Source organism: Granulibacter bethesdensis CGDNIH1 (assembly GCF_000014285.2).
Taxonomy (GTDB): Bacteria; Pseudomonadota; Alphaproteobacteria; order Acetobacterales; family Acetobacteraceae; genus Granulibacter; species Granulibacter bethesdensis.
The window spans coordinates 2660172-2708434 of the sequence record NC_008343.2 but is presented as its reverse complement, the minus strand read 5'-3'; the positions used below and the strand labels follow the sequence as shown (position 1 = coordinate 2708434).

Sequence of the window (48263 nt, the reverse complement as noted above, 5' to 3'; positions counted from 1 at the left end):
GGGTTTGCCGTGTTTCGTCAGTCTGTTTCAGCTCGTCACTGCCTTTCGGTGCTGTCCGCTGCGCTCTGTGCGGTTGCTGTCCCGTTTCTGGCGGGATGTGGACCCAGCTATTCCCCCGATACCTATGCCGACCGCGCGATGCAGCAGGCCAACAAGGTCGAACAGGGGGTCATTGTTGGTGTCAGGCCGATCGGGGTCAGTATTGATTCATCGATGGGCACTGCGACCGGGGCTGCGGCTGGCGGTATCGCCGGGGCACAAACGCCGGGTGGAGTCGGATCGGCTTTCGGGGCGCTGGGTGGCGCGCTGGTCGGTGGGATTGTCGGAACCACCGCAACCCATGTGGTGGGTGATACGAAAGCATGGGAATACATCGTCCGGAAAACCAGCGGTGATATGGTCTCCGTTACCCAGAAGGATGAAAAACCTCTGGCGATCGGGCGTAAGGTGCTGGTGATCGGCGGCAATCAGGCCCGAATTGTGCCTGATTACACGGTTCCCCTGCCGGACGGCAAAACAGATGGTAAACCTGCTGTTGCGACCCCATCCGCGGAAAAACCCGCGACTGATTCGACACAGCCCGCGGAAACCCGGCCAGATGTGACATCTACCCCGCTTCCATCTCCGCTCAGCGCTTTACCTGCTGCCCTGCCCGGCGATTCGCCCTTGGTAAAATTGGCCACGATGGCTGCCAGACTGGTGCTGCCGGATGCCAAGCCCTGACGAATCCGGGCAACAGCCACTTTCTCAAGAGACTTGCTTTCAGGCCCTTCTCCGGCGCATGAAGCCCGCATCGTTCGCTGCGCGCGATAAGTCAGACCTGTCGAGCCGACCTGCCTGCAGGCAAGGTCCTGCAAGGGTTGGCGTTTCCTGAACGATCCATAGATGACCTGTCCCGTTCCAGCATCGCGCGTGGATCGTGACCGATCCGGCATGCATATGCCGGCTGGAGACGACTGTGACAGACGTGACATTTGATAGTTTTGGACTGGCCGAGCCTATTCTTCAGGCGCTTCAGGCGGCCAGTTTCCACAAGCCGACCCCGATTCAGGCCGGTGCCATTCCTCCTTTGCTGGAAGGACGTGACCTGCTGGGGATCGCCCAGACTGGAACCGGCAAGACGGCGGCTTTTTCCCTGCCTTTATTGCAGCACCTGATGCAGAAACGGGAGCGTCCGCGGGCCTTTTCAACCCGCGCTCTGATTCTGGCCCCGACCCGTGAACTGGCCGTGCAGATTGACGATAATCTGCGCATGCTGGGTGGTGAGCTGCCGATTCGCCGTGTTCTGATTCTGGGTGGCGTTGGCCGCAAGCCGCAGGTGCAGCGCATGCAGCGCGGTGCCGATATCGTGATCGGCACGCCGGGCCGTATCTGTGATCTGATGAGCACCAATGAACTGCTGCTGGATCAGGTGTCGCATTTCGTTCTGGATGAAGCGGACCGGATGCTTGATCTCGGCTTTATGCGCGACATCCGCAAGGTTCTGGCCTCCCTGCCGGAAAAGCGGCAATCCCTGTTGTTCTCAGCCACCATGCCCGGTGAAATCGGACGTCTGGCAGAAGGGCTGCTGCGTAATCCCGCGCGCGTGCGGATCGCGGTGGAGGAGCCGACTCCCGACCGGATTGCCCAGCATGTTCATTTTATCGAAAGCACCGGCAAGCGCGTGCTGTTGACCCGTCTGCTGGCGGATCGGGCGTTGGAAAAGGTCATCGTGTTTACCCGTACCAAGCATGGTGCCAATCGCGTCGCTGAACATCTGGAAGAATCCGGTATTCCGGCCGATGCCATTCATGGCAACAAAAGCCAAAATGCTCGTCAGCGCGCTCTGGAGCGTTTTCGTAGCGGAGAGGCCCGGGTTCTGGTGGCCACCGATATCGCCGCGCGTGGGATCGACGTTGCCGGTGTGTCGCATGTCGTCAATTTCGAACTGCCGAACGAGCCGGAAAGCTATGTCCATCGTATCGGCCGCACGGCGCGGGCTGGACAGAGAGGGATCGCGATTTCCTTCTGTGACGGCAGCGAGCGTCCGTTCCTGAAAGCTATCGAGAAGCTCACCCGCGTGAAAATGTCGGTTGCCGGTGGTGTCGAAAGTGATCTTCCGGCTGAAGAACCGCGCAAGCAGCCGCAGGCGCGCCGTCATCGTCCGCGCTGGCGCAATGCGGCCTGATTTTCACTCCGCTCAACTTGCCTGATTGACTTACCGGTCGGGTACGGGACAACACTTGCGAAGCCATGCCAATGATCAGCAATGTTTCCTGTACCCCGCCCTCCCCGCATGATGACTCTCTTCCGCCTGTTGGATCGGGCAAGCGGCGCAAGCTTGCGGTGGTGCTGTTCAACCTTGGCGGCCCGGACAGCCCGGCCGCCATCCGGCCCTTTCTGCTGAATTTATTCAAAGATCCCGCCATTCTGAGGGTCCCGTTTTTCGTCCGCCCCATTCTGGCGAGAATTATCGCGAAAGCGCGTGTCAAACCGGCCAGCGAGAATTATGCGCTGCTAGGCGGCAAATCTCCGCTGCTGGAGCTGACACAGGAACAGGCACGCACGCTGGAACAGGCTTTACCGGAATTCGAGGCCCGCTGTTTCATTGCCATGCGATACTGGCACCCGTTTGCCCATGAAACAGTGCGGGAAGTGAAAGACTGGGACCCGGACGAAATTATCCTGCTGCCGCTCTATCCGCAATATTCCACAACGACGACGGGCAGTTCGCTGACAGACTGGCGGGAAGCCGCCGCTGCAGCAGGGTTGGCAAAGCAGACCTTTTCCCTGTGCTGCTATCACAGTGATCGTGATTTTGCTTCCGCAACAGCGGCTTTGGTGCGGAAAGCGTATGATGAAGCCCGCAACACCCTGCCGGATGACGTGCCTTTACGGCTGTTATTCTCGGCGCATGGTCTGCCGGAGGTCATCGTCAAAAAAGGCGATCCTTATCAGTTTCAGGTGGAGCGGAGCACGGCAGCCGTTCTGCGGGCTATGAATATACCCGGTCTTGATCATCAGATCTGCTATCAGTCCCGCGCCACGCCGCAGGTCTGGCTGGGCCCCTCGACGGAAGAAGCGATTGATCGGGCGGTAGAGGATGGGGTTGCGGTGCTGGTAGTGCCGATTGCCTTCGTCAGCGAACATTCGGAAACGCTGGTTGAACTCGATGTCGAGTATGCGGAATTGGCACACGGAAAAAACATCAAGGGTTATTTCCGGGTGCCTACGCAGAATTCCGATCCGGAATTTATCGACTCTCTGGCCGGGCTGGTAAGGCGGGTGAGAGAGCATGGACCTGGTTTGTGCAGTTTTGCAGGGGGCCGTGTCTGCCCGCGTATTCATCGTGATTGCCCCCATGGTGAACAGGAAGATGCTGCATGAGAACAGTACCTCTGCGCATGGTGATCTTCGATTGTGATGGCGTGCTGATCGACAGCGAAACCATTGCTTCCCGTGTTGTGGCAGCCAGCCTGACCGAAGAAGGGTTGCCGATGACGCCTGATGAGGCACACCGTATTTTTCTGGGCATGTCGTTGATTGATATGGTGCCCCTGATCGAAAAAATGCTGGGCCGTCCGGTGTCGCCCGGCTGGCGCCCGGCCTTGGCAAGCGCGTTGCTGAAAGCACTGGAAACGGAATCCGTCCCTGTGCCGGGGGCAAAAGAGGTTCTGGAGGGGATGGCGGCGCTGGGTCTGGAATGGCGGGTTGCCTCCAACAGTTCCCAGGCAGAAATGGCCGTCAAATTTGCTCGGACCGGTCTTAGCTATCTGACAGAAGGCCGGACTTTCAGCGGCGGGCCGGGAGGTTCCCTCAAACCGAAACCTGCCCCGGATGTATTTCTGGCTGCGGCGGCCGATGCGGGCATTCCAGCTGAGGCATGTGTTGTGGTGGAAGACAGTATCCCTGGCTCACGCGGTGCGCATGCTGCCGGTATGGAGGTTCTGGGTTTCGCACCGTATGGCGATGGTGCAGCCCTGAAAGCGGAAGGCGCTACAGTGTTCAGGGCCTTGTCCGAACTGCCGGTGTTATTCCGGCAACGGATGCAGGTGGATAGCACGGTGACAGCATGACCGTTTCATTTCTGACCCCTTTTTATCTGTGGATCAAAACGGCCCATATCGCCAGCATGATCGCCTGGATGGCTGGTTTGTTTTATCTGCCCCGACTGTATGTCTATCATTGCGGATTAAAGCGCGGGAGCGAGGAAAGCGAACGTTTCAAGATCATGGAGCGTCGTTTGCTGAAGCAGATCATCAATCCGGCGATGATGGCGACATGGTTATTTGGAATTCTTCTTGTGCTGACGCCCGGTGTTATCGACTGGAGCCGCGGCTGGTGGCATGTCAAACTGCTTTGTGTGCTGCTGATGAGCGGTTTTCATGGCGCGATGTCGAAATGGCGGCGTGATTTTCTGGAAGACCGCAACACACGGACGCACAGATTTTACAGAATTGCCAATGAAGTTCCGACTCTTCTGATGCTGATCATCGTAACGATGGTGATCGTAAGACCTTTCTGATCGGGTGGAAGGTCATTTTTGTCTTCAAAAGACAGAATAACGGACCTGAAAAAAGCCTGTCTTTTCCAGAGTCAAAAATCTCCGGTGCTTTTTGATCCATCGCAATGTGTCACTAAACAATCTTACAATATCTTCGATGGATATGCTTTTCCGTTGCAGCATATCGATGTGAAAGCGAAAGCATGATGTCCGGGTGGAACCCAACCCAGAATGGTACAGACATGGTTATGCCGACAACAAGCAAAGCCGGGCAGCTGACCGGGATTATCGTCAGCCTGCTGCTGGTTATTGGTGTCGTATATGCCGCTTTTCATCTGTCGAATGATCTTGAGGGTGTCAGTTATCCCACTGCTCTGCCCTTTGTTCTGCTCGGGATTGCTCTGGCGATTGCGCTTGGCTTTGAATTCGTCAACGGTTTTCACGATACCGCCAATGCTGTGGCGACAGTGATCTATACCAATTCCCTGCCCGCCCATTTCGCTGTGGTCTGGTCGGGCATATGGAACTTCCTGGGTGTTCTGGCTTCCTCGGGTGGTGTCGCCTTCACAGTCGTCTCTTTGCTGCCGGTTGAACTCATCCTTCAGGTTGGCAGCGATGCCGGATTTGCGATGGTATTTGCGCTGCTGGTGGCAGCGATTTTGTGGAATCTGGCTACCTGGTATGTCGGTATTCCCAATTCTTCCTCTCATACTCTGATTGGCTCCATTATCGGGGTCGGTCTGATGAATCAGCTGATGGCCGGTCCGAATGGCACCAGCGGCGTGGACTGGGCACAGGCTCTGAATGTCCTGCGTTCCCTGCTGTTCAGTCCTGTTGCCGGATTTTTGCTGGCTGGTCTGGGGATGCTGCTGCTGCGCGGGCTGGTGAAAATCCCGACCTTGTACAAGGCACCGGAAGGAAAACAGCCGCCACCCTGGCCGATCCGTGCTCTGCTGGTTCTGACCTGCACCGGCGTCAGCTTCAGCCATGGCTCCAATGATGGTCAGAAAGGTATGGGCCTGATCATGCTGATCCTGATCGGCACGGTTCCCACGGCTTATGCGCTGAACCATACCGTTGATGGTCAGAAACTGATCGCGCTGCACCATTCGTCCCTGCAGACGGTCCAGATACTTGATGACCTGTCTGCTGCCAGACATGCTCCTGCCGTGTCACTGGATGCGGCCCGCAACAGGGTGACGGCTGCGATACAGAAAAAGAAAGCCCTGTCTGATACGGCATCCGCGCTGGCCGCCTTGATCAAAGATGTGAATGCAAAGCTGGAAAGCCGGGTTGCACTGCGCGATGTGCCGCATGATCAGGCAGGCAATATCCGTAATGATTTCTACCTGATCAGCCATGCCCTGCCGTTCGTGGAAAAAACCGCCACTCTGACGCCGCAGCAGAAATCGGTTTTCGAGAGTTTCACGGCTCAGGCGAACAACGCTACCCAGTTCATTCCCCTCTGGGTCAAGGTCTGTGTGGCTCTTGCGCTCGGGCTTGGCACCATGGTCGGCTGGCGTCGCATCGTGGTGACGGTCGGGGAGCGCATCGGCAAGGAGCATCTGACTTATGCGCAGGGTGCGGTTGCTGAAAGCGTGGCAATGGGCCTGATTCAGGCAGCCGATATGTATCACCTGCCGGTCAGCACCACCCATGTGCTGACATCCGGTGTGGCGGGTACGATGGCAGCAAACGGATCCGGCCTGCAGGCGAAAACAGTGCGCAGTCTGCTCATGGCTTGGGTGCTGACCCTGCCTGCCTCGATCCTTCTGGCGGGCGGTCTGTTCTGGGCTTTCCGCAGTATGTTTACCGGTTAATCTGCAGTAACAAGCTGGGGATTATCGAAAACCGGGTTCTGAACCCTGTACAACGCGTCCTGGAGAGTTTCCGCCAGGGCGCGTTTTTCGTCCTCCCCCAGTGAACGTGCCAGTTCGAATTCACCATCACGGGATGACAGGATCAGTTGCGGCACGCGCCCCGGACATTCCTCCAGCCGCAAACGCAGCCATCCCGGCCTTATTTTCATATGGCGGCTGCGTCCCCTTGCATCGATATGGGCAATGCCGGGACCAGTTCCGCTCAGGGTGACGATCTCGGTTTGGCGGACAGCTCTGGCATTCCATAGCAAAGCAGCGATGGCCAGCGGGGCTTCCAGCCCGGCAAATCCGGCCACGGGCCAGGCATGAATCATCAGGGAAAAGAGGACACCCAGCCCGGATAACAGGCACAGCCCCCCACACACCAGCGCCAGCCCGCGGCGGGACAGGCTGCGATGCGGGATAATGATGGCTTCCGTGACCGGAAACCCGTCGGAGTTTTTTTCCGTCAATCGCCACATAAGGCGCGTATCATTCCTGCTTTCGTCCTGAAACGCCACTACATTTGCCTGCCTCTTGCCATGATCGGGTCACGCGTGGTGTTTCCTTTCCATGTCCACCTCTTCTTCTCTTTCTGCTGCCGATCCTGTTTCTGCCAGCCCGCGTATGACCAGGGCGCAGGTAATCGGTTTTCTGGATGCGCTTGCCAAAGCCAATCCAGATCCGAAAAGTGAGCTGATCTACACCTCCAATTTCACGTTGCTGGTTGCGGTCGTGTTGTCGGCCCAGACCACGGATGTGGCGGTGAACAAGGCCACACGGAGCCTGTTTGAACAGGCCCCCGATCCTGCTTCGATGGTGGCGCTGGGGGAGGAAGGGATTGCCCGTCATATCCGTTCCATCGGGCTATGGCAGGCAAAAGCGCGGAATGTCGCGGCCTTGTCGCAGCAATTGCTGGATCGTTTCGGCGGGGAGGTTCCTGCCGATCGGGAGGCTCTGGAATCTCTGCCGGGTGTTGGCCGCAAGACCGCGAATGTTGTGCTGAGCGTGGCGTTCGATCAGCCGACCATGGCGGTGGATACGCATGTGTTTCGGCTGGGTAACCGTACTGGCATTGCGCCCGGCAAGACCACGCGCATGGTCGAGGATGCACTGGTGGCGCGTATCCCGGCGGACAGGCTGGGCATGGCGCATCACTGGCTGATCTTGCATGGACGCTATGTCTGCAAGGCGCGCCGTCCGGAATGCTGGCGATGTGTGGGGGCAGAATGGTGCCGTTACCCGGCCAAGGTGCTGGTGCCGCCTGTCAGGTAAAGCACAGCGCTTTATTCGTCTCTGACCGGACGGGACAGCAATGCGCTCATGGCTTCCTGAAAATCGGCTTGGCCGGAGACCATCGCGGCAACAGCGGAAATGACTGGCAAATCGGCATCCGGCCCGGCCCGCTGCAGCAAGGCGGGGGCAGTCATGACGCCTTCCACCACCCCTTCACTGGTGGCCAGCGCCTGATCCAGCGCCATCCCTTGTCCAAGCGCGAAGCCGAGGCGGAAATTGCGGCTGGCTTTTCCGGTACAGGTCAGCAGCAGATCGCCCAGCCCCGATAAACCGGCCACTGTTGCGGCCTGCCCCCCCAGCATGACAGCCAGACGCGACAATTCGGCAATGCCGCGGGTCACCAGCGCGGCACGGGCATTTTCCCCCAAGCCTGCACCGATCGTGGCCCCTGCGGCGATGGCGATGACGTTTTTGGCTGCGCCGCCCACCTGCGCACCGACAGGATCGGCATTGCCGTATAGTCGGAATCCGGCACTGCCGAGAGCATGGATAAGATCGCTTCTCAATCCGGCATCCGTGCTGGCGATGACGGAAGCCGCCGGCAGCCCGGCAGCGACTTCATGCGCGAAATTCGGGCCACTGAGCACGGCATGGGGCAGAGCGGGAAACAGGGTTGCCAGAATTTCCAGCGGAAACAGTCCGGTCTTACTCTCCACCCCCTTGCAGCAGGTGATCAGTCGCATGGGCGGCAGGTTTTGTGCGACCGCCCGCATATGCTGCATCGGCACAGCCAGCAGGGCGAAGGCGGCTTGATCCAGCTGGTGAGTGACTGTTACCGTGTCGTGTATCACGATACCGGGCAGCCGGGGATTGTGGCGGGTTTTCTGCAAACGGATGGCTGTCTCCTCGCTGCGTGCCCACAGCCGCACGCGCCGCCCCGCCCTTGCTGCCTGAATGGCCAGGGCGGTGCCCCACGCACCGGCACCGACAACCAGAACATCGTTCAAACCGGCATCCGTCATTGTGTTTTATGTTCCATGGCCCCCGGGGCAGAAGGCGCACAATCAGTTCCGAATTCATCCACGCGGATCTCACACGCCTTCAATCCGGTTTTCAGAGCCTGCATGATCGCGCGGGCGTCATCGCCAAATTGCCAGGGTGGGTTGAGGATGGCCATGCCACTTCCGTTAAGACGTGTCGTATCCGTGGGCGGGTGAAGGAATAATTCGGCGATCAGCACCCGTTTCAGCCCGGCATCCTGCAACTGATGCCGCAGCAACCGGGCCGGAGCACCGCCCTTGATCGGATACCACCCGGCGACCATGCCGGTAGGAAAGCGTTGTTGCGCCCTCAGCATGGCATCGGCCAGGCGGCGGTGTTCATCCGGTTGCTCGAAAGGCGGATCGATCAGGGTCAGGCCGCGTCTGGGCAGGACACCGCCGGAGGAAGCGGTTTTCGGAGGCAACATGGTTTCCAGCGCTTTCCACCCGTCACGGCGATGGATGGCGCAATAGGGGTCTCCTCTGAACCGCTCGGCGAGGCTGGCGCAATCTTCGGGATGGAGTTCACACACCGCCATACGGTCCTGAGGACGCAGCATGGCGCGGGCAATCAGGGGAGAACCGGGATAGAGGCTCCGCTCCATGCCCAATGATGTGACCAGTGCCAGATAAGACGCCAGCACCGGAGCCGGATCATCCAGCAGCAGACCGATTCCCTCCCTCCATTCGCCGGTCCGGGCGGCTGGTCCGTCCGTCAGCAGGGTCTCGCCGGTGCCCGCATGGGTATCGAGCACGAAGAACGGAGCCTCTTTTTGTCGCAGAGCAGTCAGCAATGCGACCATCAGGGCATGCTTATGGCAATCGGCGAAGTTTCCAGCGTGGAAAGCATGGCGATAATTCATGGCGTGGTCGATTCCGGCAGCGCCATATCCGGCGCATCCAGCGGCCAGCGTGGCAGGGGGGCATGATCCAGACCGGAGACCGCGCCATATTTCAGACGATGCAGCCCGGCCCAGGCCACCATAACGGCATTATCGGTGCACAGCCGGGGTGGTGGGGCGAGCATGGCAATGCCACGATGCTCGGCGGCGGTGGAAAGCGCCGCCCGGATCGCTGCATTGGCCGCGACCCCGCCGGAGACGACGAGCATTTTCGCGGGCGCGATCTCATCCGCCATAGCAAGGGCGGCGGTGGCGCGGTCGGCCATGACATCGGCAACGGCGGCCTGAAAACTGGCGGCTATGTCGGCAGCATCGGATAAAGGCAGCGGCCCGTCCGGAAACCGGGCAACATACTGGGCCACCGCCGTCTTCAGTCCCGAAAAACTGAAATCGCACCCCACCCTGCCCTTCATGGGGCGGGGAAAAGCAAGGGCGTGTGGATTGCCCTGCAAGGCCAGCCGCTCCAGCGCCGGACCGCCGGGCCAGCCCAGCCCCAGCAGCTTGCCGACCTTGTCGAAGGCCTCCCCGACCGCATCGTCGATCGTGCCGCCGAGCCGCCGGTAACGTCCGACCCCCTCGACCAGAATGCACTGGCAATGACCGCCGGACAGCAGCATCAGCAGGAAAGGGAAATGCTCACCGGAGGTTATTTCCGCCACCCCACCCAATGCCGGCAGCAGCGCGGCCAGAGCATGAGCTTCCAGATGATTGATGGCGATAAAGGGTCGTTTTGCCGCCAGAGCCAGACCTTTGCCCAACCCCGCCCCCACCAGCAATCCACCGATCAGCCCCGGACCGGAGGTTGCGGCAATCGCGGCCAGATCCTGAAAACGGAGTCCGGCTTTGTCCATTACCTCTGTCACCATGCCGGGCAGATAGGCCAGATGGGCACGGGCGGCGATTTCCGGCACCACCCCGCCGAAGCGGGCATGATCGTCGTACTGGCTCAACACGATTTCCGCCAGAATACGGCCAGATCCGTCCAGGACGGCAGCGGCGGTTTCATCGCAGGAGGTCTCGATACCCAGGACCGGACCCGGAAAAAGGTTTTCGGAAGCCGGAAAATCCACTGCTTCATGCGTTTCCGGCAGATTGGGGGTCATCTGTACTCTTTCCTTTCCTCTGTACGGGTTTTAGGACACATGCATGCAACCCGCCCACCCCCCCTCTGGTCATCCCTCTGGCCCCACAACGCCCTCTTCTACGCCGCCATCCTCCCATGTGGGGATGCATGGCCTGCCTTTACGGGTCGGCACACGCGCTTCTCCTCTTGCCCTGGTGCAAACCCGTGCCTTTCTCGCCCGGCTGCGCAGCTTCTGCCCGATCCTGCGGGATATGGAGGTGTTCGAGGAACATCAGATCAACACCACCGGCGATCGTGTGCAGGACCGGCGTCTGGCGGAGATTGGCGGCAAAGGTCTGTTTGCCAAGGAAATTCACGAAGCGCTGGCTGACCGGCGGATCGACTTCGCGGTTCACAGCCTGAAGGATCTGGAAACCCAGCTTCCCCCCGGCATCGTACTGGCCTGCACCCTCAAGCGCGAAGACGCGCGGGATGCGATTATCCTTCCCCCCGGCTTCACCCCGCCCCCGCCGGGAGATCCGTTCAGCGTGCTGCAACAGGGCGCGCTGGTCGGCACCTCATCGGTACGGAGACAGGCCCAGCTGGCCCATGCCCGCCCTGATCTTCGTTTTGCAACGATCCGTGGCAATGTCCAGACCCGCCTTGCCAAGCTGGCGCGGGGGGAATGCGATGCCAGCCTTCTCGCTCTGGCCGGGCTGCGGCGGCTGGATATGGAGCAGGCGGCAAGCGTGGTGCTGGATACCGAAATCATGGTGCCTGCCGCCTGTCAGGGCATTGTCGGCGTCACGGTGCGGGAAGACGATTACGCTCTGCGCGACCTGCTGGCCGGGATCGAGGATCGGGAAGCCAAGGCGGTCTCCACCGCGGAACGCGCGTTGCTCAATCTGCTGGATGGGTCCTGCCGTACGCCGATCGGCGGACATGCGCGGATATTGTCGGGGGGTGTGCTGCATCTGACCGGTCTGGTCGCCGCTGAGGATGGCAGCTTTCTGCTGCGCCGGACGTTGCAGGGTGCGGTTTCGGAAGCGGAGGCGCTGGGCGCCGAACTCGGGCGCAGCCTGCGTGCCGACAGCCCGCCCGATATTTTCCTCGATTAACAGGGGGCAAAGCGGGGTATGAGCCTTCCGATCTCGTCCCGCATTGAACGGCCCGCCATCCTGGTTACCCGGCCCGAGCCGGGTGCTTCGGCGACGGCGCGACGGCTGGACGCACTCGGTTTTACGCCGGTGCTGGCCCCTGCGCTGGAGGTTGAAATCCGCGCCGATGCGCTGGTGGAGGAGGCACTGCCTGATTTGCAGGCGGTGCTGGTGACCAGCGCCAATGCGATTCCCGCGCTTGATCCGCTGCGTTCTTTGCCTCTGTTCGCAGTAGGGGATGCCACAGCAAGGGCGGCGCAGGCGGCAGGTCATCAGGATGTGACCAGTGCCGGAAAAGATGCAGACCGTCTGCTGATGCTTGTTCGTGCCCGGCTTGACCCGGCTGGAAAGCCGCTGCTGCTTGCCTCGGGAGAGGAACAGGGCGCGTTTTTGTATCAAGGATTGAGCCAGAGCGGGTTCACCGTTCTGCATCGTTTCGTATACTGCGCCCGCCCGGTGCAGGCTCTGCCCGAACAGGCGGAGCAGGCTCTGCGCATTCTGATGGAAGGGGCTGCCCCCTCTGCGGGGGTGGCCGGATTGAAGGCGGTCCTGTTCTTTTCACCGGAAACGGCACGGAGTTTCGTGCGTCTTCTGGACAGGGCCGGATTGGCCGATGCGGCGTCGGGGCTGGTGGCCTGTGTCATCTCCCCCGCGGTCGTGGAGGCCATCACTGCTTTAACCTGGAGGGATATACGTGTCGCAGCGCAGCCTACTCAGGACGATCTTCTGGCCCTCCTGCGATGAATGAGTCAGACAAGACCGGGCCGCAGATTGATGGCCATGCGGACGAGATGAGCGGGGCAATTCCCTCTTCTTCCCCTCAGCCTTCATCCACGCAGAAACCGGACAGCACGAACCGGCAGGAAACTCTTCCCCGTGCTGCGCTGGTCCTGGCGGTGGGTGCGCTCGTTCTTGGGGGAGTATCGTTGTATCTGGGCGTACAATCGCAGCCGACCGATCCCGTGCTGCTGGCACGATTGGAGGCGCTGGAGGAAAACGTCACCAGCCGCCATGACACCGAACGGCCTGCCATCAAGAAGATGGAGGAACAGATCGAGGATCTTGGCACCACGCTTCACCGGCAGATGCAATCACTTGCGGGCTTTGTACGTGCTCATACAGCGCGTCTCGACACGCTTGAACACCGCCCTGCCGCCCGCGATGAAGCGACCGTGACTGCGGTTGATGCGTTGACGAAGCGCGTGGATGACATCACGGCAGAGCAAAAGCGATTCAGGGATCTTTCCGATTCTGAACGCGATCGGATGCAGGCCGCGCTTCACGTACTGGAATCTCGCCTCACGAAACTGGATGCAGAGCAGCAAGGGGCGGTGCAGGCGCTGCAACAGGCGCGTGAACGCCTGAACGAAATCGCCGGGGAGGCCGGAAAAGTAACGGCGCTGGCCGATCGGGCGGGCAGGCTGGCCCGTCTTCAGGCTGCCTCCTCTGCTCTTGGCCGGGGCGAGAAGCTGGGTGATATTCCAAATGCGCCGCCTGCCTTGACCCGCTTTGCGCAGGAGGCCCCTCCGACCTTGGCGGCGCTGACCTTGTCTTTCGAGACTGTGGCACAGCGTGCTCTGGAAGCATCCCGCCCGGATGTGAGTCATGCTTCCTTCTGGGAAACTGTAAAACAAAAAGCCGAAACGCTGGTCACCGTCCGGCGGGGGGATCAGGTTCTGGTGGGTGATCCTGCGGCTGGTGTCATTGCCCGGGCCAGAAAAGCATTGGATGCGGGTGATCTTGCCGGGGCCGTCAGGACACTGGATGCGCTGACGGGGCCGGCGGTGCAGGCTGTCAGTGGCTGGAAAGCGCAGGCACAGGCTCTGCTGGATGCGCAGGCTGCGCTGTCCGATATGGCGGCACACGCCTGATGCGCCGTATCATCAAAATTGTTCTCCCCGCAGCGGTGGTCGTTGCCGCCGCGTGGTATGTCGCCGGACTGCCCGGCCATGTCGGCATGACGGTCGGGGATGATCTGACCATCGACATGTCGGTGCCAGCGGCCATCGTTGCGGTCGTCATTCTGGTTCTGGCCGTGCATCTGTTGCTGCGGGCTGTCGGCGCCATTCTGGGCCTCCCCCGCACAATCCGCCGCTGGCGGCAGGCGCGGACGCGGCAGGCCGGGGATTATGCCGTTTCCCGTGCGCTGGTCTCGCTGGCGGCGGGGGATGCGGGCGGAGCATGGCGCGAGGCAGGCAAGGCTCGTGCCTGTCTCGGCGATACCGCTCAAACTCTGCTGTTGATGGCCGAGGCGGCGCGTCTCTCCGGCCGGGAGAGTGAGGCCACGCAGGCCTTCCATGCGCTGACCCGGACTGAAGATGCCTCTTTCCTCGGCTATCGCGGCCTGCTGAGGGAGGCTATCACGCGCGAGGACTGGACAAGTGCCGCGGAACTGGCGCGCAAGGCGGAACTGGCCCACCCCGGTGCAGCCTGGCTGCGGACCGAGCGTGTCAATCTGGCGATCCGTGGTGGTCGCTGGATGGATGCGCTGTCTTTGGCGGAAAACGATCAACAACGGGCGGCCTTTGCTACGGCAGCAGCGCAGGCGGAGCTGGATCAGGCCGAAAAGCTGCGCACGGCCCGGCAGGCGTTTCGTCTGGATCCCAGCCTGACCTCAGCGGCCATTGCCTATGCGACTACGCTGCGGGCAGCCGGTCGGCAGAGACGTTCCGATGCCGTGCTGGTCAAGGCATGGGCCGCCCATCCGCAACCCGATCTGGCGGTGGTGGCCCTGTCCGGTGTGACGGATCCACTGACACGGGTGCGCACGGTCAAGCGTCTGGTGGCTGGCAATCCCGGTCATCCCGAGTCGCATCTGTTACTGGCACGGGAAAATCTGGCTGCCGGGCTGACCGGCGAAGCCCGCAGCCATGCCGAACAGGCCAGTCGCCTGATCGACCAGAAGCGGGTCTGGCTGCTGTTGGCTGATATCGAGGAAAAGGAGCATGGCCCCGGTGCCGCCATGCAGGCCGCGCTGCGTCGCGCCTCGGAGGCCAGCCCCGATCCGGGGTGGCGCTGCCTGCACTGCGGTCATGCCACGACGCATTGGGCGGCTGCCTGTCCGGCCTGTCATACGCCCGGTCAGATACGCTGGACTACGCCGGGCGACGCTGGTGTGGCGTTACCGCCTGTACTGTCCTCGACAGTCAAGGAGCCGTTTCTGGCCCTCCGCTGATATCTATCTTCTTCCATTCAGGCTGCCGTTCCAGACCATGGGACGGCAGTTTTGTTATGGACCCCGGGCAGCCGGCTCGTCCCTGCTCTGAAGAGAAATTAATACGATTTAAAATCGTTTTATTTATTAATCTTGACAATTTTACATTTATTATTGATATAACGTTAAGGAATCGTTATTTAAGCAGGGCCGGACAATGGCGAAGCAGATCCGTCTGAACGCGTTCGACATGAATTGTGTCGGCCATCAATCCTCCGGCCTCTGGCGTCATCCGCGTGATCGGTCGGGCATGTATAACACGCTTGGGTACTGGACCGATCTGGCCCAAACGCTGGAGCGGGGATTGTTCGATGGCCTGTTTCTGGCCGATGTGCTGGGTGTGTATGATGTTTATGGCGGGAACGCGCATGCTGCGCTGATCGATGCGGCACAGATTCCCGTCAATGATCCGGCGATGCTTATTCCTGCTATGGCCGCGGTCACCCGGCATCTGGGGTTTGGTCTGACCTGCACCCTTTCCTATGAACCGCCTTTTCCGTTTGCGCGGCGCATGTCAACGCTCGATCACCTGACGGAGGGAAGGATCGGCTGGAACATCGTCACCGGCTATCTGAACAGTGCGGCGAAAGGCTCCGGGCTGGCGAAGCAGCCGGAGCACGATACGCGATACGATATTGCCGAGGAATACATGCAACTGACCTACAAGCTGTGGGAAGGAAGTTGGGATGATGATGCCGTTCTGCGCGATCCTGTCAGCGGGGTATTCACCCAGCCGGACAAGGTGAGGAAAGTGCATCATGACGGCGCCTATTTCCGTGTGGATGCCATGCATCTGTGTGAACCATCGAAGCAGCGTACACCCGTGCTTTATCAGGCGGGCGCCTCTCGCAAAGGCCGGGCCTTTGCGGCACGACATGCGGAATGCGTTTTCATTGCGGGCCCCTCGAAACAGGTGATTGCACCCAGTGTTGCCGATATTCGCAAGCAGGCTGGCGAGCAGGGCCGCGATCCATCGGATATTCTGATTTTTACCCTCATGACTGTGATCGTTGGTCGCACTGATGAGGAAGCACAGGCGAAATTTGACGAATATCGGCGTTATGTCAGTCACCGGGGAGCCTTGACATTGATGTCGGGCTGGACCGGGATCGACTTTTCCCAATACGGGCTGGATGATGAGTTGAAGCAGATCCGGAATGACGCGATTCACTCGGCGGTGGATGCTTTCACGGTCGCCGATCCCGGTAAAGTCTGGACGATCAGGGAAATTGCCGAATTCGCGGCCATTGGTGGGACAGGCCCGATCGTCATCGGCTCGCCAGAGCGTGTAGCGGACGAATTGCAGGCATGGATCGAGGAGACCGGCATTGACGGCTTCAACCTCGCCTACGCCGTCACACCCGAAACGTTCGAGGATTTTGTCGATCTGGTGATCCCTGAACTCCAGCGGCGCGGTGTCTATAAGACCGCCTATGCCGAAGGCAGTCTGCGCAACAAGCTGTTCGGTCAGGGCGACCGGCTGGGTGAAACCCATCCCGCCCATACATTCCGTGCCACATCCCGCACGCTGGCTGCCTGAATATCATTCGGCCTCTTTTATCCGGGCGTTGCCGTGCCGACATTGCAGCAAGGCAAATCGGCAGGAGAGTGTGGATGGAAACGGCGGTCATAGGGGGCGGCTGCTTCTGGTGTGTGGAAGCGGTGCTGAGGGAATTGAACGGGGTTGCCTCGATCCGTCCCGGCTATGCGGGCGGACATACGGCCAATCCCACTTACAAGGAGGTATGCACCGGTACGACGTTCCATGCCGAAGTGGTCGAGGTTACATTTGATCCGGCTATTCTCTCCTATGTCGATCTGCTGAGGATTTTTCTGACGATTCACGATCCGACCACACCAAACCGGCAGGGTGCGGATGTAGGAACACAGTATCGCTCCGTCATCATGCCAGCCTCGACAGAGCAGGAGAATGCAGCGCGTGGGGTGCTGGCAGAGGTCGAGGCTGCGCAAATCTGGCAGGCCCCATTGTCGACGACGATCGAGCCTTTACAGATTTTCTATCCAGCCGAACCGGAGCACGTGGATTATTTCGCACGCCATCCCGAGGCGGCGTATTGTCAGGCGGTGATTGCACCCAAAGTACGTGCTTTCCGAAAACATGCGGCCGATCATGTCAGGGCCAACATATCTCCGAACCATGCTTGACGGCTCCCAATGAGGAAGCCTCCATAGGGATGCTTCAATCGTTACAGGAGACGGCTACAATGAGATTATCTGCCCGTAATCAGATTCAGGGCCGCATTGTCGAGGTCAGGCCGGGGGCCACGACCACGCATGTGAAGATTGAAATCGCTGACGGCGTAGTCCTGACGGCCTCGATCACCAACGAAGCATCCGAGGAGCTGGGCCTGAAAATCGGCGATACAGCGACAGCCGTTATCAAGGCATCGGATGTGATGGTTGGAGTTTGATCGAGACTCTGAAGCAGGCTTCTCCGTATCTGATTGGTCAATTAGTCGATACGGGGGCCTCGCTTCAGATCGCCGTCCGGTGTCAGCCTGATACCGATTTTTGCCAGAGTGGTCAGGAAATAATACGCCCCCTTGAATGCGCGGACCGGATTGCGTGGCAATGTCCCATGAACATTCCCGGCCAGCAGCGACACCAGACCATCCCGCATGCGAAAACGGTTGTTGGGGGACATGAACATGTCACGCAGCACCGGTTTATTGATGCGATAAACCAGCCAGGACAGCGTGCCGATCGCGTGACGGATTTTGGCTTCGACTTTTTTCAGCTTTTTCCGGGCGGCAGCAGGATTGTCCAGCCAGAGATCGGCGACCTCCGCCCCCATTTCGCCACTGGTCATGGCCAGCAGGACACCGGAGGAAAAAACCGGGTCCAGAAATGCGAAGGCATCGCCAATCATCATCCAGCCCGGCCCCGACAGCCGCTCGCAGGAATAGGAGTAATTGCCGGTGGCGGTGACTTTGGAGATCCGTTCAGCCTGCATCATGCGGCTGCTGACACTCGGGCTGGCGGCGATGCGGGTGTCGAGGAAATCTTCCAGTGAGCCTTTGCGTTGTTTGAAAGCCTCCTGCGTGCCGACAAAGCCGACGCTGGTGATGTCGTCAGGAAGAGGGATCATCCAGAACCATCCGCCTTCCACCAGACAAATGGTAATGTAACCGGTACGGTCGCAGGGGCGTGGCGTTACATGACGGAAATGGGCGTAGAGAGCGGCCGTGTTGTTATGAGGATTCCGTTTTTTGCCACCAACCTTGCTGCCCAGAAACGTATCTCGTCCCGAAGCGTCGATCACATAGCGGGGAGCAAAATGATGCGCGTTTCCGGCTTCGTCCACGGCTTCCACGATGGCGCGGGCCGATCCTTCCGGCACGCCTTCGGGAAAACGGATGGTGGTGACACGCATGCCATCGATGACATCCGCCCCCTTGTCACGTGCGCTACGGAACAGGGCGGCATCGAAATCGGCGCGTTTCACTTGCCAGGAATGGGTAAAAGTCTTGTCCAGAGCATCCGCGAAACAGAATTTTGTATCCTTCCCGCCATGATCATCCGAGATGAATTCCGCACCGGGTTTGAACACGCCGAATGTGGCGATATCTTCGGTCAGGCCAAGCCGCTCTATTAATTGAAGGTTGCGTGGCAGCAAGCTCTCCCCGATATGAAAGCGCGGATGGCGTTCTTTCTCCAGCAGAACGACATCACGCCCTTTTTCTGCCAGCAGGTAGGCTGCGGTGCATCCGGCTGGACCGGCGCCGACGATCAGCACATCACAAAGCCGTGTGTCACTGGTTGATTCGCCCATTTTCATGGAGATCGATGCGCTGTCCAGCATGAAGAGTTTACCATCTGTCCTTGACCGGACTAGTATAGATTATTCAGGATCTTTTGTAACCGGAATGCTGCTATTCCTTGCGCCTTTGTAATCAAAAACACGTTCTGTGACCCATCCAACCTCTGTTTCGTTTTCAACTGGTCCTGGCAGGAAGATGCCCGGGGATGAAAGCGTATCGCGCATCGTCATCGTCATTCCCGCCTATCAGGAAGAAAAATCGGTTGGCGATATTGTGATGCGCTGCCGTGCGTCTGTGCGGGATGCACGGATTCTGGTGGTCGATGATGGCTCCCGTGATGCAACGGCACAGCATGCGGAAGCAGCCGGGGCAGAGGTGCTGCGCTTCCCCACCAATGCGGGCAAGGGGGCGAGCCTTGCGGCCGGTCTGGCGGCGGCCTGCGCCATGGAGGTTCCCCTGATCGTGACGCTCGATGCAGATGGCCAGCACAGGCCGGAGGATCTGCCGCGTCTGATCCAGGTTTCCGAACGCTATCCGGACATGATCGTCATCGGCTCCCGCCGTCGTGATCATGCACCCGGACCTTGGATTCGCCGTGCTGCCAACCGTGTGGCGGATGCTGTCGTTTCATGGGCATCCGGCTGGCCGATTGAGGATACACAGAGCGGGATGCGGGTTTACCCTGCCCCAGTTTTGCCGCCCTTGCTGGATCGGATCAGGTCGGGCGGTTTTGCCTATGAAAGCGAGTTGCTGATTGAGGCAGGGCGGCAGGGGATTCGGACCGTCTCGGTCGATATTCCCCGTATCCATGGCCCTGCCTTGCATCGGCCAAGCCATTTCAGGCCGCTGAAGGATGTCGGATGTATCGGCGCCATGACATGGGGCCGTCTGTGGCGCACCGGATTTTGCCCCGTTGGTCTGGCCCGGCTGCTTTTCACCCGACCCCAACGCAGTTGAACCCTCATATCGCCCGTTGACGCGATAACGCCTCATGAGAGAAAGAACGCGGTATGAAGCGCATATTCTCCGGCATCCAGCCTTCCGGCATCCCGACCCTTGGCAATTATCTGGGCGCTCTGCGCAACTGGGTGACGCTGCAGGATACGCATGAATGCCTTTACTGCGTGGTCGACATGCATGCGATCACGGTGGCGCAGGACCCGGAAAAGCTGCGTCAGTCCACGCGGGAAATGGCAGCATCGGTGATTGCCTGCGGCGTGGACCCGGCCCGCAACATTCTGTTCGTGCAGAGTTCCGTCAGTGCCCATGCTCGGCTGGCCTGGATTTTCAACTGCGTGGCCCGGCTGGGCTGGTTGAACCGCATGACGCAGTTCAAGGACAAGGCAGGCAAGGACCGTGAGAATGCGTCTGCCGGGTTGTATGTATATCCCAATCTGATGGCGGCGGATATTCTGGCTTACCATGCCACGCTGGTCCCGGTGGGCGATGATCAGCGCCAGCATCTGGAACTGACCAACGACATTGCCGAGAAATTCAATCATGATTTCGGCGTGGCATTTTTCCCGCATGTGGAGCCGCTGATTCAGGGGCCGGCAGCGCGGGTGATGAGCCTGCGGGATGGTTTACGGAAAATGTCCAAATCCGATCCATCCGATCAGAGCCGCATTAATCTTTCGGACGATGCCGATACCATCGCCATGAAAATCCGTCGGGCGAAAACCGATCCCGAGCCTCTGCCCGAGGATATTGACGGGCTGGAAGGGCGTCCGGAAGCCCGCAATCTGGTAGGTATTTATGCGGCGCTGACCAACAGTGACACCGCAACCGTGTTGCGCGAGCATGGCGGAAAGGGCTTCGGCCCCTATAAGGAGGCCCTGACCGAGTTGCTGGTGCAGGAGCTTTCCCCCATTGCCGCGGAAACGAGGCGGTTGCTGGCAGATGAGGCAGAGCTGGACCGGCTGCTGCATGACGGTGGCCGTCGGGCCGAAGCCATCGCTGAGCCCATCGTCGCCGAGGCGGAAAAACTGGTTGGTTTTCTGCGGGTCTGACTCTCTTTTTTCTTTCTTCTGACATGCCTCCCCGCTGTGGCCGGAGCTACGGCACGGGGATTGCTTGCCTTCCTGATGACCATTGGCCTGATGACCATTGGTACAGCACAAGTGCGTGACAGATGCGTTTGTCTCTGTATCGTGGTGGTGCCGCAGGAGCCGGCTCGCTACCGCCGGATTCTGAACGGTCTGTTCAAACCAGGGAGCGAGTATGGACGCCGCCAACACGCCTTACACCGCACAGGTTGCCGAACTGCACCGTGCCATCGAGGACAAGATGCGGTACGCGGTGGGGCGCGATCCCCGCCATGCCCGGTTGCACGACTGGTATGCCGCGACCGCCCTCGCTGTGCGCGACCGGATCGTGGATCGCTGGCATGCGACCGCCCGCTCCGCTGATGAGGCCAATGCCAAGCGGGTCTATTATCTGAGCCTCGAATTCCTGATCGGGCGGTTGCTGACCGACAGTCTCACCAATCTGAACCTGATGACGGCGGCGAAGGAAGCCCTCGCCCTGCATGGCGTCTCCTTTGATCAGATCAAGGATCTGGAGCCGGATGCGGCGCTGGGCAATGGCGGTCTGGGCCGTCTGGCGGCCTGCTTCATGGAAAGTATGGCCACGGTCGGGCTGGCGGGGCTCGGCTATGGCATCCGCTATGATCACGGCCTGTTCAGGCAGGTGATCCGCGATGGCTATCAGGTCGAGATGCCGGAAGACTGGCTGGTCTTCGGCAATCCGTGGGAATTCGAGCGCCCCGAAATTGCCTATGATATCGGCTTCGGAGGCCGCGTGCTGCCGCAGGATCAGCCGGATGGCTCCTCCCGTCTGGTCTGGATGCCGGCGGAGCGGGTGCGGGCTGTGGCATATGATACACCGGTGGTGGGCTGGCAGGGCACACACATCAATACGCTGCGTCTGTGGCGCGCCCGCTCGGTGGAGCCGATGCGGCTGGATGCCTTCAATCGCGGTCACCATGCCGATGCTTTTGCCGCCCAGCTGAATGCCACCAATATCAGCCGCGTGCTCTATCCCGATGACAGCAGCGAGGCTGGCCGGGAATTACGGCTGAAGCAGGAGTTTTTCTTTACCTCTGCCTCCCTGCAGGATCTGGTCAGGCGTCACATGGCGCAGCAGGGATCGGTGGAGAGGCTGCCGGATACGGCTTCCATCCAGCTGAACGATACCCATCCCGCGGTGGCAGTGGCGGAACTGGTGCGCCTGCTGGTGGATGAATACGGCTTGACGCTGGAACGCGCTTTTTCCATCGCCCGCGGCACGCTGGGCTATACCAATCACACCCTGTTGCCGGAGGCGCTGGAAAGCTGGCCGGTGACATTGTTCGAACGTCTTCTGCCGCGCCATATGCAGATTATCTATGAGATCAACGCGCTGCATCTGGATACCGCAACGCCTCGTCCGGTCAGTTCTCCCGAGTTGCGGCGCTCCATCTCTCTGATCGATGAGAGCAACGGGCGTCAGGTGCGCATGGGTCATCTCGCTTTCGTCGGATCGAAGAAAGTGAATGGCGTTTCGGCGCTGCATGGCGATCTGATGAAGACCACGGTGTTCCGTGATTTTCACAAGTTGTTTCCCGATCGGATCACCGCCATCACCAACGGCATCACCTTCCGCCGCTGGTTGGTGGAGTGCAATCCCGGCCTGACCGCGCTGATCAACGACTCGATCGGGAATCGCTGGGTCGCGGATGCGGAAGAACTGTCGGAACTGGCCCGATTTGTCGATGATACCCCCTTCATGGACCGCTACAGCGCTGTAAAGCGTGAAAACAAGCAGCGGCTGGCGGCCCTGGTGCAGGACCGGATGGGCATCCGGCTTGATCCCGATGCGCTGTTCGATGTGCAGATCAAGCGTATCCACGAATACAAGCGGCAATTGCTCAATCTGATCGAGACGGTGGCGCTGTATGACAAGATGCGTGCCGAGCCGGGCCGTAACTGGACACCGCGCGTCAAGATATTCGCGGGCAAGGCGGCGGCCAGCTATCACCGTGCCAAGCTGATCATCAAGCTGGCCAATGATATCGCCCGTGTCGTCAACAATGATCCGGTGGTGCGTGATCGGCTGCGGGTGGTGTTCCTGCCCAATTATAATGTCAGCCTGGCGGAGGTCATCATTCCGGCGGCCGATCTCTCGGAGCAGATTTCGACGGCGGGGTTGGAGGCATCCGGCACCGGCAACATGAAAATGGCGCTGAACGGTGCGCTGACCATCGGCACGCTGGACGGTGCGAATATCGAAATTCGCGATCACGTCGGGGACGACAATATTCTGATCTTCGGGCTGCGGGCTGATGAGGTGGCGGATATCAAGGCATCCGGATACGATGCCCGTGCCAAAGTCGCTGCGTGCCCCAGCCTGGCGCAGGCGATCGAGGCGATCCGCTCTGGCGTATTCTCCCCGGATGATCCGTCACGTTATGCGGGGCTGATTGATCATCTGCTGAACGATGACGTGTTTCTCGTGACCGCTGATTTCGAAAGCTATGAGGAAACGCACAAGCGGGGAGCGGCCCTGTATCGCACGCCGCTGGAATGGCGGCGTAAAGCGCTGCTCAACACGGCGGCGATGGGCTGGTTCTCTTCCGACCGGACCATCCGCGAATATGCGCGTGATATCTGGCAAGCCGCTCCGCATCCTTCGCCGTGAGTCGATCCATAGTGTGATCGGAAAAACTGAAAAGGGGCAGGCAAAACCTGCCCCTTTCTTTTTATATCGCGATGTTTCCATGGGATACCTCGATAGATACGCAATACCCTATGCCGCTGGTCTGCGCGTGGAATTTGTAGCTGCTCAATCAGAGACGCATCGGAAGGGGAAATGGCGCACTCAGCGCGGATGGCAAAAACGTTGATCGGCAAGCAGGTAATCGGCGTGATCAATCGTGGAGATAAACAACGCCGTTTCGGACTTTTGTTCGGCCGCCACATAGACAAAGGTAAATTTCGTATTTGTGCCTTTGTGTCCGGCACCACAGACAAAAAAATGATGATAGCCAAAAGTGACATAGCTGGTCCCTGTATACGTCTCCGGTCCCAGACGCTTTACCAGAGCCTGCCACGCCAGATCGCCGACAGCGTCGGTCTCCTTCGTCGATGGCAGCATGACCACCTCCGTTGAAATCCCTGCCAGCGGCTCAGCCGAAGCGGCTGCCGGGATGAAAGAGAGAAGGCTAATGGCTGCCAGAATGCGCATGGTCGAAATTGTATCCATGTCAGCGTGACGGCACGAGAGCGTCAGTCGGCAACGCAGACGGATCAGCCTCATAGCCAGCAGCAGAAGCCCCATCCTGCGTATCCTGCGCCTGATCACTATCAAGGGCGGCCAACATATCGTCCATATCTTCAGGTGACAGGCGATACTCGCTGCGCTCATCCAGATCACGGGCCGCCTGCTCTGCCGATAGTATCCTGATGCCGACATACGATACTGCCGCCGCCTGACCATGAGCGAGGTCTGACTCTTTCCCGATCACGTCAGGCATTGATGGCCGGCCTGCCGTAATTCCGGGCGTAGGCGTTTTCGACACCGGGCAGGATTTCCACGATCTCGAAATAGCGATCCCAGAAAGCGGTTTCGCGGAGGTCTTCGACCAGAAGCTGATAGGAGTGGTGATCCCTGGCATCCCACATCCATAGGTCGGTGACGCGGGTTGCGTAGAACTCCACATCGAAAAAGCGTAAGGTGACATGCGCCGCATGTTTTCGAAGGATGGGGGTGAATTGCTCCTCCAGCAGCGCGAAGCGTCGCTCCACCGGAAAGCCAAGCCATTCGGGCGAGGTCTTGACCAGCATGAAAACGGTCAGGGCAGGTTCGAAAGAAGGTATGGTCACGGTGTACGTCCTTTGCATCTTCGTGTGAGGCTGTCATAATGTGAGTAAATCCTTATATTCACTACTCGCATATGTACTGATGCCGCAGTCACCTTCCTCCCGGCGCCCCTCTCCCAGAAAAATGCCCCGTCAGGCGCGTTCGGAGGAGACGGTACGCATCATCATTGAGGCCGCAGCTCACATTCTGGAGCGCAAAGGGCTGGGGGATTTCACGACCAATGCAGTCGCGGAGCGGGCCGGTGTCAGTATCGGCTCGCTCTACCAGTATTTCCCCGGCAAGGAGGCATTGATTGCGGCGTTGATCGTGAGGGAGACCTCGATTCTGCTCGCGGAATGTGAACAGTCTCTTGCTGCTCCGACCGGGCGGGCGGCTTTGTCCGGCATGATCGAGGCTGCGGTGGCTCATCAGCTACGCCGACCGGTTCTGGCCCGGTTACTCGATATCGAGGAAGCACGGCTTCCCTTGGATGAGGATACGCAGCGCGTCACAAGCCGGTTTCTGACAATCCTGCGGGAGGTACTCAGCCGTCATGATCTGCCTCCCCAGCCTCAATACGACATGGCGGCACAGGATGTGATGGCGATTGTGAAAGGCATGGTCGATACTGCCGGGGAAAAGGGCGAGCGGGATCGATCCGGTCTTGTCAGGCGGGTTTCAAGGGCTGTTTACGGCTACCTCAACAGTGCCGTGTAGCGTTTCCTCACCCCATGGAGGTGAATTTGTACTTTTTTTGTTCTGATTTTTGAAAATAACAGTTCTGTTTTTGTTCTTCATCTGCTAGAACACCTCTGTCAGCCAGTATGGAAAAGGATGACACGGTCATGCGGATGTTTTTCACGTCCTCTCGGGTTGTGCAGACCCGGAGCCTGGCTCTTTTTCCGGTCCTGCTGACGGTCGGAACAGCTGCGTTGGTCGGTGGCAGCTACGGTCCGGTCAGGTCTGCCGCCACGGTTGTGTCGGATCGTCAGGCAGGTGGGTTTGCCCCTTTCCCATCTGTCTCCCGGTCTGAACGCCCCCCTGCCGTGGCGGCAGATTTTTCTTCTCCGCCCTCGCGTCCGGTGGAATTGCTGGCTCCGGCCGAGATCGTTCCCTATCGCTATGGCCGGTTCTGCCATCCGCTGGACCAGACCTGCCATGTGAAATGGCGGACCTGACCCTTCAGCGGCGACGGCGGATTTTCGCCAGCGTATCCCTGATCCGGAACGCCCCCAGCATTTGGCCGCTGAGCACATAGGCGCCCCCGCCAATGGCCATTAACAAAGCCAGTGCCACCCAGCGTGCGCCGTGAATATCAGGCAGCGTATCGAACAAAAGCGGTCTGAACACGGCCAGCACGGCCCCCATCGCCAGTGCCGCCAGACCCATGCGGGACAAGGCGCGGCGTAATGCGGCGTCTGCTGAGAAATGACCACGCCTGCCCAGCATTGCACTCAGCACCAGCACATTCACATAGGCCGCGATGCTGGAGGCCAGAGGCGGTCCCATATGATGCAGCCGATTCATCAGCAGCAGATTGAGTCCCAGATTCAGGGCGATGATGAAAATGCTGATTTTAACAGGCGTTGCGGTATCGCCCCGCGCGAAAAAACCGTTGGTGATGATGCGTACGGCCACGAAGGCTGGCAGCCCGATTGCATACGCTGCCAGAGATTGTGACGACAGATAGGTGGCTTCGGCTGTAAAGGCTCCGCGCTCATACAGCACGGCCATGATTGGTTGGGCGATGACTATCAGCGCTACGGCGGCAGGCAGGATCAGCGTCATCGCATATTCCAGCGCCCGGTTCATGGCGTGGTTCGCGCCTTGCTCATCCCCCGCATGGACCAGCCGGGATAATACAGGCAGGGAGGCTGTGCTGGTGGCCAGACCCACGACACCAAGCGGTAGCTGATTAACACGGTCGGCATAGCCCAGCAGCGCCACCGATCCGGCGGGCAGCAAAGTGGTGATGACCACATCGATCAGGAAATTGATCTGGGTGACCCCGGCCCCGATCAGCCCCGGTCCCATGCGGCGCAGCAGGATACGCATGCGCGGGGTCAGGCGCGGGCGCGGCAGATGCAGCGCCATGCCGGCCCGCTTCGCCGCCCACAGCATCAGCGAGAGTTGCAGCACGCCTGAGACCGTCACACCCCATGCCAGCGCATGTCCTACCCCCGGCATGAACGGCGTGGCCCAGAGCATGAACACGATGGAGACCACGTTGAACAGCACATAGCTTGCGCTGGCGGCAGTGAAGCGGTTCAGCCCGTTCAGCACGCCGCCGACCAGCGCGCACAGGCAGATCAGGGGCAGATAGGGAAAGGTGATACGGCTGAGTGTAACGGTCAGGGCGAATTTGGAAGGATCATCGACAAAGCCGTTGGCCAGCACCGTCATCATCCACGGCATACAGATTTCGCCGAGAATGGTCAGGGAGACCAGCCAGAACGTCATGACGGCCATGGCCTCGCTGGCAAAGCGCTGGGCGGCGTCGTGACCTTCCGTTTGCAGCAGTCCGGAGAAAGAAGGGACGAAGGCGGCGTTGAAGGCCCCTTCCCCGAACAGCCGCCGGAACAGATTCGGGACCTTGTTCGCGATGATGAAAGCTTCCGCGACTGGCCCTGTGCCGACCAGTGCCGCGATCAGCATTTCCCGCAGCAGGCCCAGAATACGGCTGGCCATGGTCCAGCCGCCGACGGTCAGAATTCCTTTCAGCATCGGCGCAGTCGCTTTCAGCGCATGCCCAGTACATCCATCATTGAATACAATCCGGGCGGCTTACCCTGCACCCATAAGGCTGCCTGCACCGCACCGCGCGCGAAAGCACGACGGTCGAAGGCGCGGTGGGTCAGGGCGATATGCTCGTCATCAGCGGCAAACAGCAGGGTGTGTTCGCCGACGACCTGGCCGCCCCGCAGGGCCGCAAAGCCGATGGCGCCAGGCTGCCGCGGTCCGACATGCCCGTGCCGGCCGCTTTCGATCACTTCCTCCAGCATCACACCGCGACCGGCGGCCACCGCGCGGCCCAGACCAATGGCCGTGCCGGAGGGTGAATCGATCTTGCGGCGATGGTGCATTTCCACGATTTCGGCATCATAGCGGTTACCGGGCAGCGCAGCGGCCATTTTTTCGGCCAGTGCCAGCACCAGATTGACCCCCGGCGCGAAATTGGGCGCATAAACCACTGGAACAAGGGCGGCGATTTCCTCGACAGCCTTTTCATCGGCAGGGGAAAGGCCGGACGTGCCGAGAATCCATGCCGTCCCCGCCTTGCTCAACGCTCTGGCATGCGCCTGCACGGTGGAGGCGGAGGTAAAATCAATCACCGCGTCGGAAGCTTCAGCCAGCGTGTTTATATCAGCAAAGGCAGGAATGCCGACTGGGGCCGGGCTGTTTGATCCGGGTCGGAGCGTTCCCCCGGAGACCGTACCCTGTGCAGCCGCTTCTTCAACCAGCAGGCTGCCCATCCGACCGGCCATGCCGGCAATTCCAATGCGTATGCTGCGATCTGTGCTCATGACCCTGTGGTGGCACAGACTGCACGGAATGACGAGAGGGGACAGAAGCCCGCAGGCTATGATGCGCCGTATTTGCCGGAGGGGGCGTGTTTTGCTTCAAACAGTCCTGAACAGAGGATGCAGGCGGGATGCGGTTATGAAAACCGGCGTGGTCGTGGGCTTACAGGCTGAAGCAAGACTCCTGCGCGGGTTCGGTATTGCCGCGGTCGGTGGAGGGGAGCCAGAGGGAGCGGAACGGGCTGCCATTCATCTGGTTGAAAGCGGTGTGGATCGGCTGGTCAGTTTCGGTCTGGCAGGTGGCCTCGATCCGGCCATTCTGCCGGGTGCCCTGTTGATTCCCGCCGAGTTGATTGAGGAAGGGGCCCTTTATCAGACCGATCCATCCTGGGCGGGTGGTATGACTGTGCGTCGTATGGTCGCAACCCGGCAGGTCGTGGCCAGCCGGACGGATAAGGCAGCGCTTTTCCGTCAGACCGGGGCGGGGGCGGTTGATCTGGAAAGCGGGGCGGTGGCGCGGGTGGCGGCCCGGTATGGCATCCCGTTTTCGATTGTCCGGGCAGTGTGTGATCCGGCGGACAGGGATCTGCCGCCTGCGGCGTTGCTGGCACTGGATCAGGCCGGTGCGATCGGCGTGTTCAGGGTGGCGGGATCAATTCTGCGTCAGCCGTCCCAGATAGGTTCCCTGATGGCACTGGCACGGGATGCTGCGGCGGCCCGGCAGACCCTGCGTCGTTTTCAGTGGCCAAAACAGGGTTGAAAAAGAAAACCCCCGACCGTTTGCACGATCGGGGGAGAAATCAGTTCAGTCTCCAGCCTCGGCGGCCACATGGCGAACCACTGTCTTGGGGGGTTTGGAGGCCCCGGCCTGCTCGGCGCGGATTTTTTCCAGTGCCGTTTCAACATGCCGGCTGAAAACATACTGGGCTGGACGCTGGTTGGTCAGCGGAATGTCAGGAGCCATGTCGCCGGTCGTCCTGATACCGGTCAAAGCGACCTTGGCGGCTTTCCACGGCTTGCTGACGGCCTCGGCCACGGCGGTCGCTTCATATCCGGAATGCACCATGCAGTCGGCGCATTTTTCGTAATTGCCGGTGCCGTAGGCATCCCAGTCGGTTTCCTCCATCAGCTCCTTGAAGGATTTGGCATAGCCTTCACCGAGCAGATAGCAGGGGCGCTGCCAGCCGAAATAGGTGCGCGTCGGGTTACCCCATGGGGTGCACTTGAAAGTCTGGTTTCCGGCCAGAAAATCCAGGAACAGGGAGGACTGATTGAACTCCCACTTCTTCTTTGACTTGTCCGCACGGGCAAAAATCCCGCGGAACAGATCTTTCGTGCGACGACGGTTCAGGAAGTGCTGCTGATCCGGCGCACGCTCATAAGCATAGCCGGGGGAGACGCTGATCCCGTCCACGCCGATTTCCATGACATCGTCGAAGAAACGCGCCATGCGCTCCGGATCGGCAGTGTCGAACAGAGTGGAGTTGATGATGGTGCGGAATCCGGCCTGTTTCACGCGGCGGATAGCTTCCACCGCGCGTTCGTAGACGCCATCCTGACAGACCGATTTATCGTGATCTTCCCGGTCTCCATCCAGATGGACGGACCAGGAGAACCATTTGCTCGGCTTGAAAAGATGCATCTTCTTTTCGAGCAGCAAGGCATTGGTGCAGACGATCACGAATTTCTTGCGGGCAATGATGCCCTCGACCACCTGATCCAGTTCCTTATGGAGCAGTGGCTCACCACCGGCGATCACCACCACCGGCGCGCCGCATTCATCGACGGCTTCGAGGCACTCTGCCACGGACAGGCGCTGGTTGAGGATTTCCGCCGGGTAATCGATCTTGCCGCAACCCGCGCAGGCCAGATTGCAACGGAACAGTGGTTCCAGCATCAGGACCAGCGGATAGCGTTTCCGCCCCAGCAGATGTTGCTTCATCACATAGGCGCCTACGCGGATCGCCTGGTGCAGCGGCACAGCCATACGGACTTCCTCAGCCTTTGGTCAAAACTGCGGTCGGATGACCGGTCGCGGACCGGGCATCAGGGATAAACCAATCATACGGTCCGGGTAAATCTGACCGGTTGGCCATGGATGCTCTGGAACACGATATGACGGAACGATAAATGATAGCCTCATCATGCTGTATGCCCGGGCAGTTCAGGCCGGGCATGAGACCGGTTTCGCTACACCATCCCGACCGCATGGGTCCAGACTGGAAATGCGCGGCAGCACGGTGTGTAAAGCAGGAGCGGGCTGTTCTGTTCAGGATCAGGAAAGTTTTTTGTCGGGGCATGACCGCCTGTCAGTGCCGGGTTTGAAAGCCAAATCATTCAATTCACAAGCAGTAAATCATTCCATTCCTGGATTGAGAGTCTTCCATTAAAAGCAGGACAGGTTATCGGCACAGTGTTGCTTATAAAGCACGCTTCTTGATGGATTCGGACATTGTGGCCGGGCTGGCTGCGGGTTTGGGGTTGCCGCAGACCGTTCCACATGAAACATGCAATCAAAGAGTTGCCGGATTTGGATAGAGGGGAATGCGAACTGCGCGAGTGGTCTATGGTCATGCCTGCCGCTGCCACCGCTCAGCTCGGACAGGGTCCAGCCCGTGAGGGAATTCGGGCCGTTGGGTCTTCCGGGGGGAAGAATCGACGGGAGGTCCGGGTGGTGTTCAAGAATTGAAGCGGCCACACGCCGCAGGATGAAAAGTTCGCATGACTGAAACAACCCCTGTCCGTTGCCATGAGACTCCGACACTGGACCGAGTACGTTACCCGTCTGACTTACGGAACATGTCATCGGAGCAACTGCGCGCGGTTGCGGATGAGCTTCGAGCGGAGACGGTGGACGCTGTTTCGGTAACGGGCGGGCATCTTGGCGCGGCGCTTGGGGTGATCGAGCTGACGGTTGCGATCCATGCGGTGTTCGACACGCCGTCCGACCGTCTGATCTGGGATGTCGGTCATCAGGCTTATCCTCACAAGATCCTGACGGGCCGTCGCGATCGCATCCGGACCTTGCGGATGGGAGGCGGTCTGTCCGGCTTCACGAAGCGTTCGGAGAGTGAATACGACCCGTTTGGTGCGGGCCACAGCTCGACCTCGATCTCGGCTGGTCTCGGGATGGCGGTGGCGCGCGATCTGCGTCGTGCGGCGGGCGAGGTCGGTGCGGGACCGGAGCATGTGATCGCGGTGATCGGCGACGGTGCGATGAGCGCCGGGATGGTGTATGAGGCGATGAACAATGCCGGCAGCCTGAAGTCGCGCCTGGTGGTGATCCTGAACGACAATGACATGTCAATCGCGCCTCCTGTTGGGGCGATGTCGGCGTATCTGTCTCGTCTGCTGTCCTCGCGGAGCTTCCTGAACCTGCGGGATCTGGCGGGGAAGATGGCGCGCCATTTTCCGCGCGGGATCGAGCGGACGGCCCGTCGAGCGGAGGAATATGCCCGCGGCATCCTGACGGGCGGGACGTTGTTCGAGGAGCTTGGCTTCTATTACGTGGGTCCGATTGACGGTCATAATCTGGATCATCTTCTGCCGGTTCTGCGCAATGTGCGGGATGCGGAGGAGACGGGTCCGATTCTGGTGCATGCGATCACGCGGAAGGGTCATGGCTATGCGCCGGCGGAGGCATCTGCGGACAAATATCACGCGGTGAGCCGTTTCAACGTGGTGACGGGCGAGCAGATCAAGCCTGCGCCTGTTCCGGGGGCGAAGCCTGCACCGCCGACCTACACGAAAGTGTTTGCGGAGGCGCTGATTGCGGCGGCGGAGGATAATCCCCGGGTGGTTGCGATCAATGCGGCGATGCCGTCCGGCACGGGTCTGGACGCGTTCGAGAAGCGCTTCCCGGATCGTTGCTTTGATGTCGGGATCGCGGAGCAGCATGCGGTGACGTTTGCGGCTGGTCTGGCGGTGGAGGGGATGGTTCCGTTCTGCGCGCTGTATTCGACCTTCCTGCAGCGCGGTTATGACCAGCTGGTGCATGACGTTGCGATCCAGCACCTTCCGGTGCGCTTTGCGATTGACCGTGCGGGGCTGGTGGGGGCCGATGGCGCAACGCATGCCGGCAGCTTCGACATGGCGTATCTGGGTTGTCTGCCCGGGATGATGATCATGTCTCCGTCCGATGAGGCGGAGCTTGTGCATGCTGTGGCGACGGTTGCGGCCTATGATTCTGGGCCGAGTGCGGTGCGCTATCCGCGTGGTGAAGGCGTAGGCGTTGCGCTGCCGCGTGATGAGAAAGGCCGTCTGCGCGGGGATGTTCTGCCGATCGGCCGGGGCCGCATCGTGCGGGAGGGCCGGAGCGGGATCGCGATCCTGAGCATTGGCACCCGGTTGCAGGATGCTCTGTTGGCTGCGGATGATCTTGCCGCGCATGGGCTGACGGTGACGGTTGCGGATGGCCGCTTCGTGAAGCCGCTGGACACGGCGCTGGTGGAGCGTCTGGCGCGGGAGAACGACGTTCTTGTGGTTGTTGAGGAAGGCTCGATCGGCGGCTATGCCAGCCACGTGATGCAGCATCTGGCGCAGGCCGGCCTGCTGGATGCGCGCGATGGCCATGCGCTGAAACTTCGTTCCATGATCCTGCCTGATCGCTATATCGACCATGATACCCAGCCAAACCAGATCAGACAGGCTGGACTTGACCACCAGGCCATTCGAGATACCGTCCTGAAACTGCTGGAGCAGCCAATGACTCAGAAGGTGCCGTCACGATGAAAACGATCATCCGCGCGTCTCTGTTACAGGGGCTGGTGTTGTGGGCACCCGTCGCCGGGCTTTCCTTCACGGCAAGCCTGGTTCCCGTTGCGGCCCAGGCGGCAGGTCCGTCCGCCCAGATCGAGCGGCTCAATCAGGCGCTGCTCGGTATCATGAAACAGGGTAGTGCGGTCCCTTTTCCTCAGCGTTACCAGACACTGGCTCCGGTGGTGCAGCAGGTTCTGGACCTGCCGCTGCTGCTGAAAAACTCCGTTGGTCTGAAATGGAACAGCCTGACGCCGGAACAGCAATCCCAGCTGCTGGATGTTTTTACGCGCTTTACCGTGGCGCGTTACGTTTCCGAATTCTCGAGCTTTGATGGCCAGTCTTTCCGGGTCTCGCCTAACCCGGTGGCATCAGGCAGCGATCAGGTTGTACAGAGCCAGATCGTGAGTGACGGCACCGCCAATCGCATTGACTATCTGATGCGCAATGATGGGGGGCAGTGGAAAGTTGTCGATGTTCTGCTGGATGGCTCGATCAGCCAGGTGGCCGTAACACGCTCCGATTTCCGGACATTGCTGGCAGCCGGACCGGATAATCTGCTGGACAAACTCCGTCAGAAAATATCGGACCTCTCCGGTGGCACGATGTGATGAAGCGTGTCCTGGTGTGTTCCTCAAGATTTTAATCCGGTTTTTTGAGTGATGCTTTTTTTCGCTGATACGACCATGGCTCTGGCCGGGATCGGGATGGTGCAGACCGTTCTCGGCCTTGGGGCTGTGTGGAAATTTGCCCGGCATGCAAGGCAGCCTCTGCCCCCCCGGCAGGACTGGCCCGCCGTCACCATCATGAAACCGTTGCATGGTGAGGAGCCGCTGCTCGAACAGGCGCTGGAAAGCTTCTGTCAGCAAGATTACCCGCGTTATCAGCTGGTTTTCGGTGTGCAGAGCGCGGATGATCCCGCCCGTCACGTCGTGCGTCGTTTGCAGGGACGGTTTCCCCATCTGGATATCGTGATGGTGGTTGACCCCACCCCCCATGGCGAAAACCGGAAAATTGCCAATCTCATCAATATGTATCCAAGCGCCCGGCATGATGTGCTGGTGATTGCGGATAGCGATGTACATGTCACACGGGATTATCTCCGACGTCTGGTGACTGCGCTGGAGCAGCCTCAAATCGGGCTGGTAACTACTCTGTATTCCGGGGTGTCGCCACAATCCGGCCTGATCGGTACTCTGGGCATGGCAGGTATTTCCCATCAATTCCTGCCCGGTGCGCTGGTTGCGCGCCTGCTGGGCCGTCAGGATTGCCTGGGCGCCACCATGGCGCTGCGGCGGGAGACGCTGGAAAATCTGGGTGGTCTGGCAGTGCTTTCGCATCATATCGCCGATGATGCGGTGCTGGGCCATTTAATGGTGGGGCAGGGGCTGCGCGTCGGTCTGGCGGATACCGTTCCCGCCACCACCGTGCCGGAGACCACGATCCGTGCCCTGTTCGATCATGAGCTGCGCTGGCAACGCACTATTCAGTCCGTGGCCCCGGTCGGGTTCATTCTTTCCATGCTTCAGTTCCCGTTATTCTGGGCCATGCTGAGTGTGGCGCTGTCCGGTCTGGCGGGGTGGGCGCTGGCGGTGTTTTTTGCTTTCTGGATGGTGCGTTTTCTGGTCAGTCGCGGGATCGACCGTCTGTTGAAGCTTGCTCCCGCGACCTCTCTTCTGCTTCTGCCTGTGCGGGAGCTGTTGTCGATGGCCACCATTCTCGCCACCTTCCGCAAAGGGGAGGTCAAATGGCGTGGGCAGGTGGTGCAGGTGACGCGGATGACCTATCGCTCGTCTCCGGCCATGCAGCAGGCGACGCTGGCGGCCCAGCCCCTCCTGAAGGGCTGAGGTCGATTGCAGTGCGGGCATACGTATCCGCGCCACAATGACGTAAGACAATGACTGCGTAAGATTGCGTAAGCGGAGCCGGGCCTGTCGGCGCCGACTCATGGAGAGGTACCGACGCTCATGATGAAGACCCTTTTTCTGCACCCCCCTTCCTTCGATGGATTTGATGGCGGAGCCGGCTCCCGTTATCAGGCGCGGCGCGAGATCCGATCCTTCTGGTATCCGACATGGCTGGCCCAGCCTGCCGCGATGGTGCCGGGCAGCAAGCTGATCGACGCTCCGCCAGCCGGGATCACGCTGGAGACGGTGACGGCGCAGATCAAAGATTATGAGCTGTGTGTGATGCACACTTCCTCCCCCTCCTTTGCCTCCGATGTGAAGGTAGCGCAGGCCCTGAAAGACGCGAATCCATCTCTCAAGATCGGTTTCGTCGGCGCGAAGGTGGCGGTGCAGCCGGAAGAAAGCCTGAAAAGCGGTGGTCCGGTTGACTGGGTGGCGCGCAACGAATTCGACTTCACCGTCAAGGAAGTGGCAGAGGGCCGTGATCTGGCCACCATTGCCGGCCTGTCCTGGCGTAATGCGAATGGTGAGATCATCCATAACCCGGATCGTGAAATCCTGGAGGATATGGACCAGCTTCCCTTCGTGACCGAGGTCTACAAGCGTGATCTGAAGATCGAGGATTACTTCATCGGCTATCTGAAGCATCCCTATCTGAGCCTGTATACCGGGCGCGGCTGTAAATCCCGCTGCACCTTCTGCCTTTGGCCGCAGACGGTTGGTGGCCATCGCTACCGGGTGCGCAGCCCGCAGCATGTGGCGGAGGAAATCGCGCTGGCGAAGAAATACTTCCCGCAGGTGAAGGAATTCTTCTTCGACGACGATACCTTCACCGACGATCTGCCCCGCGCTGAGGCCATCGCGCGTGAAATGGGCAAGCTGGGTGTCACATGGTCCTGCAATGCCAAGGCCAATGTGCCGCGCGAAACCCTTAAGATTCTGAAGGATAACGGCCTGCGCCTGTTGCTCGTCGGTTATGAGAGCGGCAACCAGCAGATCCTCCACAACATCAAGAAGGGTCTGCGGATCGAGGTGGCGAAGAAATTCTCCAAGGATTGCCACGATCTCGGCATCAAGATTCATGGCACCTTCATCCTCGGCCTGCCGGGTGAGACGAAGGAGACCATTCAGGAGACGATCGAATACGCGAAGGAAGTGAACCCGCATACCTTGCAGGTGAGCCTTGCCGCGCCGTATCCGGGCACGTTCCTGTATAATCAGGCGGTTGAGAATGGCTGGCTGGATGCCGAGCATGCGGAACTGATCGACGAGCATGGCATCCAGATGGCGCCGCTGCATTACGATCATCTCAGCCATACCGAGATGTTCCAGAGCGTCGAGGAATTCTACCGGAAATTCTATTTCCGTGCGCCGAAGATCGCCTCCATCGTCGGCGAGATGATCACCAGCCCGCAGATGATGAAGCGTCGCCTGCGCGAGGGTGTGGAGTTCTTCCAATTCCTCAAGGAACGCAAGACCCAGCGTAACGCTGCCTGATTGATCCGCACGGGTTGAAACAAGGGTAACGGGACAGGGCCGGAGTTCATTCTCTGGCCCTGTCGCTTATGAAGGATGAGGACGGGTTATGAGACGGATCATCGTCTCGGCTGATGATTTCGGCCTGACCTCGACGGTAAATGAGGCGGTGCTGGATGCCCACCGCAACGGAATCCTGTCGACATGCAGCCTGATGGTGGCGGCACCGGCGGCGGCAGAGGCCGTGGCCATGGCACGGGCGACACCCTCCCTGCGGGTCGGTCTGCACCTGGTGCTGGTAGAAGGGGATGCGGTGCTGCCGCATGCCCGGATTCCGGCCCTGGTTGATCAGCAGGGGCGCTTCGGCTCCGATCAGGTGCGGCGGGGCTTCACCTATTTCTTTTCCCCCTCGGCGAGGCGGCAACTGGCGGAGGAGATCGACGCCCAGTTCGCGGCTTTTCGCGCCACCGGGCTGACGCTGGATCACGCCAATGCGCACAAGCACATGCATCTGCATCCGACGGTGGGGAAGCTGCTGTGCGAGATCGGGCGGGATTATGGTCTGCGTGCCATCCGTATTCCTGCCGAGCCGCCTGCCATCATGGCGGCCTGCGGGGAAAAGACGGGCCTGAGTGATACGCTGTTATATCGCTGGACCGGTATGCTGCGGGCGCAGGCGCGCAAAGCGGGTCTTTCGGTCAACGATCACGTGTTCGGCCTGCGCTGGAGCGGGCACATGACATCCGACAAGCTGTTGCGGCTGAGCAGGCATTTGCCGTCCGGTGTCACCGAAATCTACACGCATCCGGCATCCCGGCCAGATGCGACACTGCAGGCGCTGATGCCGGAATACGACCAGACCGGTGAATACGCAGCCCTGATCGATCCACAGGTAAGGGACGCGTTCACGGGCAGACAGGTGCAGTTCACAGGCTGGAATGATCTGTGACAGATCGCTGACATTATGCTGTCAGCCGGTTCCGGCAGGTCTGGCAGGCCATCGCGCCTTGACGATATGACCGGTTTCAGCCACACCCCCCACCATGGCGATCGTAGCGGTTCACGCTCGCGACAAGAGGAAAAAACTCCATGCGCGATAAGGGCGAATATCTTTTCACCTCCGAATCCGTTTCGGAAGGTCATCCCGACAAGGTGGCAGACCGGATCAGTGATACGGTGCTGGATGCCTTTCTGAAGGCTGATCCTTACGCCCGTGTGGCCTGTGAAACGTTGGTAACCACCAACCGTGTCGTTCTCGCGGGTGAAACACGCGGCCCTGCTTCGGTGACGCCGGAACTGCTCGAAAACCTCACCCGTGAGGCGATCAAGGACATTGGTTACGATCAGGAAGGCTTTTCCTGGAAGAATGCCGACGTGGCCATTCACCTGCATGCGCAATCCGCCGATATCGCTGTTGGCGTCGATAGCACGGGTAATAAGGATGAAGGCGCGGGCGATCAGGGCATCATGTTCGGCTATGCCTGCCGCGAGACTCCGGCCCTGATGCCGGCCCCGATCTATTATTCTCATGAAATTCTGCGCCGTCTGACGGAGCTGCGTAAAAGCGGCTCCACCGAAGGCAAGCTGCTGGAGCCGGATGCGAAGAGCCAGGTGACCCTGCGTTATGTGGATGGCCGCCCGGTCGGTGCGACCAGTGTCGTTGTGTCCACTCAGCATGGTGAAGCCGCCTCTCAGGACGAGCTGCGCCGTATCGTAACCGGTGTGATCGGTCAGGTTTTGCCGGATGGCTGGATGCCGCCGGAGCAGGAAATCTACGTCAACCCGACCGGCAAGTTCGTTATCGGTGGTCCGGATGGTGATGCAGGTCTGACGGGCCGCAAGATCATCGTCGACACCTATGGCGGTGCGGCCCCGCATGGCGGCGGAGCTTTCAGCGGCAAGGACCCCACCAAGGTGGACCGTTCCGCCGCGTATGTCGCCCGCTATCTGGCGAAGAACGTGGTGGCGGCCGAGCTGGCGGACCGTGTGACCCTGCAGATCAGCTACGCGATCGGCGTGTCGCATCCACTGTCCGTCTATGTCGATCTGCACGGCACGGGCCATGATGTGGACGAAGTGAAGCTGGAAAAAACCTTGCGGGAGCTGGTGAACCTGTCTCCGCGCGGCATCCGTGAGCATCTGCGTCTGAACCGTCCGATTTATGTGCCGACCTCCGCGTACGGTCATTTTGGCCGTACCCCGGATATGGCGCTGGATAACTTCACCTGGGAGCAGACGGATATTGCGGCAGCCCTCCGCTCCGCCTTCAACCGCTGAGACCAGACGCTTCCGGCTGACTGGATGATATGAAAGGTCAGGGAGCAATCCCTGACCTTTTCATTTGATCTCGGTCATCTGCTTCTGTCCGATTTGAATCGATGCCTGACATGACGATGAAATCCCAACCCGATCGACTTTATGGCCGCCAGCGTGGCCATGCGCTCCGGCCTCGTCAGCAGCGTCTGCTGGACCTGACCCTGCCGCGCCTGCGCTATGCCGGACCGTCCTCTCTTCGGGGTGTTTCTCCACTCTGGCTGGAAATCGGGTTCGGGGGCGGTGAGCATGCCGTTGCCCAGATCGAGGCGCATCCGGATGTGACCCTGATCGCCTGCGAAGTATTCGAAAACGGTCTGTGTTCCCTGCTGTCACGCCTCCTGCCGGAGCCGCTGGATGAGGAAACTGCGCCGCTGCCCGGTAATCTGCGCGTCTGGGATGATGATGCGCGCCCATTGCTGCGCGATCTGCCGGATCAGGTACTGGACCGGGTTTTTCTGATGTTTCCCGACCCATGGCCGAAGGCGCGACACGCGAAACGGCGCTTCGTGCATCCTGAAAACGCCGCTACGCTGGCGCGGGTGATGAAGCCGGGAGCAGAATGGCGGATTGCCTCTGATGATCCTACCTACCAGGCCTGGGTGCCGGAGGTCATGGAGCGTCAGACTGCTTTCGAGCTGCTTGCCGTGAGCAATGAAAGGCCGGAAGGCTGGCCGCCGACGCGTTATGAGGCCAAGGCGATCAGGGCGGGCCGTCAGCCGCTTTATTGGCGCTATGTGCGGCGCTGACGCCACCATTCGTTGCCAATTGCGTACAGCATGGTCGTAATCGGGAACCTGACACGCTTTACTGCGCATTAGGGTGAAGCCTTTTTCGCAGCAAAGCGACCCTCATGCCCGACGCGCCATCTTCCTCCTCGTCCTCCCTGCTGCCGCCGGTCGCAGACAATCGCGTCCGCATCCCCGCCGCCGAAACGCCCAGCAGTAACGATTTGCGCGCTGTGGTGATCGGCGTGGTCGTGGTGGCGGCCCTGTATCTGGGGCGAGAGGTGCTGGTGCCGATCACGCTGGCCGTGCTGCTCAGCTTCGTACTGTCGCCGCTGGTCTCGGTGCTGCGCCGGTTGTGGATGCCGCGATTTATCGCGGTGGTGCTGGCCGTCGTGCTGGCTCTGGGTATCATTCTGGCCTTGGGCGGTCTGATCGGCACCCAGTTGGCGCAGCTGGCTGATAACGTTCCGCGCTATCAGTCGACCATTCTCGACAAGGCGGACTTGCTGAGGGACTGGGCGATGACCCGTGCGGGGCATCTTGCCGAGCGTTTTGGTTCATTCGGTCACGAGCGGAGCGCCAGGCCGCCTTCTTCCCAGACATCAACGCCGGAGAATCAGGCTTCCCCGACTTCTCCAGCTCAGTCGACCCATAATCAGACTGCTCTGCCGCCGCCCCAGCGAATGGCCGACAGCAATCTTCAGCCTCATGTGGGACGGGAAGGGGCGGGGAAGGAAGTCCAGCCTGTTCCGGTCACCATTGCGCCCGTCAATCCTTCTCCGCTGGAAATTGCGGAGCGGTATCTGTCGCCCATTATCGCCCCGCTGGCGTCCACAGGAATTGTGTTCATTGTCGCAATTTTCATGTTGATGAGGCTGGAGGATCTGCGGGACCGGATGATCCGCCTGTTCGGTTCGTCTGATCTGCATCGTACGACTCTGGCGATGGATGATGCGGCCAGCCGACTGAGCCGGTATTTTCTGGCGCAGCTTGGACTGAATGCGGCTTTCGGTCTGATCACCGGGCTTGGTCTGTGGATGATCGGGGTGCCCAGCCCGGCTTTGTGGGGAGTGATCGCCGGGCTGATGCGGTTCGTGCCTTATATCGGTACACCCCTGGCAGCCATTCCGCCGATCGCGCTGGCGGCGGCGGTTGATCCGGGCTGGAGCATGGCGCTGTGGGCAGCGGGTATGTTTCTGGTGGCGGAAAGCCTGATGGGGCAGGTGGTGGAGCCACTGCTCTATGGTCATTCGACCGGGCTGTCGCCTCTGGCGGTCATGCTGTCGGCGATTTTCTGGACCTGGCTGTGGGGTTCAATCGGGCTGATCCTGTCCACGCCGTTGACGGTCTGTCTGGTGGTGATGGGGCGGCATATCCCGAAACTGGAATTTCTGGATGTTCTGCTGGGGGACAGGCCGGCATTGACACCGGTGGAGAGTTTTTATCAGCGCATGCTTGCCGGTGATTCCGACGAGGTCCAGGACCATGCCGAGATCCTGCTGAGGGAGCGGAGCCTGTCTTCCTATTACGATGAGGTCGCGCTGAAGGCGCTGCAACTGGCCGGTAGAGACGCCCAGCGCGGTGTTCTGGCGCCGGATCGGGTAGAAGTCATCCTTCAGCAGGTGCGCGATCTGACGGATGAGCTGGCTGATTTCGATGATGAAGCCCTGTTGCCTGAAGAAACGGGGGTGCTCATGGCCGGGACTGCTGCTTTACCACCGGATACGCATGTCGAGCCTGTTTCGGCCGGATCCTATTCGGTTGTCTGTGTCGCGGGGCGGGGACCACTGGATGAGGGGGCTGCCATCATGCTGGCTCAGTTGATGGCCAAGCATGGTCTGCCGGCACGGGTTCTGTCACGCCATGCCGTGCGGGGCGTCCGTATTGCCCAGACTGATCTGGGGGCGGTCGATCTGGTGTGCGTTTCCTATCTGGAAGTCACCAGCCGCCCGGCCCATCTGCGCATGCTGATGCAGCGCCTGCGTACCCATGCCCCTCATGCGAAGCTGATGGTCGGGCTATGGCCGACGGGAAACCCGATTCTGTCTGATGAAGCACAGCGGGACATGATCGGGGCGGACTACTATGTGACCTCCTTGCGGGATGCGGTGCGGCAGGCGCATGCGGCAGCGCTGGAGCAGCAGTCGGGAATGGCGGCATGAAGCGTATTCTTGCTATTCTCAAGGATGCGGCGGGGGGTTACCTCGCCGATAACTGCCTCAGCCGCGGGGCGGCGATTGCGTATTACACGGTGTTTTCGATGTCGCCGGTGCTGGTGATCGTCATTGCCGTGGCAGGCACCTTGTTCGGTGAGGAGGCCGCGCGCGGTGCGATCGTCAGCCAGCTGGGCGGTCTGATGGGCAAGCAGGCCGCCGAGGCATTGCAGGCCATGATTGCCAGTGCCGGTCGGCATGGCGCGGGACCGATTGCGACGGTGATCGGCATCGGGACATTGCTGATAACCGCCAGTGGGGTGTTCGGCGAAATTCAGGCGACGTTGAATGTGATCTGGCGGGCGGAGCCGCCACGTTCCACGGTCGGACAATTGGTCAGGGTCAGATTGCTCAGCCTTGGGCTGGTGATGACGATGGGTTTTTTACTGATGGTCTCGCTGGTGGCCAGTGCTGTGCTGGCCGCCATCGGTGATTGGCTCGACAGTTTTATTCCGGAAACCAGATTGCTGCTGCAACTGGCCAATGCCGGGATGTCCTTTTTCATCATCGCCCTGATTTTCGGAGCAACCTACAAAATCCTGCCGGACCGGGTGATTGCATGGCGTGATGTGGGGATGGGGGCCGTGACGACCGCGCTCCTGTTCAGCGTCGGCAAGATGCTGATCGGCATGTATATCGGTTCCAGCAATGCGGCGACTTCTTATGGCGCTGCCGGGGCGCTGGTGATCATGCTGCTGTGGGTTTATTATTCCGCGCAGATTTTCCTGTTCGGGGCCGAGTTGACCCGTGCCTATTCCGATGACCGGCACGCCCGCCGACAGGCAGGTGTTGCACCGGACACGGTAAAGGCGTAAGAACCCTTTTCAAGATATTCAGCCTGTAAAAGGGTGGCCCACGGGCCGCCCTTTTTCTTTCTGGACGCATGACCATATGAGCGTGGCGCAAACTCCTCTCGAACAGCGTATTGCCGGATTGATCGCTCCCGGTCTGGCCGATATGGGATTCGAACTGGTGCGTGTGGCCGTGCTGGGGCGGGAGCAACCCACGGTGCAGATCATGGCCGATCGTGCCGACGGTTCCCTGATCGGCATCGACGATTGCGAGGCCATCAGCCACGCTGCCGGTGCGCTGCTGGATGTGGAGGATGTGATCCAGTCCACCTGGAATCTGGAGGTCAGCTCCGCAGGGATCGACCGTCCGCTGACCAGGGTGAAGGACTGGGTGCGTTTTGCCGGCCATCTGGCAAAGGTCGAGATGTCGATTCCCGGCCCCGGCGGTCGCCGGCGTTTTTCCGGCACGGTGCTGGGGGCTGATGAAACCGCTGCCCGTCTCCGGCTGGATGATGGCGAGGAAGTCAGCTTGCCGATGGATGGGCTGAAGAAGGCTAAACTGGTGCTGACGGATGCATTGATCGACGCCACCGCCCAGGACGCAGGCGTGGCCGATTCCCCGCAGCAGCCGAATTGATAGAGGACCGCATGGATACGGCGATTTCCCGTCCCGAACTGCTTCTCGTCGCCGATGCTGTGGCGCGGGAAAAGTCGATCGACCGAGAAGAAGTGCTCGAGGCGATGGAGCAGGCCATCCAGAAGGCTGGTCGCGCGAAATACGGGCACGAAAAGGATATCCGCGCCACCATCGACCGTAAAACCGGTGATGTGCGCCTGTCCCGCTGGACCGAGGCGGTCGAGGTCGTGGAAAATGAGGAGACTCAGATCCCGATCCATATCGCCCGTAAATTCAAGCCGGATATCGAGCTTGGCGGCCATCTGGTCGATCCTCTGCCGCCGATTGACTTCGGACGCATTGCCGCGCAGACCGCCAAGCAGGTGATCGTGCAGCGCGTGCGCGAATATGAGCGTCGCCGTCAGTATGACGAATTCAAGGATCGCGTCGGCGAGATCATCAACGGTGTGGTCAAGCGGACCGAATACGGCAATCTGATGGTCGATCTTGGCAAGTCCGAAGCGCTGCTGCGCCGTGACGAGCTGATTGCCCGTGAAAGCTTCCGCAATGGCGATCGTGTGCGCGCCTATATCTACGATGTGCGTGAGGAGCCGCGCGGCCCGCAAATTTTCCTCAGCCGCACGCATCCGAATTTTCTGGCCAAGCTGTTCGCGCAGGAGGTGCCGGAAATCTACGATGGCATTATCGAGATCAAGGCGGTTTCCCGCGATCCCGGCAGCCGTGCGAAAATGGCGGTGATCAGCCGTGACCAGTCCATCGACCCGGTCGGCGCCTGCGTCGGTATGCGCGGTAGCCGTGTTCAGGCTGTGGTGGCGGAGTTGCAGGGCGAGAAAATCGACATCATCCCCTGGAGCCCGCAGGCCGCAACCTTCGTGGTGAACGCGCTTGCTCCGGCTGAAGTCACCAAGGTGGTGATGGATGAGGAAGCAGGCCGTGTTGAAGTCGTCGTGCCGGATGATCAGCTCAGTCTGGCCATTGGCCGTCGTGGCCAGAATGTCCGCCTCGCCAGCCAGTTGACCCGTTGGGATATCGACATCCTGACCGAGGCCGAGGAAAGCGAGCGCCGGCAGGAAGAATTCCGCAAGCGTACCAGCCTGTTCGTGGATGCGCTGGATGTCGATGACGTGATCGCCGGCCTGCTGGTGACGGAAGGCTTTACCACGGTCGAGGAGCTGGCTTTCTCACCCGTGGAAGAACTCAGCGAAATCGAGGGCTTTGACGAGAACGTGGCGGAAGAGCTGATCCGCCGCGCCGAAGTCGATCTGACCCGTCGTGCGAATGAGATGGATGACAAGCGCAAGGCGCTGGGTGTGACCGACGAGATCGCCGATATCGAAACGCTGACGCCTGCCATGCTGGTGGCGCTGGGTGAAAAGGGCGTGAAAACCCTGGACGATCTGGCCGATCTGGCCGGTGACGAGCTGGTGGAAATCGTCGGCAGCGATGCCATGGACGAAGAGACGGCCAACGAGATCATCATGGCCGCCCGCGCCCATTGGTTCACCGATGAGGAACAGGAGGCTGACCACGCCTGACGTGCCCACAGTGCCGGACGATTCGCTGGACAACGCGGATGATGAGCAGGACGAGCGGGGGCCACTGCGCCGTTGTGTCGTGACGCGGGTGCAGGGTGAACGCGCCCGCATGCTCCGTTTTGTCATTGGTCCTGACGGCTCGGTGGTCCCCGACCTGACGGCAACCCTGCCGGGCAGGGGAATATGGTTGAGCGCACGGCGCGATGTGCTAGAAACGGCCCAGCGCCGGGGTGCTTTCGCCAGGGCTGCGCGCGCACAGGTGGTTGTTCCGTCCGATCTGACCGATAGGGTGCGGCACGGCCTTCTACGGCGGGTTACGGATTGCCTTGGTCTGGCGCGACGCGCCGGGCAGGCAGTGGCGGGTTATACCAAAGCCCGCGAATGGCTGGTCGCCGGTCGGGCGGCGCTGATTGTGCAGGCTGCGGATGGCAGTCCGGACGAAAGGGCGCGTTTCCTGTCGGGACAGAGGACCGTGCCGGTCATCTCGCCGCTGAGCGGTGAGGAACTGGGACGGATATTTGGCCGCGATCATGCTGTGCATATCGCGGTTACGCCGGGGGCTCTGGCCACGCGGCTGGAGATTGAGGCGGAACGGTTGGCCGGACTCACCGGCGACACGATTGAGGGTTAAGGCGTTAGATGAGCGAAGGCAACGATCAGGACGCGGGCAAGGGCCGGCTGTCGCTTCGGCCAGCTGGCCGAATGGAGCTGGGCCGTACCGTGGATGCCGGATCCGTGCGGCAAAGCTTCAGCCACGGACGTTCGAAGGTTGTGCAGGTTGAGGTCCGCAAGAAGCGCGGATTGCAGCCCGGCACCCCTTCGGCCCCGGAAGGCGGCAGCAGCAGCGCACCCGCCCCACAGAGTGGCAATGCCCCACAGGGTACGCCACGCAGCGGTGGTGGTAATCGCGGCTCCGGTCGTGGTGGTGCCGGGGGCGCAGGCCGCGCTCTGACGGCGCAGGAACTGGCTATTCGCCAGCGCGTGCTGGAACAGCAACGTGTTGAGGCTGCGCGCCGTGAGGTGGAGCGCCGGGAGCAGGAGAAGATCTCGATCCTCTCTGCTGCCGAGGAAGCACGCCGTCGCGAGGAAGAAGCCAAACGCGCCGCTGAAGAAGAGGCACGTCGCAAGGAACAGGAAGAGGCCGACCGGATTGCCGCAGAAGCGGCCCGTAAGGCAGCTGAATCCGCGCCGCCGGCCGAGGCTCCTCCTGTGCCTCCTCCGGCCCAGCGTGAGCGTACGGCTGCCCCTTCTTCGCGGTCTGCCCCCTCTCGCACAGCACCGTCGGACGATATTCGTCGTCCCTCCCGCCCCGCGCCGATTCCCTCCAAGGTTCCTGTTGCAGCACCGTCCGCTCCGCAGACGCTGCGTCTGCGGGAACGTGGGGATGAGGGTGAGGAAGAACGCAAGCCGCGCCGCGCAGGCGGTGGCGGTGCACCTGCACCGCGCAAAGCGGCCGCTCCGGTTGCGAAAAAAGCCGTTGCTGAGCCGCGTCGTGGTGGCCGCATCGATGTGCGTGCCGCGATCGAGGGGGAGGATGAGCGTACGCGTTCCATCGCCTCTATGCGTCGTCAGCGTGACCGTGAACGCCGTCAGGCGGAACTGGAACGTCTGCGCGCTGATCAGCTGAAAGTGGTGCGCGATGTCGTGCTGCCGGAAACCATTGCGGTCGGTGAACTTGCCAACCGTATGGCCGTGCGGGCGGCCGATGTAATCAAGCAGCTGATGCGCATGGGCATGATGGCCACTGTGACCCAGACCATCGACGCCGATACCGCCGAACTGGTCGTGCAGGAATTCGGCCATCGCGTCCGTCGCGTCAGTGAAAGCGATGTGGAAGTCGGCCTGGAAGGGATCAGCGATATCGACTCCGACCTTCAGCCGCGCCCGCCTGTGGTGACGGTCATGGGTCATGTCGATCACGGCAAGACCTCACTGCTTGATGCGCTGCGCGCCACCGATGTGGCGGCGGGTGAAGCGGGCGGTATCACCCAGCATATCGGTGCGTATCAGGTGACTCTGCCCTCCCGGCAGAAGCTGACCTTCCTGGATACGCCCGGCCATGAAGCCTTTACGGCCATGCGCTCTCGTGGTGCATCGGTGACGGATATCGTCGTGCTGGTGGTGGCGGCTGATGACGGCGTGATGCCGCAGACGATTGAGGCCATCAAACATGCCAAGGCCGCGAACGCGCCCATCATTGTCGCCATCAACAAGTGCGACAAGCCGGGTGCCAATCCGGGCCGCGTCCGTCAGGAACTGCTCCACCACGAAATCGTGGTCGAGGATATGGGCGGTGATACACAGGATGTCGAGGTTTCGGCCCTGAAGCGCCAAAATCTGGATAAGCTGGAAGAGGCCATTCTGCTTCAGGCGGAAGTGCTGGATCTGAAGGCCAATCCGGATCGGGCCGCTGAAGGCACCGTGGTGGAAAGCCGTCTGGATCGTGGACGCGGTCCGGTGGCCACCGTGCTGGTACAGAAAGGCACGTTGCGTCAGGGCGACATTGTTGTCGCCGGGGCGGAATGGGGCCGCGTGCGTGCCATGCTGGACGATAAGGGCCAGCAGATGAAAGAAGCCCTGCCTTCGACACCGGTCGAGATTCTCGGTTTGGCCGGGGTTCCGTCGGCGGGCGAGCCTTTCGTCGCGGTGGAAAATGAAAGCCGGGCGCGGGAAATCAGCGAGTTCCGTCAGCGCAAGATCCGCGAAAAAATGGCCGCCGGTATTGCCGCTGGCCGTGGTACGTTGGAACAGATGCTCAGCCGCATTCAGGCTGGCGCGCAGAAAGAGGTTGCTGTCGTCATCAAGGCCGACGTGCAGGGCAGCGCGGAGGCAATTGCCACCACCGTGCAGAAGCAGGAGCACGAAGAGGTCAAGGTCCGTACCCTGCTTTCCTCGGTCGGTCAGATCAGCGAAAGCGATGTGCAGCTGGCCAAGGCTTCCAATGCCGTGCTGATCGCCTTCAATGTGCGCGCAACCAATCAGGCGCGTGAGCTTGCCCAGCGCGAGGGCGTCGATATCCGTTACTACTCCATCATTTATGAAGTGGCGGATGATATCGAGGCGCTGGTACGCGGCAAAATCGCGCCGAAACAGCGCGAGAAGTTCCTGGGCTATGCCGAAATCCGCAAGGTTTTCGAAATTACCAAGGTCGGCAAGGTCGCTGGCTGCATGGTGACCGAAGGTGTGGTGAAGCGTGGCTGTGGCGTGCGTCTGTTGCGTGACAACGTTGTCATTCACACGGGTGAATTGAGCCAGTTGAAGCGCTTCAAGGATGATGTGAAGGAAGTGGCCCGCAATTACGAATGCGGTCTGTCCTTTGCAGGCTACAATGACATCAAGGAAGGCGATGTCGTTGAATGCTATGAGACGGAGCTTGTTCCCGCTTGAGCAGCCGCCCGCCCTCCTCCTCCGGGCCTGCCGGTATACCGAAAGGCGCGCCATCCCAGCGTCAGCTGCGTGTAGCGGAAGAAATCCGCCACGTGCTGGCCGGGGTGTTCGCACGTCAGGAATTCCGGGACCCGGAATTAGCCACGACCACTTTTACAATCAATGAAGTGCGGATCAGCCCGGATTTGAAACACGCCACCGTGTTCATCTCTCGTCTGGGCAGCAGTGAAATCGAACCGCTTCTACCTAATTTGAAGCGTGTTGCGACCTATTTGCGTGGAGAAGTGGCCAAGGTGATGCGGCTGCGTTATGCGCCGGAGTTGCATTTCCAGCCAGATTCGGCTCTGGAGTACGCAATGCATGTGGATTCCCTGCTTCGCCGCCCAGAGGTTAAGCGGGATCTCGACGAATAAGCCGGCAGAATTC

The 48263-nt window shown here is 60.3% G+C and carries 45 protein-coding genes; 34 read left to right on the top strand and 11 right to left on the bottom strand.

Annotation, left to right across the window (positions count from 1 at the left end; genetic code table 11):
* Window positions 1–9: 9 nt before the first annotated feature.
* The 6 genes from GBCGDNIH1_RS24715 (at window position 10) to GBCGDNIH1_RS24690 (ending at window position 6303) form a co-directional block, all read left to right on the top strand.
* Window positions 10–723, top strand: coding sequence for a hypothetical protein (locus GBCGDNIH1_RS24715; RefSeq protein WP_051459593.1), 714 nt, complete (start codon window positions 10–12; stop codon window positions 721–723).
* Between the two features lie 235 nt (window positions 724–958).
* Window positions 959–2167, top strand: coding sequence for a DEAD/DEAH box helicase (locus GBCGDNIH1_RS24710; protein ID WP_011633135.1), 1209 nt, complete (start codon window positions 959–961; stop codon window positions 2165–2167).
* A gap of 65 nt (window positions 2168–2232) precedes the next feature.
* Window positions 2233–3366, top strand: coding sequence for a ferrochelatase (gene hemH / locus GBCGDNIH1_RS24705; RefSeq protein ID WP_011633134.1), 1134 nt, complete (start codon window positions 2233–2235; stop codon window positions 3364–3366).
* Window positions 3363–4055, top strand: a complete 693-nt coding sequence (locus tag GBCGDNIH1_RS24700; protein ID WP_011633133.1) for an HAD family hydrolase — start codon at window positions 3363–3365, stop codon at window positions 4053–4055. Before hemH ends, GBCGDNIH1_RS24700 begins: the two co-directional genes overlap by 4 nt.
* Window positions 4052–4504, top strand: coding sequence for a protoporphyrinogen oxidase HemJ (gene hemJ, locus GBCGDNIH1_RS24695; protein WP_011633132.1), 453 nt, complete (start codon window positions 4052–4054; stop codon window positions 4502–4504). Before GBCGDNIH1_RS24700 ends, hemJ begins: the two co-directional genes overlap by 4 nt.
* A 221-nt stretch (window positions 4505–4725) precedes the next feature.
* Window positions 4726–6303, top strand: coding sequence for an inorganic phosphate transporter (locus GBCGDNIH1_RS24690; protein ID WP_043453239.1), 1578 nt, complete (start codon window positions 4726–4728; stop codon window positions 6301–6303).
* Here the strand turns inward: GBCGDNIH1_RS24690 and GBCGDNIH1_RS24685 are convergent.
* Complete coding sequence (locus GBCGDNIH1_RS24685; RefSeq protein ID WP_050748490.1) at window positions 6300–6824, bottom strand: DUF2244 domain-containing protein; 525 nt, start codon at window positions 6822–6824, stop codon at window positions 6300–6302. The genes GBCGDNIH1_RS24690 and GBCGDNIH1_RS24685 overlap by 4 nt on opposite strands.
* 91 nt (window positions 6825–6915) lie before the next feature.
* Here GBCGDNIH1_RS24685 and nth point away from each other — a divergent pair, with 91 nt between their 5' ends.
* A complete protein-coding gene (gene nth, locus GBCGDNIH1_RS24680) occupies window positions 6916–7617 on the top strand; it encodes an endonuclease III (RefSeq protein WP_011633128.1) in 702 nt (233 codons plus the stop codon).
* Between the two features lie 11 nt (window positions 7618–7628).
* Here the strand turns inward: nth and GBCGDNIH1_RS24675 are convergent, their stop codons facing one another.
* The 3 genes from GBCGDNIH1_RS24675 to tsaD are packed head-to-tail and all read right to left on the bottom strand — an operon-like array spanning window position 7629 to window position 10623.
* Entirely contained in the window at window positions 7629–8600 is a 972-nt protein-coding gene (locus GBCGDNIH1_RS24675) for an NAD(P)H-dependent glycerol-3-phosphate dehydrogenase (protein WP_011633127.1), read from the bottom strand.
* Window positions 8597–9481: a 23S rRNA (adenine(2030)-N(6))-methyltransferase RlmJ gene (locus GBCGDNIH1_RS24670; RefSeq protein WP_011633126.1), complete on the bottom strand. Its 885-nt coding sequence runs from the start codon at window positions 9479–9481 to the stop codon at window positions 8597–8599. Before GBCGDNIH1_RS24670 ends, GBCGDNIH1_RS24675 begins: the two co-directional genes overlap by 4 nt.
* Window positions 9478–10623 (bottom strand): tRNA (adenosine(37)-N6)-threonylcarbamoyltransferase complex transferase subunit TsaD, encoded by a 1146-nt coding sequence (tsaD, locus tag GBCGDNIH1_RS24665; protein WP_011633125.1) that lies wholly within the window; start codon window positions 10621–10623, stop codon window positions 9478–9480. Before tsaD ends, GBCGDNIH1_RS24670 begins: the two co-directional genes overlap by 4 nt.
* A gap of 43 nt (window positions 10624–10666) precedes the next feature.
* Between tsaD and hemC the strand changes: the two genes are divergently transcribed.
* The 7 genes from hemC to GBCGDNIH1_RS24630 all read left to right on the top strand — a co-directional run bounded on the left by hemC (window position 10667) and on the right by GBCGDNIH1_RS24630 (window position 17386).
* Window positions 10667–11701: a hydroxymethylbilane synthase gene (gene hemC, locus GBCGDNIH1_RS24660; protein WP_011633124.1), complete on the top strand. Its 1035-nt coding sequence runs from the start codon at window positions 10667–10669 to the stop codon at window positions 11699–11701.
* Between the two features lie 18 nt (window positions 11702–11719).
* Window positions 11720–12484 carry a uroporphyrinogen-III synthase gene (locus GBCGDNIH1_RS24655; RefSeq protein ID WP_011633123.1) on the top strand — a complete coding sequence of 255 codons (765 nt, stop codon included), beginning with the start codon at window positions 11720–11722 and terminating at the stop codon, window positions 12482–12484.
* Entirely contained in the window at window positions 12481–13611 is a 1131-nt protein-coding gene (locus tag GBCGDNIH1_RS24650) for a COG4223 family protein (protein WP_011633122.1), read from the top strand. Before GBCGDNIH1_RS24655 ends, GBCGDNIH1_RS24650 begins: the two co-directional genes overlap by 4 nt.
* Complete coding sequence (locus GBCGDNIH1_RS24645) at window positions 13611–14915, top strand: heme biosynthesis HemY N-terminal domain-containing protein (protein ID WP_011633121.1); 1305 nt, start codon at window positions 13611–13613, stop codon at window positions 14913–14915. Before GBCGDNIH1_RS24650 ends, GBCGDNIH1_RS24645 begins: the two co-directional genes overlap by 1 nt.
* A 196-nt stretch (window positions 14916–15111) precedes the next feature.
* On the top strand, window positions 15112–16494 hold the full coding sequence (locus GBCGDNIH1_RS24640) for an LLM class flavin-dependent oxidoreductase (protein ID WP_011633120.1): 1383 nt from the start codon (window positions 15112–15114) through the stop codon (window positions 16492–16494).
* A 74-nt stretch (window positions 16495–16568) separates the two neighbouring features.
* A complete protein-coding gene (gene msrA / locus GBCGDNIH1_RS24635) occupies window positions 16569–17120 on the top strand; it encodes a peptide-methionine (S)-S-oxide reductase MsrA (RefSeq protein WP_043453236.1) in 552 nt (183 codons plus the stop codon).
* A 59-nt stretch (window positions 17121–17179) separates the two neighbouring features.
* Window positions 17180–17386 (top strand): TOBE domain-containing protein, encoded by a 207-nt coding sequence (locus GBCGDNIH1_RS24630; protein WP_025319322.1) that lies wholly within the window; start codon window positions 17180–17182, stop codon window positions 17384–17386.
* A gap of 41 nt (window positions 17387–17427) precedes the next feature.
* Here GBCGDNIH1_RS24630 and GBCGDNIH1_RS24625 read toward each other — a convergent pair whose 3' ends face one another.
* Window positions 17428–18777, bottom strand: coding sequence for an NAD(P)/FAD-dependent oxidoreductase (locus GBCGDNIH1_RS24625; RefSeq protein ID WP_011633117.1), 1350 nt, complete (start codon window positions 18775–18777; stop codon window positions 17428–17430).
* Between the two features lie 154 nt (window positions 18778–18931).
* On the opposite strand from GBCGDNIH1_RS24625, the gene GBCGDNIH1_RS24620 reads away from it, so the two are divergent.
* The 3 genes from GBCGDNIH1_RS24620 (at window position 18932) to GBCGDNIH1_RS24610 (ending at window position 23413) form a co-directional block, all read left to right on the top strand.
* Window positions 18932–19693 carry a glycosyltransferase family 2 protein gene (locus GBCGDNIH1_RS24620; RefSeq protein WP_011633116.1) on the top strand — a complete coding sequence of 254 codons (762 nt, stop codon included), beginning with the start codon at window positions 18932–18934 and terminating at the stop codon, window positions 19691–19693.
* A gap of 53 nt (window positions 19694–19746) precedes the next feature.
* Window positions 19747–20745, top strand: a complete 999-nt coding sequence (trpS, locus tag GBCGDNIH1_RS24615; RefSeq protein WP_011633115.1) for a tryptophan--tRNA ligase — start codon at window positions 19747–19749, stop codon at window positions 20743–20745.
* Between the two features lie 211 nt (window positions 20746–20956).
* Window positions 20957–23413 (top strand): glycogen/starch/alpha-glucan phosphorylase, encoded by a 2457-nt coding sequence (locus tag GBCGDNIH1_RS24610; protein WP_011633114.1) that lies wholly within the window; start codon window positions 20957–20959, stop codon window positions 23411–23413.
* Between the two features lie 180 nt (window positions 23414–23593).
* On the opposite strand, the gene GBCGDNIH1_RS24605 is transcribed toward GBCGDNIH1_RS24610, so the two are convergent.
* Genes GBCGDNIH1_RS24605 through GBCGDNIH1_RS24595 form a run of 3 tightly spaced genes read right to left on the bottom strand, consistent with a single transcriptional unit; the run spans window position 23594 to window position 24615 of the window.
* A complete protein-coding gene (locus GBCGDNIH1_RS24605; RefSeq protein WP_096912889.1) occupies window positions 23594–23959 on the bottom strand; it encodes a hypothetical protein in 366 nt (121 codons plus the stop codon).
* Between the two features lie 19 nt (window positions 23960–23978).
* On the bottom strand, window positions 23979–24248 hold the full coding sequence (locus tag GBCGDNIH1_RS24600) for a hypothetical protein (RefSeq protein WP_043453231.1): 270 nt from the start codon (window positions 24246–24248) through the stop codon (window positions 23979–23981).
* Window positions 24241–24615, bottom strand: coding sequence for a darcynin family protein (locus GBCGDNIH1_RS24595; protein ID WP_011633112.1), 375 nt, complete (start codon window positions 24613–24615; stop codon window positions 24241–24243). Before GBCGDNIH1_RS24595 ends, GBCGDNIH1_RS24600 begins: the two co-directional genes overlap by 8 nt.
* A 61-nt stretch (window positions 24616–24676) precedes the next feature.
* On the opposite strand from GBCGDNIH1_RS24595, the gene GBCGDNIH1_RS24590 reads away from it, so the two are divergent.
* Together GBCGDNIH1_RS24590 and GBCGDNIH1_RS24585 are read left to right on the top strand one after the other, a co-directional pair.
* Entirely contained in the window at window positions 24677–25291 is a 615-nt protein-coding gene (locus GBCGDNIH1_RS24590; RefSeq protein WP_043453228.1) for a TetR/AcrR family transcriptional regulator, read from the top strand.
* A gap of 128 nt (window positions 25292–25419) precedes the next feature.
* The gene (locus tag GBCGDNIH1_RS24585; protein ID WP_125911057.1) at window positions 25420–25752 is read left to right on the top strand and encodes a hypothetical protein; all 333 of its coding nucleotides are present in this window, start codon (window positions 25420–25422) and stop codon (window positions 25750–25752) included.
* A gap of 4 nt (window positions 25753–25756) precedes the next feature.
* On the opposite strand, the gene murJ is transcribed toward GBCGDNIH1_RS24585, so the two are convergent.
* Both murJ and dapB read right to left on the bottom strand, forming a co-directional pair.
* Window positions 25757–27298: a murein biosynthesis integral membrane protein MurJ gene (gene murJ / locus GBCGDNIH1_RS24580; RefSeq protein WP_011633109.1), complete on the bottom strand. Its 1542-nt coding sequence runs from the start codon at window positions 27296–27298 to the stop codon at window positions 25757–25759.
* Between the two features lie 14 nt (window positions 27299–27312).
* Window positions 27313–28098, bottom strand: a complete 786-nt coding sequence (dapB, locus tag GBCGDNIH1_RS24575) for a 4-hydroxy-tetrahydrodipicolinate reductase (protein WP_011633108.1) — start codon at window positions 28096–28098, stop codon at window positions 27313–27315.
* Between the two features lie 136 nt (window positions 28099–28234).
* Between dapB and GBCGDNIH1_RS24570 the strand changes: the two genes are divergently transcribed.
* Window positions 28235–28855, top strand: coding sequence for a hypothetical protein (locus tag GBCGDNIH1_RS24570; protein WP_025319315.1), 621 nt, complete (start codon window positions 28235–28237; stop codon window positions 28853–28855).
* A gap of 45 nt (window positions 28856–28900) precedes the next feature.
* Here the strand turns inward: GBCGDNIH1_RS24570 and hpnH are convergent, their stop codons facing one another.
* Window positions 28901–30082 (bottom strand): adenosyl-hopene transferase HpnH, encoded by a 1182-nt coding sequence (hpnH, locus tag GBCGDNIH1_RS24565; protein WP_011633106.1) that lies wholly within the window; start codon window positions 30080–30082, stop codon window positions 28901–28903.
* Window positions 30083–30816: 734 nt separating this feature from the next.
* Between hpnH and dxs the strand changes: the two genes are divergently transcribed.
* The 14 genes from dxs (at window position 30817) to rbfA (ending at window position 48250) form a co-directional block, all read left to right on the top strand.
* Window positions 30817–32826, top strand: a complete 2010-nt coding sequence (gene dxs, locus GBCGDNIH1_RS24550) for a 1-deoxy-D-xylulose-5-phosphate synthase (protein ID WP_011633104.1) — start codon at window positions 30817–30819, stop codon at window positions 32824–32826.
* The gene (locus tag GBCGDNIH1_RS24545; RefSeq protein WP_011633103.1) at window positions 32823–33461 is read left to right on the top strand and encodes an ABC transporter substrate-binding protein; all 639 of its coding nucleotides are present in this window, start codon (window positions 32823–32825) and stop codon (window positions 33459–33461) included. The genes dxs and GBCGDNIH1_RS24545 overlap by 4 nt, the downstream gene beginning before the upstream one ends.
* Before the next feature lie 51 nt (window positions 33462–33512).
* Window positions 33513–34697, top strand: coding sequence for a bacteriohopanetetrol glucosamine biosynthesis glycosyltransferase HpnI (hpnI, locus tag GBCGDNIH1_RS24540; protein ID WP_050748489.1), 1185 nt, complete (start codon window positions 33513–33515; stop codon window positions 34695–34697).
* 120 nt (window positions 34698–34817) lie between these two features.
* A complete protein-coding gene (gene hpnJ, locus GBCGDNIH1_RS24535; protein ID WP_011633101.1) occupies window positions 34818–36254 on the top strand; it encodes a hopanoid biosynthesis associated radical SAM protein HpnJ in 1437 nt (478 codons plus the stop codon).
* A gap of 88 nt (window positions 36255–36342) precedes the next feature.
* Window positions 36343–37182, top strand: a complete 840-nt coding sequence (hpnK, locus tag GBCGDNIH1_RS24530; RefSeq protein ID WP_011633100.1) for a hopanoid biosynthesis-associated protein HpnK — start codon at window positions 36343–36345, stop codon at window positions 37180–37182.
* A gap of 140 nt (window positions 37183–37322) precedes the next feature.
* Window positions 37323–38510: a methionine adenosyltransferase gene (gene metK / locus GBCGDNIH1_RS24525; RefSeq protein WP_011633099.1), complete on the top strand. Its 1188-nt coding sequence runs from the start codon at window positions 37323–37325 to the stop codon at window positions 38508–38510.
* Between the two features lie 101 nt (window positions 38511–38611).
* A complete protein-coding gene (locus tag GBCGDNIH1_RS24520; RefSeq protein ID WP_011633098.1) occupies window positions 38612–39295 on the top strand; it encodes a tRNA (guanine(46)-N(7))-methyltransferase TrmB in 684 nt (227 codons plus the stop codon).
* Window positions 39296–39399: 104 nt separating this feature from the next.
* On the top strand, window positions 39400–41436 hold the full coding sequence (locus GBCGDNIH1_RS24515) for an AI-2E family transporter (protein WP_011633097.1): 2037 nt from the start codon (window positions 39400–39402) through the stop codon (window positions 41434–41436).
* Entirely contained in the window at window positions 41433–42302 is an 870-nt protein-coding gene (locus tag GBCGDNIH1_RS24510) for a YihY/virulence factor BrkB family protein (protein ID WP_011633096.1), read from the top strand. The genes GBCGDNIH1_RS24515 and GBCGDNIH1_RS24510 overlap by 4 nt, the downstream gene beginning before the upstream one ends.
* Window positions 42303–42378: 76 nt before the next feature.
* Window positions 42379–42915, top strand: a complete 537-nt coding sequence (gene rimP / locus GBCGDNIH1_RS24505; protein WP_011633095.1) for a ribosome maturation factor RimP — start codon at window positions 42379–42381, stop codon at window positions 42913–42915.
* 11 nt (window positions 42916–42926) lie between these two features.
* Window positions 42927–44450, top strand: a complete 1524-nt coding sequence (gene nusA / locus GBCGDNIH1_RS24500; protein ID WP_025287672.1) for a transcription termination factor NusA — start codon at window positions 42927–42929, stop codon at window positions 44448–44450.
* Between the two features lie 10 nt (window positions 44451–44460).
* Window positions 44461–45081: an RNA-binding protein gene (locus tag GBCGDNIH1_RS24495; protein ID WP_408874663.1), complete on the top strand. Its 621-nt coding sequence runs from the start codon at window positions 44461–44463 to the stop codon at window positions 45079–45081.
* Window positions 45082–45089: 8 nt separating this feature from the next.
* Window positions 45090–47837: a translation initiation factor IF-2 gene (infB, locus tag GBCGDNIH1_RS24490; protein ID WP_011633092.1), complete on the top strand. Its 2748-nt coding sequence runs from the start codon at window positions 45090–45092 to the stop codon at window positions 47835–47837.
* Entirely contained in the window at window positions 47834–48250 is a 417-nt protein-coding gene (gene rbfA / locus GBCGDNIH1_RS24485) for a 30S ribosome-binding factor RbfA (RefSeq protein ID WP_011633091.1), read from the top strand. The genes infB and rbfA overlap by 4 nt, the downstream gene beginning before the upstream one ends.
* Window positions 48251–48263: the final 13 nt, after the last annotated feature.

Bases quoted from the DNA above. Each gene is read 5' to 3' on its own strand.
- GBCGDNIH1_RS24515 (WP_011633097.1), top strand. From the start codon at position 39,400: ATGCCCGACGCGCCATCTTCCTCCTCGTCCTCCCTGCTGCCGCCGGTC.
- hpnJ (WP_011633101.1), top strand. From the start codon at position 34,818: ATGATGAAGACCCTTTTTCTGCACCCCCCTTCCTTCGATGGATTTGAT.
- GBCGDNIH1_RS24640 (WP_011633120.1), top strand. From the start codon at position 15,112: ATGGCGAAGCAGATCCGTCTGAACGCGTTCGACATGAATTGTGTCGGC.
- GBCGDNIH1_RS24650 (WP_011633122.1), top strand. From the start codon at position 12,481: ATGAATGAGTCAGACAAGACCGGGCCGCAGATTGATGGCCATGCGGAC.
- GBCGDNIH1_RS24645 (WP_011633121.1), top strand. From the start codon at position 13,611: ATGCGCCGTATCATCAAAATTGTTCTCCCCGCAGCGGTGGTCGTTGCC.
- GBCGDNIH1_RS24585 (WP_125911057.1), top strand. From the start codon at position 25,420: ATGCGGATGTTTTTCACGTCCTCTCGGGTTGTGCAGACCCGGAGCCTG.
- hpnH (WP_011633106.1), bottom strand. From the start codon at position 30,082: ATGGCTGTGCCGCTGCACCAGGCGATCCGCGTAGGCGCCTATGTGATG.
- GBCGDNIH1_RS24690 (WP_043453239.1), top strand. From the start codon at position 4,726: ATGGTTATGCCGACAACAAGCAAAGCCGGGCAGCTGACCGGGATTATC.
- GBCGDNIH1_RS24595 (WP_011633112.1), bottom strand. From the start codon at position 24,615: ATGCAAAGGACGTACACCGTGACCATACCTTCTTTCGAACCTGCCCTG.
- GBCGDNIH1_RS24675 (WP_011633127.1), bottom strand. From the start codon at position 8,600: ATGACGGATGCCGGTTTGAACGATGTTCTGGTTGTCGGTGCCGGTGCG.
- nth (WP_011633128.1), top strand. From the start codon at position 6,916: ATGTCCACCTCTTCTTCTCTTTCTGCTGCCGATCCTGTTTCTGCCAGC.
- nusA (WP_025287672.1), top strand. From the start codon at position 42,927: ATGGATACGGCGATTTCCCGTCCCGAACTGCTTCTCGTCGCCGATGCT.
- GBCGDNIH1_RS24630 (WP_025319322.1), top strand. From the start codon at position 17,180: ATGAGATTATCTGCCCGTAATCAGATTCAGGGCCGCATTGTCGAGGTC.
- GBCGDNIH1_RS24570 (WP_025319315.1), top strand. From the start codon at position 28,235: ATGAAAACCGGCGTGGTCGTGGGCTTACAGGCTGAAGCAAGACTCCTG.
- GBCGDNIH1_RS24600 (WP_043453231.1), bottom strand. From the start codon at position 24,248: ATGCCTGACGTGATCGGGAAAGAGTCAGACCTCGCTCATGGTCAGGCG.
- GBCGDNIH1_RS24605 (WP_096912889.1), bottom strand. From the start codon at position 23,959: ATGCGCATTCTGGCAGCCATTAGCCTTCTCTCTTTCATCCCGGCAGCC.
- GBCGDNIH1_RS24655 (WP_011633123.1), top strand. From the start codon at position 11,720: ATGAGCCTTCCGATCTCGTCCCGCATTGAACGGCCCGCCATCCTGGTT.
- GBCGDNIH1_RS24545 (WP_011633103.1), top strand. From the start codon at position 32,823: ATGAAAACGATCATCCGCGCGTCTCTGTTACAGGGGCTGGTGTTGTGG.
- dapB (WP_011633108.1), bottom strand. From the start codon at position 28,098: ATGAGCACAGATCGCAGCATACGCATTGGAATTGCCGGCATGGCCGGT.
- dxs (WP_011633104.1), top strand. From the start codon at position 30,817: ATGACTGAAACAACCCCTGTCCGTTGCCATGAGACTCCGACACTGGAC.
- GBCGDNIH1_RS24670 (WP_011633126.1), bottom strand. From the start codon at position 9,481: ATGAATTATCGCCATGCTTTCCACGCTGGAAACTTCGCCGATTGCCAT.
- GBCGDNIH1_RS24590 (WP_043453228.1), top strand. From the start codon at position 24,677: ATGCCGCAGTCACCTTCCTCCCGGCGCCCCTCTCCCAGAAAAATGCCC.
- hpnK (WP_011633100.1), top strand. From the start codon at position 36,343: ATGAGACGGATCATCGTCTCGGCTGATGATTTCGGCCTGACCTCGACG.
- GBCGDNIH1_RS24620 (WP_011633116.1), top strand. From the start codon at position 18,932: ATGCCCGGGGATGAAAGCGTATCGCGCATCGTCATCGTCATTCCCGCC.
- GBCGDNIH1_RS24700 (WP_011633133.1), top strand. From the start codon at position 3,363: ATGAGAACAGTACCTCTGCGCATGGTGATCTTCGATTGTGATGGCGTG.
- rimP (WP_011633095.1), top strand. From the start codon at position 42,379: ATGAGCGTGGCGCAAACTCCTCTCGAACAGCGTATTGCCGGATTGATC.
- GBCGDNIH1_RS24625 (WP_011633117.1), bottom strand. From the start codon at position 18,777: ATGCTGGACAGCGCATCGATCTCCATGAAAATGGGCGAATCAACCAGT.
- murJ (WP_011633109.1), bottom strand. From the start codon at position 27,298: ATGCTGAAAGGAATTCTGACCGTCGGCGGCTGGACCATGGCCAGCCGT.
- tsaD (WP_011633125.1), bottom strand. From the start codon at position 10,623: ATGACCCCCAATCTGCCGGAAACGCATGAAGCAGTGGATTTTCCGGCT.
- msrA (WP_043453236.1), top strand. From the start codon at position 16,569: ATGGAAACGGCGGTCATAGGGGGCGGCTGCTTCTGGTGTGTGGAAGCG.
- GBCGDNIH1_RS24520 (WP_011633098.1), top strand. From the start codon at position 38,612: ATGCCTGACATGACGATGAAATCCCAACCCGATCGACTTTATGGCCGC.
- hemC (WP_011633124.1), top strand. From the start codon at position 10,667: ATGCAACCCGCCCACCCCCCCTCTGGTCATCCCTCTGGCCCCACAACG.
- hemJ (WP_011633132.1), top strand. From the start codon at position 4,052: ATGACCGTTTCATTTCTGACCCCTTTTTATCTGTGGATCAAAACGGCC.
- hpnI (WP_050748489.1), top strand. From the start codon at position 33,513: ATGCTTTTTTTCGCTGATACGACCATGGCTCTGGCCGGGATCGGGATG.
- trpS (WP_011633115.1), top strand. From the start codon at position 19,747: ATGAAGCGCATATTCTCCGGCATCCAGCCTTCCGGCATCCCGACCCTT.
- GBCGDNIH1_RS24610 (WP_011633114.1), top strand. From the start codon at position 20,957: ATGGACGCCGCCAACACGCCTTACACCGCACAGGTTGCCGAACTGCAC.
- infB (WP_011633092.1), top strand. From the start codon at position 45,090: ATGAGCGAAGGCAACGATCAGGACGCGGGCAAGGGCCGGCTGTCGCTT.
- GBCGDNIH1_RS24510 (WP_011633096.1), top strand. From the start codon at position 41,433: ATGAAGCGTATTCTTGCTATTCTCAAGGATGCGGCGGGGGGTTACCTC.
- GBCGDNIH1_RS24685 (WP_050748490.1), bottom strand. From the start codon at position 6,824: ATGTGGCGATTGACGGAAAAAAACTCCGACGGGTTTCCGGTCACGGAA.
- metK (WP_011633099.1), top strand. From the start codon at position 37,323: ATGCGCGATAAGGGCGAATATCTTTTCACCTCCGAATCCGTTTCGGAA.
- hemH (WP_011633134.1), top strand. From the start codon at position 2,233: ATGCCAATGATCAGCAATGTTTCCTGTACCCCGCCCTCCCCGCATGAT.